The sequence below is a fragment of the Flavobacterium micromati genome, from assembly GCF_900129585.1.
In the GTDB taxonomy this organism is placed as follows: domain Bacteria; phylum Bacteroidota; class Bacteroidia; order Flavobacteriales; family Flavobacteriaceae; genus Flavobacterium; species Flavobacterium micromati.
In genome coordinates this window covers 115343-173013 of sequence record NZ_FQWF01000012.1, presented here as the reverse complement: position 1 = coordinate 173013, position 57671 = coordinate 115343, and the positions used below count along the sequence as shown (strand labels likewise).

The following is a 57671-nucleotide window of genomic DNA, read 5'->3' as shown; positions in this document are numbered from 1 at the left end:
CCTATTTCAATCGATTTCGTAGACTATTTTGGGAAATATTTGGAAAATAAAAAAGCCACCGTGAAATTTCAAGATGGCTAAATTATTTTGGAGTAAATGGACTCTATAAAATCACACGCAGTATTTCTCCACTTTTATTTATCATTTCAATACGCACTGTTTGATTTTCTTCTTTTTTATCTATTAGTTTAGAAACTGTTTCCACATCTATAGCTTTTACGTTATCAATGCTCAATATAATATTTCCCACTAACTCTTCCTCATACTGTTTTAAAGCTTGACTATTAATCGCTTTTATCCGAACTCCATAATCAATTTTGAATCTTTTTTTCTCAGATGCTTCAATATTTTCTAATTCAATTCCTTTAAATTCAGTACTAATAAACTCATTTTTGTTTAAAGTGACTGGGATCGTTTTAGTTTTTCCATCTCTTAAATAAGTGACTTGAACTTTATCATTTGGTCTTTTTGTATTGATGTATCCCGAAAGGTCAGCAAATGTTGAAACGGTTTGTTCGTCAAGTTTTATAATAATATCGCCTTTCATCAGTCCTGATTTTTCAGCACCAGAATTCTTAGTTACCTTGTTGATATAAAATCCTTGTGTTTGATCAATACCCAATTCTTTTGAAGCTATGCCGTTAAGTTCGCCTCCTTCAACACCTAAAATACCGCGGCGTACATTACCAAATTCCATAAGATCTTCAATAATTTTACGGACTAAATTTGAAGGTACTGCAAATGAATATCCTACATACGATCCTGTCATCGATGAAATCATGGTATTGATTCCTATTAATTCTCCCCTTGTATTTACTAATGCGCCACCACTATTTCCAGGATTTACTGCTGCATCAGTTTGAATAAATGACTGCATTCCGCTAGTGTTTAGGTCTCTGGCTTTCGCCGAAACAATTCCAGCTGTTACTGTCGATGTCAAATTATAAGGATTTCCAACGGCCAAAACCCATTCGCCTACTTTTACCGCATCTGAATTTGCAAAAGCGCTATAAGGCAATTTCTCATTTACATCAATTTTTAACAAAGCAATGTCCATTTTTGAATCGGTTCCAATGAGTTTTGCTTGATATGTTTTTTTATTATTTAAAGTGATTTCTATTTCTGACGCACCTTTTATAACGTGGTTGTTAGTAACAATATAGCCATCTTCTGAAATGATTACACCTGAGCCTGTTCCTACTTGTTCTTGTGATTGTCCACCTTTATAACCATAAAAATATTCTAAAATAGGATTGCTAACTGTTCTTCTAGAAACATTTTTTACGTGTACTACAGTATGAATAGTTCTTTCAGCAGCTTCTGTAAAATCGAGAATTTCAGTTGATAAACCTACTTTTTTACCAAAAGAATTTGCTTCGGTAGTAATGCCTGAATTACTATTGTTAGAAAAATATCCATTGTTGTCAAATAATACTTTATATGCTCCAAGTGTTACAACTCCACTCAACAGCGCAACCAAGAAAAGTGTTGAAAATTTTTTCATATTTATTTTGTATTAAAAAAATTATTTGTTTGCAAAATTAACACTTAAATCATTTTTTGAAAAATAGTTTAACGCTCTTTAACAGTGATTAACATTACATTAATAGTTTGTACTTTTGTATTTTTAAACAATGATTACAATGCAATTAGAATTTTATAAATATCAGGGAACGGGAAATGATTTTGTAATGGTAGATAATCGAACTGATTTTTTTCCAAAAGACAACATTAAATTAATTGCGCATTTATGTGATAGGCGGTTTGGTATTGGTGGCGATGGATTGATTTTGTTAGAGAATGATACAGAATCCGATTTCAAAATGGTTTATTACAACTCAGATGGTAATCAAAGTTCGATGTGCGGCAACGGTGGTAGGTGTTTAGTGGCTTTCGCCAAAATGCTAAAAGTGATTAAAAACATCGCTACTTTCAGTGCGGTAGACGGTTTGCACCATGCTAGTATCAGTGATGACGGATTAGTCTCTTTGCAAATGATTGATGTTGCCGATGTAAAAGTAAATCAAAATTATGTTTTTTTAAACACGGGATCTCCGCATCACGTTCAGCTTGTGGAAGATTTAGAAAGTTACGATATTAAAGAAAATGGAGCCAAAATACGATATGGTGATTTATACGGAAAAGCCGGCAGCAATGTTAACTTTGTCAACCAAGTGGATGAAAACACATTTTCATTGCGAACGTATGAAAGAGGAGTAGAAGATGAAACGCTTTCCTGCGGGACTGGCGCTACAGCAGTTGCAATTGCAATGAATATTCTAGGTAAAACTGAAGCCTCGAGCGTTAATTTAAATGTCGAAGGTGGAAAACTGACAGTGTCCTTTGAGAAAAATGAATCTCTTTTTACAAAAGTGACTCTAAAAGGACCGGCTGAATTTGTTTTCAAAGGAACAATTGTCATTTAATAAACGCTACATTAAAAAATGAAAACATTAAAAGGAAAGAATATTTACATAAGGGCATTGGAACCTAATGATCTAGAATTTATTTATGCCATTGAAAATGATCAAAGTATTTGGGAAGTCAGTAATACTCACACGCCTTACAGTCGGTTTTTAGTGAAACAGTATTTAGAAAATGCGCATCAGGATATTTATGAAGCCAAGCAATTGCGGTTAGCAATTTGTCAAGATCAAGATTTTCCTGCGGTAGGATTAGTTGATTTATTTGATTTTGATCCAAAGAATAATAGGGCAGGAGTAGGTATTGTTATCCAAGGGAATGAACATAGAAATCAAAACATTGGATCAGAAGCGTTAGCGTTGCTAATTGAATATGCTTTTTCCAATTTGAATTTACATCAATTATTTGCAAATATTGGTACACAGAATGTAGCAAGTACTGCACTTTTTACTAAATTTGGATTCGAAATGATAGGCGTGAAAAAAGAATGGACTTTAATAAATGGTACATATAAAGATGAAGCTATTTTTCAATTGTTAAATAAAAACTTTTAATTCCTTGTATTCAGTTACTATCATTTTAAAATAAAAATTTAAAAAAAGCGTTCCTTTTTTCTATAAAAAAATACCACAAATGAGCATAAAGAAAATTATCACAATTATCTCTGTCGTTTTAATCACAATCTTAATGATTTACGGAGTAGTAGTGCTGCGACAAATTTTTTCGCCTAATACAAAATTTACTGATAGCGAAATATACATTTATGTTCCTACGGATTCCAAATATAAGGATGTGCAGCAATTGGTGGCACCATTTATCTCAAACATGGATCATTTTAATATGGTTGCAGAAAAAAGAGGTTACACTGATAATGTTATTCCGGGACGATTTTTAGTAACAAAAGGGATGAATAGCTACGAGTTAGTCAAAGCGCTGCGATTCAATTCTGCTGTGAAATTAGCTTTCAATAACCAAGAACGAATAGAAGATTTAGCAGGACGTATAGGTTCACAAATTGAACCAGATAGCATATTGTTATTAAATTCATTCAAGGATTCAATTTTCATGCAAGAAAATGGTTTTAATGAAGACAATATTCTGGCTATGTTTATCCCAAATACTTATGAGGTTTATTGGAATACAACGGCTGTAAAGTTTCGTGATAAAATGATCAAGGAATATCGTAATTTTTGGAATAAAGAAAGAATTGCTAAAGCTGAAAAGCAAGGATTTACGCCAATAGAAGCAACAATTCTAGCTTCTATTGTTCATAAAGAATCAGTAAAAAAAGATGAAAGACCTAGAATTGCTGGAGTATATTTAAACCGTTTAAGAGCTGGAATGCCGCTTCAAGCAGATCCAACGGTTATTTATGCCATTAAAAAGAAATCAAATGATTTTGAACAAGTAATCAAACGCGTTTTTTATAATGACTTATTAATGAGTCATCCTTATAATACGTACATGAATGTGGGACTTCCTCCAGGACCTATCGCAATGCCAGATATTACGGCGCTAGAAGCAGTTTTAGATCCTGAAAAAAACGATTTTATATATTTCTGCGCTAGCGTAGATCGATTTGGATATCATGAATTTGCGGTGACGCTAGAAGAGCATAATAAAAATGCCAAAAAATATTCAGATTGGATAAACCGTCAAGGGGTGAAAAGATAATTTTGAGATTTAAAATAGCATTACTTACACTAATACTTACTTTTCAAATAGGCTATTCCCAAAATAGTCAGTTTGATAATTTCTTTAAACCTTCTGATTCGTTAAATGTAAAAAGACAGAATGCTGTTGTAATTTCGGAGGCAGTTGTTGCGGCAGGAACTTTGGTGGCTTTAAACCAACTTTGGTACGCTAATTACCCTCGATCTAAATTTCATTTTATAAATGACAATTCCGATTGGCTGCAAATGGATAAAGCGGGACATGTTTTTTCGTCCTATCAAATTGGTCGTTTTGGCGCTGAAATGTTACAATGGAGCGGTTCTTCCAGAAAAAATCAACTAATTTATGGCGCTGGTTTAGGATTCGCTTTTTTGACAGCTGTTGAGGTCTTAGATGGATATTCTAGTCAATGGGGCGCTTCATCTGGTGATATCATTGCAAATACTGCTGGAACTGCATTGTATGTTTCGCAAGAATTACTTTGGAGGGAACAGCGAATTTCACCAAAATTTTCCTTTCACACCACAAAATTTGCTGAACTCCGACCAGAAGTTTTAGGAAAATCCTTTTCTGAACAAATTTTGAAAGATTATAATGGTCAAACGTATTGGCTATCAGTTAATTTACATTCTTTTGCAAAAGAGTCAAAGTTGCCAAAATGGTTAAACGTTGCAGTAGGATATGGCGCTGAGGGAATGGTTACTGGGAATACAAAAAATACAGAATTTCTATCAAATAATCCAGCAAGGTTTAGACAATTTTACCTTAGTTTTGATGTTGATTTGACAAAAATCGAAACTAATTCTCGATTTTTAAAGACTGTTTTCTCTGTTTTAAATACGGTTAAAGTCCCAGCTCCCACAATTGAATTTAAACGATTTAATGATATAAAATACCACCTAATCTATTTTTAGAAAAGTTTAACTACCTGATAATCAGCATAAATATTTTTTTTGTATATTTGCTCGTAGAAATTTCTTAACGGGACAGCGTTTTGAAGAAAAACAATTTATGATAAAGAAATGGTATTTTTATACAAGTTTGACTGTTATTACAGTTTTTTTAAGCTCTGGCTTTAAACCCTTAAATTTAGAAACCAACCCTTGGTTTCTCATCAATGAAGAAGATGGTACACACTACTTATTTCCATCTGAAGAACAAGAAGAATACATTGATTTAAACATCCCTTTTACCGGAAATTTCTTTGTAGGTTTTAGAGAAGCAATTGGCTTTAAAGAATCTCAAAGTAAATACAAAAAAATAAATTCCTTAGGTTATATGGGAAAATACCAGTTTGGTATTGAAACTTTAAAATCAGTTGGTATTCACGACAAAATTGCTTTTTTAAATAGTCCAGAACTTCAAGAAAAAGCTTTTTTAGCGCTTTTAGCAAAAAATAAATGGGAATTAAAAAATGAAATTAAAAAATATGAAGGCAAAGTACTAAACGGTCTGCATATTACTGAATCTGGAATACTAGCTGCTGCACATCTTGGTGGTGCTGGATCAGTAAAAAAGTTTTTTAGATATAAGGGGAAACGCAACTTTACCGACGCTTATGGAAGTTCAATACGACATTACATGAAAGTTTTTGGAGGATACGATACTTCTTTTATTATTGCAAATGGGAAAGCAAAAGCGAAAACTATATAACATAAAAAAATTATAAAATAAAATAGGCTGTCAAATATTTGACAGCCTATTTTTTTTCTTAACCTCGTAATTTTAGCTAGCTTAAAAATTGCATTTTACATATTATATCAACCACCCATCAACTTTCAAATTCTTAGGATTTGGGGCCAATTTAATCTTGATTTTCCCATCATTACAAAAGTAATCGAAGAATATGCAGTCAGTATTTAAGCGAAATATCCAAACTCTGAAAAATGCTTTTCTTTAAAATTATTATTTAAATTTCCTCAAAACTTCCCATTAAAATTTCGATAATCTTTATTGCTGCTTCACTTATTTTTGTGCCTGGTCCAAATACTGCTACCGCACCTGCATCGAATAAAAACTGGTAATCTTGCGCGGGAATCACGCCACCTACAACAACCATAATATCTTCTCTACCATATTTTTTGAGCTCTTCTATTACTTGCGGAACTAACGTTTTATGGCCAGCTGCAAGTGAGGATACGCCAAGAATATGCACATCATTTTCTACAGCTTGTTTGGCTGCTTCAGCTGGTGTTTGAAAAAGCGGACCAATATCAACATCAAAACCGACATCCGCATAACCAGTAGCAACAACTTTGGCGCCGCGATCGTGCCCGTCTTGTCCCATTTTTGCTATCATGATTCGGGGTCTGCGGCCTTCTCTTTTTGCAAATTCGTCAGCTATTTGTTTTGCTTTTTCAAAACTTTTATCGTCTTTTATCTCTTTACTATACACGCCGCTAAAGGATTTAATTTGCGCTTTATATCTTCCAAAAACTGTTTCCAGTGCATCACTAATTTCACCTAAAGTGGTTCTATTTCGAGCAGCTTCGACAGCTATTTCTAGTAAATTCCCTTCACCAGTTTTAGCGCAATGAATCAACTGCGTTAGGGAATTTTGTACTTTTTCAGAATTTCTTGTTCCTTTTATTCGGTCTAATTGCTCTAATTGTTGTTTACGAACCATTTGGTTGTCCACATCCAATATTTGCAACGGATCTTCTTTTTCTAGGCGATATTGGTTTACACCAACAATAATATCTTGTCCACTATCAATTCTAGCTTGTTTTCTTGCCGCTGCTTCTTCGATTCTAAGTTTAGGAATTCCAGATTCAATTGCTTTGGTCATTCCACCTAGCTCTTCTACTTCTTCAATCAGCTTCCAAGCGTTTTCAGCAATTTCATTAGTTAAACTTTCAACATAATAACTTCCAGCCCAAGGATCGACAGTTTTAGTAATTTTAGTTTCTTCTTGTAAATATAGTTGCGTATTTCTAGCAATTCTAGCTGAGAAATCTGTTGGTAATGCTATTGCTTCATCTAACGCATTTGTGTGTAGCGATTGCGTTCCTCCAAAAGCGGCTGCCGTTGCTTCAATACACGTTCTAGCTACATTATTGAAAGGATCTTGCTCTGTTAGACTCCAACCAGAAGTTTGACAGTGGGTGCGTAATGCTAATGATTTATCATCTTTAGGTTCAAATTGTTTGACTAATTTGGCCCATATCATTCTCCCCGCACGCATTTTGGCGATTTCCATAAAATGGTTCATTCCAATTGCCCAGAAAAAGGACAATCTAGGAGCAAATTCGTCAATTTTCATTCCTGTTGCAAGTCCTGTTCTAATGTATTCCAGACCATCTGCTAAGGTGTACGCTAATTCAATATCGGCGGTAGCTCCCGCTTCTTGCATGTGGTAACCAGAAATTGAAATAGAATTGAATTTGGGCATATTTTTACTGGTATACTCAAAAATATCAGCAATAATTTTCATCGAAGGTGTTGGTGGATAAATATAAGTATTTCGCACCATAAACTCTTTCAATATATCATTTTGTATCGTTCCAGAAAGTAATTCTGGTTGTACTCCTTGTTCCTCAGCTGCAACAATGTAAAAAGCCATAATAGGCAAAACAGCGCCGTTCATCGTCATCGAAACAGACATTTCATCTAGCGGAATTTGGTCAAATAATACTTTCATATCTTCAACTGTATCGATAGCCACGCCAGCTTTTCCCACATCACCAACTACTCTTTCATGATCTGAATCATAGCCACGGTGAGTTGGTAAATCAAAGGCAATTGAAAGCCCTTTTTGTCCTGCAGCCAAGTTTCTTCTGTAAAAAGCATTACTCTCTTCAGCAGTCGAAAATCCAGCATATTGGCGAACAGTCCACGGTCGACGAACGTACATTGTTGCGTAAGGTCCGCGTAAATTTGGCGCAAAGCCAGCTCCAAAATCAAGATGAGTAAGATTTTCTATATCTTGCTCTGAGTAGGTTGATTTTAGTTCGATGCCTTCTGCTGTCAAATAAACTTTCTCTTCAGAAATTAATTTGCTATTCTCTTCCTGCTGTAATTTTATGTGTTGTATATCTTTTCTCATTTGTTTACTGACAAATTATCCATCCAATGATCAATTTTTTAGATAAAAAAATTTCGTTTTATTCAAGATTTAATCGTTCTTGCTCCGTTTTTTCTGCTAGTCTTTTTTCAATAATGGGCTTTATTAATGTTTTTCTTGGATTTTGCTTTACAAAAGGGAATAACTCTAAATCATGTTTCATTCGATCCTGTTTATTGGGATACTTATTTGTCCCTAATAAAATTTCTTTTCCTGAATCGAATAAATTTTGCTCAGCCTCAGCGCTCTCTTGAATTTTTCGTTTGATAATTCCCTCATTCAGTTGTTTTAAGAAACCACCATTGGACTCAATATCTTTAAATAAAGTCAATGCTTTTTCAGCGAGTTGATTGGTCAGACTTTCTATATAATAACTTCCGTCAGCTGGATTATTAACTTTGTCAAAATAGCTTTCTTTTTTTAATATCAGCAATTGATTACGAGCAATCCGATCTCCAAATTCGTTGTCTTTATGGTATAAAGCATCGTAAGGTAAATTTGCGATTGCATCAGCACCACCAAGAATCGCACTCATGCACTCGGTTGTGGTACGTAACATATTCACGTTGTAATCGTATAAGGTTTTGTTTCGTTTTGTAGGTGAAGCAATAATATTACAATCTAAATTGTGATTATATTCTTTAGCAACTAAATTAAATAAAATCCTAAGTGCACGCAACTTTGCGATTTCAAAAAAGTAGTTTGTACCCACTGCAACCTCAAAAACAATAGGTTGATTAATTGATTCTAATCGATTAAAATATTCATTGACATGACCAATACTGTAAGCAAGCTGTTGAACCATATTAGCGCCAGCATTTTGATATAAAGTCGCGTCAATGCTTATTAAGGAGATCGATTTTGTTTGTCTTGAAAGTAAATTCAAGGTTTCAAAATTATTTTTTTCTTTGGTGGTAAACCAATTTCCATCTTTTGCTAATTGGCCAATTGAATCTAAATTACAGTAAATAATAGCTTTATTTTTTTGGGCAAAATCGTCTAATTTTTTAACGAAATCGATTGAGATAAAACTGAGATTAAAATATATTGTAATGTTATCTAACGGTAAATTTTCCAACAGATTTAGCACATCAATAGCTTCGTTTTCTATTGTGAAACGCAGACTTTCAGCACCACGATTCAAAGAGTCTATCGCACGTTCAATGGATTTTTCGACATCGTAAACGTATATATTTTGGCAAATTTTAAATTCAGTTGCTTTGGTGACAACCGAATAATTGTTAGTTAATTCATCTTTATGATAAAACGGTTTAACCTGAATATCTTCGGGAGAATTCCAAACTAAAGTTTCGTTATAATCAGCTCCTTTGAGTTCAAACTGGATTTTTTGTTTCCATTGTTTAGAAGAAATGGGATCGAAGTCATCGAAAAGAGTAGTAGCCATTTTATTTGTGATTGTTTGTTTTTAACTAATAAAAATTTTAATTAGTAGCTTTTTCAATAGTGTCGCTTTCAAATTCTATGATGTAAATATCTTCGCTATCTTTTTTCATATAATATTTTTCGCGGGCGTATTTTTCTATTTGTTCAGAATTCTTTAATTGCTTTATATTCTTTTGATCTTTTTTTATTTCTTGCTGGTAATAATCAGCATTATCTTCTAAATCTTCAATTTGCTTATCTAAAATACGATGATCAAAAAACGAGTAGTTGTCTAGAAAAAACATCCATGTACAAAAAAACAGCAGTACCCAAATGTATTTGTTACTTGCCACTTTGAACCACGGTTTGTCTTTAAAAGAATTTTTCATTTCTATTTTTTAATATTAAAAATAAGAGAATTATCTTTATTTTATAGGCTTACTAAATATTTTTATTGAAATATAAACTTCGAAAATATAGTTTCGGTAGTAGAAAATATTAAAATTTAAATGTACGAATAAATTATAAAATTTTTTGATTTATTACTGCTCTAACAACATCAATTGCTACCGTATTATATTTGTCATTTGGAATAATTATATCAGCAAATGCCTTTGTAGGTTCAATAAATTGCTCGTGCATTGGCTTTAATGTACTTTGATATCTATTAAGTACTTCGGTCATATCCCGACCGCGTTCTGCTATATCGCGCTTCATTCTCCGGATTAATCGTTCGTCAGAATCAGCATGGACATAAATTTTTACATCAAATAATTCTCTCAACTCTGGATTTGCCAAAATTAAAATACCTTCCACAATCATCACCTTTCTAGGATGTGTAAATATGGTATCGTCAGTTCTATTGTGAGTTACAAATGAGTAAACAGGTTGATGAATGTTATTGCCCAGCTTTAATTCTTTAAGATGAGCAACTAAAAGTTCAAAATCAATAGCTCGTGGATGATCAAAATTTATCAAAGCTCTCTCGTCAAAAGAGAGTCCTTTATTTTCTTTATAATAGGAATCTTGAGAAATAATTCCAACCTCTGTTTGAGGCAATTCATTCATAATTTGATGTACAACGGTTGTTTTACCGCTTCCCGTACCACCTGCAATTCCAATAATGAGCATACAATTCTTGTTGTGTTAGTAAAAAAAACAAAAGTAAGAATTTAATTGGGAGCGAATTTCTTTTTATGATATAATCGTTAATTTAAAATTTAGAACTAATCAGACCATTATGTCCGTTTTTTTTGTGACTGCGATAGACATTGTGTTATGAGAATTAAATTTTATAAATCCCTTTTATTTTAAAGTAAAAGAGAGAATCATTGACTCTCTCTTTTTTTACTTTATTTATTCTTCTTTGATTTAATCATCATTTCTAGTTGATCCCAAAGTTCTTCTGGAATAGCTTCTAAAAGGTTGAATTGTCCAGCGCCTTTTAGCCATTCACCCCCATCTATTACTATTACTTCACCATTAACGTAAGCGGAAAAATCAGAAACTAAATAAGCAGCCAAATTTGCTAACTCCTGATGATCTCCTACGCGTTGTAATGGAACTTTTTTAGCCATATCAAATTTTTCTGCTAGATCGCCGGGTAGCAATCTGTCCCAAGCGCCTTTGGTTGGAAATGGTCCTGGTGCAATTGCATTGGTACGAATTCCGTACTTTGCCCATTCTACAGCAAGGCTTCGTGTCATAGCTAATACTCCAGCTTTTGCGGTAGCACTTGGAACTACATATGCAGAACCAGTCCACGCATAAGTGGTTACAATATTCAAAACTGTCGAAGATTTTTGTTTGGTGTCAATCCAATGTTTTCCAAAAGCCAAAGTACAGTTTTTTGTACCTTTCAAAACAATATCTATTACAGTATCAAAGGCATTAGCAGATAATCTCTCAGTTGGAGATATAAAGTTTCCCGCTGCGTTGTTTAATAAGACGTCTACTTTTCCAAAAGTTTTCAAAACTTCCTGAAGCATATTGTCCACCTCTTCGTAATGGCGCACATCACATTGAATAGGAAGGCAAGTACCGCCGGTTTCTGTCTCTAATTCTGCTGCAGTATTTTTTAGTTTTTCTAAATCTCTTGATGTTATTGCAACTTGTGCACCTAATTCTAAGAAATATTTAGTCATTGCTTTTCCAAGACCGCTTCCGCCGCCAGTTACTACAATTACTTTTCCTTTTAAAGCATCGTCGCGCAACATCTTATCTGTATAACTCATAATTTTTAGTTTTTGATTCGTAAATATAATGAATTAAATAGTATGCATGCATAACAATCCTTAATAATTCAATCGATTGAAATTTAATAATTTTTGCAAATATTACGCCGTATTTTTCACATTTGGTAAATCTAGGAAATGCTCTAGTTTAAAAAATCGCTCAGCAATTATTTGGGATTTTTGTAAAGCTAAAACGAGATTTTTAAATATAAAATGATCAAATTATCAAATTAACTTTGCATTTGCAGAAACTAAATTTAACAAAGTTTACATCTTGTGAATGATAAAAATTGTTGGACGTTTGTGTAAATCAACCGTTTCTTTTTTCCAAGCGGCTATTTTTTTAGTTTTAATATATTCTGTTGATAAAGTAATATCTGTTGCAATACAAAGATGCGTTTCTGGATGAAGCGTTTGCAGTAAATCTTCTAGTAATTTGTTATTGCGGTAAGGAGTTTCGATAAAAATTTGTGATTGATTTTTTTCAAAAGATACTCTTTCTAATGTCTTAAAACTGGCTTTCTTTTCGTCTTTTTCGATTGGTAAATAACCATGAAAGGTAAAACTTTGTCCATTCATTCCAGATGCCATCATTGCCAAAAGGATCGAAGAAGGTCCCACTAACGGAATAACTTGAATGCCTCTTTCGTGAGCTAGTTTCACAATAACAGCGCCAGGATCAGCAACTCCAGGACAACCTGCTTCGCTCATTAAACCCATATCGAGACCTTCCAAAAGTGGTTTTATAAATTCTAAATGCTCCTTAGGTTCAGTGTGTTTGTTTAAAACAAAAAGCTTAAGTTCGGATTGCTTCTTCTCCGGATTTACTTCTTTAATAGATTTTCGAGCTGTTTTATCATTTTCAACAACATAATAATCAATCAGATCAATACTTCTTTTTATAGTTTGTGGAAAAACATCCATCGGATCGCAATCTCCCATAGTTGTTGGGATTAAGTAAAGTTTTCCTAAAACTGTATTTGATTTCATATAGATTACTTTTGTCAATCAGTAGTTTATTTCCTGAAAGTATTATGTCTAATTGCAGTAAATGAATTAGGCTTAATTCATTTATAAAAGATTCTGATAAAAAACTATTGATGTTTTTCAATCAGTTTTTTGGAAATTACTTCACATACTTCATCAAGCATGTTGTAAACAATTTCAAATCCATTGGGTAGACCAAAATAAGGATCGGGAACATCTACATTTTCATTTGGAAATAATTCGTTCAAAATGATTTTGACCTTATCCTTGTGATCTTGTGTTAATGCTAGTTCTAAAACATTGATGTGATTAGAGTTGTCCATCACATAAATATAATCATAAGTATCAAAATCAGCTGCACTGAATTGTTTTCCTATTTGATGTGAAATACTGATTTGATTTTTTTTTGCAATTGCTATAGAACGTTCGTCTGGAGAATGACCAATGTGCCATGAACCTGTTCCTGCTGAATCAACTATAAATTTGTCTTTCGGCAGTTTTGATGCTAAAATCCCCTCTGCTAATGGCGAACGACAAATGTTCCCTAAACAAACCATCAAAATTTTTATAGGCATGATATTTTATAACGTTAATTTTTTATTGATATCTTCCATGAACTTTTTGAACTGTTTATCAGTAGCCACTAAATTGTCTACTGTTTTACAAGCGTGTAACACTGTTGCATGATCGCGATCTCCAATTTGAGAACCGATGCTAGCTAATGATGCCTTTGTAAATTTCTTAGCAAAAAACATTGCTAATTGTCTCGCTTGAACAACATGTCTTTTTCGTGTTTTTGATTGTAAGGTTTCCAAATCCAATTGAAAATAGTCCGAAACAATTTTTTGAATGTAATCGATCGATATCTCTCTTTTTACATTTTTGACAAATTTTTCAACTACACTTTTAGCAAGTTCAATTGTTACTTCTTTTTTGTTAAAAGATGATTGTGCGATCAAAGAAATTATCGCTCCTTCAAGTTCCCGTACATTTGACTTAATATTACGGGCAACATATTCTATAATTTCATCTGGAATTTCAACTCCATCTCGATATAAAATATTTTTCAAAATCGAAATTCGAGTTTCATAATCTGGCTGATGAATTTCAGCTGATAATCCCCATTTAAAACGAGATAACAAACGCTGTTCGATATCTTGCATGTCAACTGGAGCTTTATCTGAAGTCAATATTACTTGTTTTCCATTTTGATGTAAATAGTTAAATATATGGAAAAATACATCTTGAGTTCCTGATTTCCCTGAAAGAAATTGAACGTCATCAATGATTAATACATCAATTAATTGGTAAAAATGAATAAAATCATTTCTATTATTTTTCTTTACGGAATCAATATATTGTTGGGTGAAAATTTCGGCAGAAATGTATAAAACTGTTTTTTCAGGATATTTATCTTTAATTTCAACTCCAATAGCATGCGCTAAATGCGTTTTTCCAAGACCTACACCACCAAAAATTAATAAAGGATTAAAAGAAGTACCTCCCGGTTTGTTGGCAACAGCCATTCCAGCAGAACGCGCTAATCGATTTGAATCTCCTTCTAGAAAATTATCAAAACTATAATTAGCATTCAATTGGGATTCGATTTTAAGATTTCGAATACCAGGAATCACAAATGGGTTTTTTAACTCTGGGTTTAAATTCTTAAAAGGAGCATCCACTTCTTGTGGCCGCATAGGTACTCTATTCGCACTTGGCAACTGTTCCGTAAAAGGTTGTTTGTTGCCATAAGTGTTTTCCATTCTAATTTTATAAAGTAACTTTGCATTTTTTCCAAGCTCTTTGGTTAGAGCCACTTTTAATAATTTTACATAATGTTCCTCAAGCCATTCATAAAAAAATTTACTGGGTACTTGAATATACAAAGCATTATCGGTAAGTTCAACTGATTTGATAGGTTCAAACCATGTTTTGTAGGCTTGATCTTGGATGTTGTCTTTAATAAAAGACAAGCAGTTTTCCCATACTGATTCAGCAGTTTTATTCATAAATTTCTTTTAAATTATTTTTGATTGGTAATTTTTATCTTACCAAAAAAAAATTGGATTGGTACCCATTATTAGGATAACAAATATGTGAACAATTTTCTGTAAAAAAAAATATCTAGCATAATAATTTCACGAATTATTGTTGTAAGGAGGTTTAAAAAAATTTAAAATTTAATTAATAAATAATGAAAGATCACAAAGTAGAAGTTAGAGTTCGATACTCAGAAACAGATCAGATGGGTGTCGTTTACCATGGAAATTATATCCCTTATTTTGAGATAGGAAGGGTCGAATGGCTTAGAAACAAAGGGATTTCGTATAAAACCATGGAAGAAAATGGTATTGCGCTTCCCATTGTTTCGATGAATATCAATTATAAAAAACCAGCGCGTTATGATGAGCTGCTAACGGTTCATACAGTCTTCAAAAGTCAGTCGTCTGTTAAGGTAGAATTTGATTGTGCAATTTACAATGAGTCTAATGAGTTATTAACAACTGCCCAGTTTATATTGGTTTTTGTATTGTTAAAAACGGGAAAACCAGTGAGTCCGCCGGATAATATTTTAGAATTGTTTAAGGCTATGGAATGATGTATAAAATATTGATGTATTTCATCGTAAATTACAGTCGTTTAACCGTAATTTCGTACATAATATTAAAAATGTCGAAAATCATTTCGGCATTTTTTTTTCTTGTTTTTATCTCAATTTTACCTACCGGAAATCCTGAAATTTTATCAATTTCCATTTCTTGATTCGTAATTTCGAGTTTTTTTTCTTTGATTACCCGCATTACTTTATTCATGTTTTGATAATCGAAAGAAAGTTTAAAACTATAATCAATAGTTTTTTCAACTATTTCACAATTTTCAAGTACTAAATGGGCTGAATTTTTATACGCGGATATTAATCCACCAATGCCTAATTTAGTTCCCCCAAAAACGCGCACCACCACTATTAATATATTAGTAACAGAAAATGATTGTATTTGACCATAAATAGGCATGCCAGCACTATTACTTGGTTCTCCGTCATCATTTACTCTATAAGTTATCGCATCGGTGCCTATTTGATAAGCGTAACAAAAATGTCCTGCATTAGGGTGTTGCTTTCGTAGTTTTTCAATTTGTGGTTTAACTTGATCCTCTGTTGAAATGGGGAAAGCATAACCAAAAAATTTGCTGTTTTTTTCTTTAAAAAGGATTTCGTCAGAGGAATGTTCTATTGTGCGGTAGGTATCTTTTATTTCCAAAAAGCTTTTATTTTCTAAATTATATTTTTGTCAAATAATTGAATAACATCATCTTCACCAACTTGTAAATTCCAAACTTGAAATCCTAATTCAGCCGCTGCATCTGTATTTTCTTTTTTGTCATCTACAAATAATGTGCGTTTTGGATCAAGTTTGTGATTGTTTATCAGATGTTTAAAAGCATCCAAGTCTGGTTTTCGTAATCCAATTTCAAATGAAAAATAAACTTTTTCGAAACATTGATAAAAATCACTGTAAAATGAAATTCCGTTATTACTTTCAAAAGTTTCAATATGAATAGAATCGGTATTAGATAATAAGAACAAGCGGTATTTCTTAGAAAGTAATTGTAAAAATTCTAGCCGATATAGCGGAAAATCAAGAAGAACTGCGTTCCAAGCAGCGTCTATGTCTTTTATGTTAGAATTTGGAATGTGTTTTTGGATACCTAAAAGAAAATTTTCATTGGTGATTTTTCCGGTTTCAAACTGTAGGTTTAAATCGCGCAATTCATCATTCCACTCCTTCAACCCTAGTTTTTTAAAAGCTGTTGTGGTGGCTTGTATATCTAAATTGATAAAAATATCTCCAAAATCAAATATTATAGTATTAATCATGGTTTCTTGAAATTATTAGTTTGTCAGTTCCAATGATAAATTTCTCGTTTTGCTTCGATTCTAAAATCGGCGCTTTAGTGCCAGCGTTTATTTGAACTTTTCCATAAAATATACGAGCTTCATCCCAGAGATTGGCATTAATAAAAGTTTGTAAAGTGTGTCTCCCTCCTTCAATAATAACTGATTGAATTTGGTGCCTGTATAACGACTGAATAAGTTGATTGGGAACATCTTTTTCAAAATCGATGATTTCAAAGATAGTATTTTCTTTTTCATCATTACTTTTAATTTTAGAAAAAAGGAATGTTTTAACTTGATTATCAAAAATTTGACTCTGTTTTGGAATGCGATTGTGCTGATCTAAAACCAATCGGATGGGATTATTTCCAGTCCAATCTCTAACATCTAGTTTAGGATTGTCATCTATAACAGTTTGTGTCCCTACAAGAATTGCTTGTTCTTCACTTCGCCATTTATGAACAATCTGCCTCGAATGGGCATTAGTAATCCAAACCGGTTTTTTTTCAATTTTTTCAGTAGGTGCAATATAGCCATCTTGGCTTTCTGCCCATTTTAAAATAATATAAGGTCGCTGTTTTTCATGGAAAGTAAAAAAACGTTTATTAAGTTTGTAGCAGTCTTTTTCAAGAATGCCAATCGTGACTTGAATTCCGGCTTCAATCAATTTTTTGATCCCGTTTCCCGCCACTTTAATGTTGGTATCGATTGTTCCTATAACTACTTTTGGAATTTTGTTTGCAATGATTAAATTACAGCATGGTGGTGTCTTACCAAAATGACTACAAGGTTCTAAAGAGACATAGATTGTTGCTTTTTTTAATAAGGATTTGTCCTTTACAGAATTGATGGCATTTACTTCGGCGTGAGGTTCTCCTGCTGTTTTGTGCCAACCTTCACCTATTATCTTCCCGTCGCACACAATAACACTGCCTACTAATGGATTTGGATAGGTTGTTCCTAGTCCGTTTTTAGCTAACTGAATGCACCTTTTAATATATTTTTCATTTATTTTCACGATGTAAAAGTACTAATTTTTGAGTTTAGGATTTTGTTGCAAAACTTCTAAAATTTATAATAAACAATCTCTATTTTTGCGGCGACTAATATATTTATAAAAATGGAAAATTACATTATTAGAAAAATTGAAAAACAAGACAATCAGCAAGTTGCGCAGCTGATACGCTTCGTCTTTGACGAATTAGAGATTCCAAAAGTGGGCACTGCTTATGAAGATCCTTATTTAGATCTTATGTTCGAGGAATATAGCAACCCAAGATCTGTTTATTATATAGTAGAAAATAACGGTAAAATTGTAGGTTGTGCGGGAATAGCGCAACTAGAAAATGAAGTGGACACAATTTGCGAACTGCAAAAAATGTATTTTTTGCCTGAAACACGTGGAATGGGGATTGGAGCTGAAATGATGGAACTTTGTTTAGCAAGTGCAAAAAACTTTGGATTTGCAAAGTGTTATCTAGAAACAATGCCTTTTATGCTCGATGCCCAAAAGCTATATAAAAAAGTAGGTTTTGAAAACATCGCTGCTCCAATGGGAAGTACAGGACACGTGAGTTGCCCTGTTTGGATGTTGAAAGATTTAGCCATTTAACTTACGGCGCCACAAGGTTAATAATGATGTATTAAATGAGTTTCTCTAGTTTGCAAAAAATCACAAAATGAAAATTAAAGAGTTTAGAACCCAATTTATTCAAGAATTAATAGCAATTTTTGGCGAAGATGAAGCCGAAAGTTTTTTCTATTTAATTTTAGAGGAAAAGCAGCAACTTAAAAGAATTGATTTGGCTTTGCAACCTGACTTAACTTTTTCTGAAGAAGAAATTTTAATGTGGAATTCAATTTTAGAACAATTAAAACTTGAAATTCCAGTTCAATATTTACTGGGCAAAACGAGCTTTTTCGGATTGGATTTTGAAGTGAATCCTTCCGTTTTAATTCCTAGACCAGAAACCGAAGAACTAGTAGATTGGATTATTAAAAATTCAAAGTCACAAGTTGAAAGTGCAAAAATAAAGATCCTCGACATCGGAACAGGAAGTGGATGTATTGCAATTTCTTTAGCAAAAAACATCAAAAATGCACAAGTATTTGCGATTGATATATCTGATAAAGCTTTGGCTACAGCCCAAAAAAACGCAGAAATTAATAACGTTGAGGTTAATTTTTTAAATCAAAACATTCTTGAAACGACAGATTTAAATCAAAAGTTTGACATTATAGTTTCAAATCCTCCTTATGTTCGAAACCTTGAAAAACAGGAAATCAAGAAAAATGTTTTAAACAATGAACCACATCTGGCACTTTTTGTTGAGGATAATGATGCATTGATTTTCTACAAGAAAATAGCAACGTTAGCCCAGAAAAACCTAACTCAAAACGGAGAATTATTTTTTGAAATAAATCAATATTTAGGTCAAGAAATGATCGAATTACTTGGGAAAATGAATTTCAAAAATATCGAATTACGCAAAGATATTTATGGGAATGATAGAATGATCCGGGGGATAAAGTAAGTCTTGAAAAAGGTACGAGGGTTTGAAAAAGGTACGAGGTCTTGAGAAAGGTACGAGGTACGAGGGTTTGAAAAAGGTACGAGGTTTTGAAAAAGGTACGAGGTACGAAATACGAGGTTTTGAAAAGGTACGAGGTCTTTAAAAAAGGTACGAGGTACGAAATACGAGGTTTTGAAAAAGGCACAAGGGCTTGAAAAAGTTACGAGGTTTTGAAAAAGGCACAAGGGCTTGAAAAAGGTATTATGTTTTAAAAAAGGTAGAAATTTAAAATACGAGGTCTTAAAAAAGTTCGAGATAAGAAGTAAGAATTTTTAGAAAGAGTTACGAATTACGAGGAAAAGTTAAATTATTGAAATTTTTAAAGTATTTACTATGATTGATATGAAAGCTAGAACTAAAAAGTTCACAATTGATTGTGCATTGCTGTGTTCAAAAATACCAAATTCACGAGAATACAATGCTTATTTAAATCAGCTTATAAGGTGTTCGAGTTCTGTTGGTGCTAATTATCGCGCTTCACAAAGAGCAAAATCTGCCGCTGATTTTATAAATAAATTAAAGATAGTAGAAGAAGAAGCAGATGAAAGTAATTTTTTTTTAGAAATTATTTTAGAACTAAATAAGAACGCAGACCTAAAATTAGAGATTAATACACTGTTAAAAGAAGGCAACGAAATCTTGGCAATTATTGTTGCATCCATCAAAACAGCCAGAATTAATCAGGGGAACAAAAAGTAAATATAAAGTAAATTTATCTACCTCTAAACTCGCAACTCCAACTGTAAACCTCGCTCCTAAATCCCCATACTTCAGACCTCGTACTTCATACCTCGTACTTCAAAGCTCGTACTTCCGCCTTCGTACCTCGTACTTAAAACCTCGTATCTCGTACCTCCAACTTCCGCCTTCGTACCTCCACCTTCGTACCTCCACCTTCGTACCTCGTACTTCAAACCTCGTACCTCCACTTTCGTACCTCGTACCTAAAATACCTCGTACCTTATTATTTACTCATATCGCAAAGCTTCAATAGGATCTAGTACCGCAGCTTTTATAGCTGGATATAATCCCGAGGCAATTGCAACAATAAAACTAGTAATAAATGCTGCCATGATCGCGCCCCACGGAATTACAAAAGCAAAATCCAATGCAGTTGCTATTCCAAACCCGATGAGAATTCCAAAAATAATCCCCATTAGTCCGCCTAGTTGACCAATAAGCAGCGTTTCAATAAAAAATTGAATGGCAATAGTAGTTTTCTTTGCTCCTAATGCTTTTCTAACCCCAATTTCGCGAGTACGCTCTGTAACTGATACGATCATGATGTTCATCAAAGCGATAGAAGATCCTAGAACAGTAATCACACCAATCAGCCATGACGCTAATCCAAGATATTTTGTTATTCCTAAAATTCTATTTATCAAATCATCACTACGAACCACACCAAAATTGTTGTCTTTTATAGGACTTAATTTACGAACTCTCCGCATCGTGCTCGTGGCATTATCAAGCGCTTGCTCTAGCAGTTCTTTTTTGGCAACCATCACACTTAAAGTATAATTAATGCTCGGAGCTGTAAATAAAGAACGAGCCACTTGAATGGGAATTAAAACTCGTAAATCTTGGTTATTACCAAAAGTGGAGCCTTTCTCTTTTAAGACCCCAATTACTTTAAACTTAGCGCCTCGAATAGAAATAATTTTGTCTATTGGGTTTACATCTTTAAGAATGCCTTTTTCAAAATCAGAACCCACAACGCATACATACGCATTATTATCGATGTCAAAACCTGTAAAATTGCGTCCAGCACTCGTTTCTAAACCAGAGTTGGTCATAAAAAATTCATCAACTCCTAGAATAGAATTTTCAGGATCAGTTTTAGTTGCTTCATATTTTACTTCAGCCGCAGCAGTAGCAGTAAATGAAAGTGAAGTTTCAGTAAATGGATATTTGTATTTATTTTTAAAAGAAACCGCTTCTGGGTAGGATATAATTGGATTTATAATTTCCCGCTCAGCACCACCGCGATTTCGAGTTGTATTTTCATACTGCTTTATGTTGAATGTATTAGCACCCATCGATGCAAAATCAGTCGAAATCGTATTTTCAAGCGCCGAAACAACGGTAAGAATACTCACTAAAGCAGTAATTCCTATTGCGATAATCATCACGGTAAGAACCGTTCGCAGCAATTGCGTTCTAATAGAACCCAATGCAATGCGTATATTTTCTTTAAATAATTTTAACATCATACAAGTTTGACACGAAAATACAATTTTTGTTACAAGTTTTCTTTATCGGAAAGGGAATTAATTACAATCGTTATTACTGGGAGCTTTTTCTCGCTTTTCATTACAATCCAGCAGCAAAAATAATTTGTTTTCAATTCCTTGAAAGGAGCTTCCGCTGGTCGCTCTTTCAAGCAAGAAAACAATATTATTTTGCACTGCTGTATTTCCATTGCAATCAAGGCTAGAGAAATTGCGATAAAATCATAATTTTTTTAAATAGAATAATTTTTAAAATATGATATTTGCAACATATTTCGATTTTCACACAATTAAAAAATTGTGATCGAAAATCTTTTATCGTAAATGACACAAACAAATGGCATCTAAACCAAGCATTCCAAAAGGAACGAGAGATTTTTCACCTATCGAGGTGGCAAAACGGCAGTATATAATCCAGATTATCAAAAGTAATTTTGAAAAATTTGGTTTCCAACCCATAGAAACGCCTTCGTTTGAAAATTCTGATACTTTGATGGGAAAGTACGGAGAAGAGGGCGATCGTCTAATTTTTAAAATCTTGAATTCTGGAGATTATTTGTCGAAAGCCGATGCAGCTTATTTGGAAAATAAAGACAGTGCTAAGTTAACTTCGAGCATCTCCGAAAAAGCCTTGCGTTATGATTTGACGGTTCCCTTTGCACGATATGTGGTACAACATCAAAACGAAATTGAATTTCCTTTTAAAAGATACCAAATTCAGCCGGTATGGCGAGCAGATCGCCCGCAAAAAGGTCGGTTTAGAGAATTTTTTCAATGTGATGCTGATGTTGTTGGGTCAAAATCCTTATGGCAGGAAGTAGAATTAGTTCAATTATATGATACCGTTTTTACAGATTTAGGTTTAATTGGAGCAACAATAAAAATCAATAACAGAAAAATTTTATCTGGAATTGCTGAGGTAATTGGTGCTTCGGATAAACTAATCGATTTTACAGTTGCGTTGGACAAGCTCGATAAAATAGGTGAGGACGGTGTGAAAAAGGAAATGATCGAGAAAGGAATTGCCGCTGAAGCGATTGTCAAAGTACAGCCATTATTCAATTTTATTGGAACTATTTCTGAAAAAATCGATAAACTATCTGATTTACTTTCTTCTTCCGTTGAAGGCTTGAAAGGAGTGGAGGAACTTCGTTTTATTTGTGATAACGTAATGAAGCTTGGATTAAATAGCGCCATTTTAGATTTAGACGTAACCTTAGCTAGAGGATTAAATTATTACACAGGAGCTATTTTTGAAGTTGCTCCGCCAAAATCAGTTGCAATGGGATCTATAGGTGGCGGTGGCCGCTACGATGATTTGACGGGGATTTTTGGATTAAAAGATATGAGCGGTGTTGGAATCTCCTTTGGTTTAGACCGTATCTATTTAGTCATTGAAGAGCTTAACTTATTTCCAGAAACCGTAACGGAAACTACAAAAGCATTGTTCATAAATTATGGAGATGATGAAGCTTTTTATGCTTTGCAAGCAATTCAAAGGTTAAGAGCCGCGGGAATTAAGGTAGAATTGTATCCAGATAATGCAAAGGTTGCCAAACAATTTCAACATGCTGACAAAAGAAGAATTCCATTTGCAGTAATTATTGGAAAGCAAGAATTAGAATCAAATACTTATTCACTTAAAAATTTAAGTACAGGTGAGCAGATATCGGTTGATTTTGAGAAATTGAAAGTGACATTATTATAGATCGTACAAAATTTGTGACCACAAAAAAAAGCTTCGTTTTATAAAACGAAGCTTTTTCTAATATAATACAAAGGTGAATTAATAATTGTGTGGAACTAACAATTTAATAAAATTTATCACTTAAAAATAAATTTCTTTTACAAAAGTAGAAAAATAAGGGCTTGTAAGTCTTAAATTAAACCTAAAGTTTGTAAACTAAATTATATAAAAATTGAAAACAATCAATTTTTTAAAAATATGACATTATGACATTTTAAAAGAATTGGCAACACTTTTGCAATCCAGAGAAAAGAATTGAAATGAACTTTAAAAATATATTTAAAAATACGAGCAGTATGAATACCGAAAATACAGAAATCGATCAAGAATTAGAGGAAACTATATTAGAAAATAATGCCAATGAAGAGCAAGCTATTGTTGAAGAATTAAGTGTTGAGGAGCAATTAACGCAAGACTTAGCAAAAGAAAAAGATAAATATTTACGATTATTTGCTGAGTTCGAAAATTATAAGAGAAGAACGGTTAAAGAGCGTATTGAGTTATTTAAAACTGCAAATCAGGAAGTGATATCAGCAATGTTACCAGTGCTCGATGATTTTGATAGGGCGATTACTGAAATTACAAAATCTGCTGATGAATCTGTTTTAAAAGGAGTCGAATTGATCCATGAGAAATTGAAAAGCACACTAGTTGCTAAAGGTTTAGAGGTGGTAGATATAAATGTGGGTGACGTATTTAATGCTGATTTTGCTGAAGCAATAACGCAAATCCCTGCTGCATCAGACAATATGAAAGGTAAAATTGTTGATATTCTTGAAAAAGGATACAAGCTAGGGGAAAAAATTATTCGTTTTCCAAAAGTGGTAATCGGTCAGTAAATCTATTTGTAAAAGGGCATTTAATTGCCACTTTATTATTGTTATAAAATATAAAAATGAAAAAAGATTTTTACGAAATACTAGGCATTTCAAAGGGTGCTGATGCTACTGAAATTAAAAAAGCATATAGAAAAAGCGCTTTACAGTATCATCCTGATAAAAACCCTGGAGACAAATCGGCAGAGGATAAATTCAAATTAGCTGCAGAAGCTTATGAGGTTTTAAGTGATCCTCAGAAAAAAGCGAAGTATGATCAATATGGTCATCAAGCTTTTGATGGCTCTGGTGGTTTTAGTGGCGGTGGTCAGGGCGGAATGAACATGGATGACATTTTCAGTCAGTTTGGCGATATCTTCGGAAGTGGCTTCGGTGGTTTTGGAGGTGGCGGTGGCGGCGGAGTTCGTCGTGCTAAAGGAAGCAATCTTCGTATAAAAGTAAAATTGACATTAGAAGAAATTGCTAATGGTGTCGAGAAAAAAGTAAAAGTAAAACGTAAGGTTCAGGCTCCGGGAGTATCATATAGAACATGTACTACTTGTAATGGTCAAGGGCAAGTAATGCGTGTTACCAATACAATCTTAGGTCGCATGCAGTCTGCATCTACTTGTCCCACTTGTGGTGGTTCTGGTCAGATTTTAGATAAAAAACCGACCAATGCCGATTCTCAAGGAATGATTCTTGAAGATGAAACGGTTTCGATTAAAATTCCTGCTGGAGTTGTTGATGGAATGCAATTAAAGGTTTCCAATAAAGGAAATGATGCGCCAGGAAATAGTATTCCTGGAGATTTAATTGTTGCTATTGAGGAACTTGAACATGAGTCATTGAAACGTGAAGGTGAGAATTTGCATTATGACCTATACATCAGTTTTGCAGAAGCAGTTCTAGGTATTTCTAAAGACATAGAAGCGGTGAACGGTAAAGTTAGAATTAAATTAGAGGAAGGAATTCAGTCTGGTAAAATTTTAAGGTTAAAAGGGAAAGGAATTCCAAACATCAATGGATACGGAAATGGAGATTTACTAGTTCACGTAAATGTTTGGACGCCAAAAACATTAAATAAAGAACAAAAACAGTTTTTTGAAAATGCGTTGACCGATGATAATTTTATTCCAAATCCAGAAAAAACAGATAAATCATTTTTCGAGAAAGTAAAAGATATGTTTTCATAAATACGATTGCTATACTTGCAACACTATAAATACTATTAGACCCATCCTTAAAGATACAAGGATGGGTTTTTTATGTAACAATTACAAGTATTTTGGCACTAATTATTTACTTTTACAACAATTAAAAATAAAGCATGAGCACTATACTGGAGGTTAATAAAGTAGTAAAACGATACGGAGATTACGTTGCGCTAAATGAAGTTACATTATCAGTTCCCAAAGGAAGTATTTATGGACTCTTAGGTCCGAACGGAGCTGGAAAAACATCCCTAATCCGGATCATCAATCAAATTACCTTACCTGACAGCGGTGAAATTATTCTTGACGGTGAGAAACTGCAGCCCAAACATGTGCAATATATAGGTTATCTTCCGGAAGAAAGAGGACTTTACAACACGATGAAAGTTGGTGAACAGTGTTTGTATTTGGCTCAAATGAAAGGACTTTCTAAAGCAGAAGCTAAAAAACAACTCGAATATTGGTTTGAACGATTGGAAATTCAAGGGTGGTGGAACAAGAAAATCCAGGAACTATCTAAGGGAATGGCGCAAAAAATTCAATTTGTTGTTTGTGTTTTACACAAACCAAAACTATTAATTTTTGATGAACCTTTTTCTGGTTTTGATCCCGTAAATGCTAATATTATCAAAGATGAGATTTTGAAACTTCGTGAAGATGGAGCCACGATAATTTTTTCAACCCATCGCATGGAAAGTGTCGAAGAGTTGTGTGATCACATTGCGTTGATTCACAAATCTAATAAATTGATTGAAGGAAAAATAAATGATGTAAAAAGACAATTTAAAACCAATAGCTATGAAGTGGGTGTGTTGTCAGACAATGTAGAAGGTTTAATGTATGATCTTACTCAAAAATACAAAGTCAATCCAGCTAATTTTAAGTCATTAAACGATAGCTTAAAACTAGAAATTCAGTTAGGTAATGCTACTCCAAATGAATTATTACATGTTTTAACGCAACGCGGTCAAGTCACTCATTTTGTCGAAAAAATACCAACTGTCAATGATATTTTTATTCGAACAGTAAGTGATAAATAAATCTACATTTTTAAAATAGCAAATTCCAAAAATATTGGAATTTGGAAATTAATATTTGATAATTTAAATATTTTGAATATTTAAATCTAAAATCAAAAATCGTTAATCCGAAATCAAAAATCTAAATGAGTATAGTATCATTAATTATAAAGCGAGAATTTATTACAAAAGTGCGCAATAAATCTTTTATTGTTATGACTTTTTTGAGTCCGTTATTATTTGTCGCACTTGCAGCATTCGTTGGTTATTTGGGTTCGATGAAGGCGGATACAAAACGAATTGCAATTCATGATGAATCGGGATTATTTGTAAAAGAATTCACAGCTAAAAATAGCAAGTCAGCAGAATATAAATACCTTGATTTATCAGCTATTGATTTAAAGTTTCTTAAAGACAGTATCGCTAATGAAAGTTTTGAAGGTCTTTTATTTATTCCAAAACCAACAAATCCTCAAGATTTTGAAAATAACATTCAATTTATTTCAAATAACAGTCCAAGTCTGTCCTTTATAGAAAGAGCGCAATCATTAATTGGTACTAAATTGACGAAAACAAATCTAATCAATGCAAAACTAGATACGATAGCAATTAATAAGGCCAAAGCTAATGTAAATATCAGCTTAGCAAAAGCGACAGGTGAGGAAACGGTTAAAGGTTTGAACGAAATTAAAATTGGTATTGGTGGCGCTTTTGGCTATTTAATTATGATGTTCATTATTATTTACGGCAACATGGTAATGCGCAGCGTAATTGAGGAAAAAACCAGTCGAATTGTAGAAATCATCATTTCTTCGGTAAAACCATTCCAATTAATGATTGGAAAAATTGTTGGGACCGCGCTTGCTGGATTATTACAATTCTTTATTTGGGCAATAATTGGGCTATCGCTACTTTTTGCTATTTCAATGTTTTTTGGTGTAAATGTAGCTCCAACAGCTAAAATTTCTCCCGAAATTATGCAAGCAGCACAGCAAGAAATGGCTGGGACAGCGCAAATGTATATCAAGGAACTATGGAATTTACCTATTGCCAGTATCTTAGTAGCCTTTGTGATTTACTTCATCGGTGGCTATTTTCTTTACAGCTCGTTTTATGCTGCAATTGGTGCTGCAGTTGATAATCAAACCGACTCACAACAATTCCTTTTGCCAGTTATAATGCCGTTAATTTTGAGTGTTTATGTTGGTTTCTTTACAGTAATCAATGATCCTCACGGCACGGTAGCGGTCGTTTTTTCAATGATTCCGCTCACATCGCCTATCGTAATGCTGATGCGAATACCGTTTGGCGTACCTTTGTGGCAAATTGCGATATCAGTAACGCTATTATTTGGAACTTTCTTTTCAGTGGTTTGGTTCGCTGCAAAAATATACCGCATAGGAATTTTAATGTATGGCAAAAAACCAACATGGGGGGAATTATACAAGTGGTTGAAGTATTAAAAGCAGTTATTATTGACTAGTTCCTAGTCGTTAGTGAATAGTCCTTAGTCAGTGATTAGTCAATAATACGCAGTCAATCATATGAGCCAAAGTTGATGGTTATTAAATTAAAAAAACTCAAATGTTACTATGGGTTTTAAAAACAAAGAAAAATTCAGGAGGTTTGCCAAGAGCTAAAAGCCAATAGCCAAACAGCCTTTTTAAAATTATAAAAATGCCAAAAATATTAATAATAGAGGACGAAGCTGCAATTCGGAGAGTACTTACCAAAATACTTTCTGAAGAAAACGACACTTATCAAGTAGAAGACGCAGAAGATGGCTTAATAGGCTTTGAAAAAATTAAAAATAACGATTACGATCTAGTTTTGTGCGACATAAAAATGCCCAAAATGGATGGAGTTGAGGTTCTTGAAGCCGTTAAAAAAATCAAACCTGAAATTCCTATGGTGATGATTTCTGGTCACGGGGACATGGAAACCGCTATTAATACAATGCGTCTAGGAGCGTTTGATTATATCTCAAAACCACCAGATTTAAACCGATTATTGAACACTGTTCGGAACGCTTTAGACAAAAAACAACTTGTAGTAGAAAACAAAATCCTAAAGAAAAAAGTTAGTAAAAACTACGAAATGATTGGCGAAAGTGAAGCTATTAATCACATCAAAGTAATGATTGATAAAGTAGCGGAAACCGAAGCGAGAGTTTTAATTACAGGTCCAAATGGCACCGGAAAAGAGTTAGTTGCTCATCAACTACATGAAAAAAGTTCCAGAGCAAACTTTCCGTTGATTGAAGTAAATTGCGCTGCGATTCCATCAGAATTGATAGAAAGTGAATTGTTTGGTCATGTAAAAGGAGCGTTTACATCTGCGGTAAAAGACCGTGCGGGAAAGTTTGAAGCAGCTGATAAAGGAACAATTTTTTTAGATGAAATTGGCGATATGAGTCTTTCGGCTCAAGCCAAAGTGTTGCGTGCGTTACAAGAAAGTATGATCACAAGAGTAGGAGCGGATAAAGACATAAAAGTAGATGTGCGTGTTGTTGCGGCCACTAACAAAGATTTAAAACTAGAAATCGCCGAAGGTCGTTTCCGCGAAGATTTGTATCATAGATTAGCAGTAATCCTTATAAAAGTGCCAGCCTTGAATGAAAGACGCGATGATATTCCGATGTTGATCACTCATTTTGCTGATAAAATTGCAACTGAGCAGGGAAATGCAGTAAAAAAGTTTTCTGCAACAGCAATAAATTTATTAAAAGAATATGATTGGACGGGAAATATTCGGGAATTAAGAAATGTTGTAGAACGTTTGATTATCCTTGGCGGAAGCGAAATTTCTGAGAATGATGTGAAATTGTTTGCTAGTAAATAGTAGCAATCAAAAAAAATTGAATCGAGTATTAAGTTATAAAAAAATGAAATTAAAAAAAATAAACGAAAAGTTACAAGAAGCATTAATCGAAAACGGCTTGAGCGAGGCTAACGTGCTGCAACAAGAAACATTTTCGACCTTAAAAAGTGGTGCCGATTGTATCATTATTGCCGATAAAGGGACTGGAAAAACAACCACAATTGTACTCAATGTGATTCAACAATTAGCCAGAGAAACTGAGGAATCCCCGCGTGCATTAATTATTGTTGAGGACAAAGCGAAAGTTTTGGAGATGGAAGAACTTTTTGAAAAGTATGGAAAATATACGGATCTTCAAGTTTACGGAGTGCATGATAAAGGCGATATGGAATATGATAAAAATTATATTTCGACAGGAGTTGATGTGCTTATAGGAACCCCAAACAAGTTAAGTGAAATGTTTACAACGGCAGGTTTTAATGTCAATCGTTTAAAAATGTTCATCCTTGACGATGCAGATCCTATTTTAAAATTGCGTCACGAGACTAAAATTATGCGTATTTCAAATAGTATCAATAAAACACAACGTGTTATTTTTTCTGATGTATTAACAGATAGAATAGAGATTTTAGCGGATAAAATGTTGCTTGAACCTATTTTATTCGAAATTGAAGAAGAGGAAGATGGAGATCTAGAAGAGGACGAAAATTCTGAAATGGACGATGAAGATTTAGAAAAAGGAAATGAATAAAAAAGAGTAATTAGACGCTCCGCGAAGTTTTTAATTTTGAGTAGGTGATTTTCAGTATTTGACGGTAATTATATTTCTATAATAACGAATTGTTTTTTTACGTTTCACGCTCCTCAAAGTTGGAAAATTTGTGGGACTCTGAAGCTGATTTAAAAAAAATAATAGAAATAAGCATAAAAAAAACAACAAGATGGGATTAATGAAAGTGTTTTCGGGAAGTGAAATTTTAGCAATGGCTTTGCAACAAAAAATAGAAGCTATTGGTGTTGACGTAGTGGTAAAAAACAACATACAATCCGCTAGATTAGGGGGTTTTGGAAATACAGATTTGGCAGTGGAATTATTCGTTCAAGAAACAGAATTTGCAAAAGTAAATCCAGTTATTGAAGAATTTCGAATGAGTATATAAACGCAAACTGTAATTGTTAATATAAGGAAATGAAATACAAAATGTTGGTTTTGGACATGGATGATACCTTGTTAACTGATGACCATAAAATTTCTGAAGAGAATAAAGAAATGTTATTTAAGGCGCAAGAACTTGGAGTTTATGTAGTTTTAGCGTCGGGGAGACCCACATTAGCAATGACTTCGTTTGCCAAGGAATTAAAATTAGATGATAATAATTCTTATATGTTGTCTTTCAACGGTGCTGTAATTACAGATTTAAAAGAAGATAAAGTGTTGTTTGAGCAAACCTTGACGCAACAGCAAATTCACGATCTATATGATTACAGCTTGATCAGTAAAACTCACATTATTACATACATTGATGGTAATATCTTGAGTGAAACGGATTCGGAATATATTGAGATAGAGAAAACTATAACAGGATTAGAACATAACAAAGTTGCTAGTTTTAAGGAAGCGGTTACTACTTCGGCAATTAAATGTATTTTATTAGAAGAGCCTAGTTATTTAAAAAAAGTGGAGACAGATTTAAAAAAGGCGATGCCGCATTTGAGCGTTTCTATGTCGAAGCCTTTTTTCCTAGAAGTCGCACAAAACGGAATTGATAAAGCGGCGAGTGTTAAATTCTTAGCTGAAAAATTAAATATTCTGCAAAGCGAAATTATTGCTGTTGGTAATGCTGGAAATGATCTATCGATGATAGAATATGCTGGATTGGGAGTTTGGGTAGACAATGTTGATCCAGAATTAAGAGATAGAGCGGATGTGATCGTTGCATCGAATAATAATCATGGTGTAGCTGAAGTTGTGAGACGGTTTATATTAAATTGATATTGCGTTGCAAAATAATTTATGTCCGATATTGAGTCTGAAAAACAGATTGAATATCGGATTTACTTTATAATAAAATTAAGGCTGTATCTGTTTTACCGAATATTAGTTTGTAAATTTGCACACTTAAATTTTTTGACAACGATTTCATTAGTTTAAGAATTATTATGGAAAATAGAAAAAAAGTTGCCTTTTATACGCTTGGTTGCAAATTAAATTTTTCGGAAACTTCTACAATTGCTCGTTCTATAGAGGATGAAGGATTTGATAGAGTTGATTTTGAAGAAGTAGCTGATATGTATGTAATAAACACCTGCTCCGTAACTGAAAATGCCGATAAACAGTTTAAGCAAATTGTGAAAAAGGCAATGAAGCTAAATAACAAAGCGTTTATTGCTGCTGTGGGTTGTTATGCGCAATTAAAACCTGAGGAATTAGCTGCTGTTGATGGTGTAGATTTAGTTCTTGGCGCAACAGAAAAATTCAAAATTACCGATTACATAAATGACTTGTCTAAAAATGACATGGGCGAGGTACATTCTTGCGAAATTTCAGAAGCTGATTTTTACGTGGGAAGTTACTCGATTGGTGATAGAACACGTGCCTTTTTAAAAGTTCAAGATGGTTGTGATTATAAATGCACGTATTGTACGATTCCATTAGCCAGGGGAATTTCTAGAAGTGATGAATTAGAAAATGTTCTAAAAAATGCGGCCGCTATTTCAGCTCAAAATATCAAGGAAATTGTTTTAACTGGAGTGAACATTGGTGACTACGGAAAAGGGGAATTTGGAAATAAAAAGCACCAACATACCTTTCTAGAATTAGTTCAAGAATTAGATAAAGTAGAAGGAATTGAGCGTTTGCGTATTTCGTCTATCGAACCCAATTTACTAAAAAATGAAACAATAGAGTTTGTCTCAAAAAGTAGAACTTTTGTTCCGCATTTTCATATTCCTTTACAATCTGGAAGTAACGCGATTTTAAAGCTGATGAAGCGTCGTTATCAACGGGAAGTTTACACTGAAAGAGTAAATAAAATACGGGAAGTAATGCCGCATGCTTGCATAGGCGTTGATGTTATCGTGGGCTTTCCAGGTGAAACTGATGAGCATTTCTTAGAAACCTATAATTTCTTGAACGAAATGGATATTTCTTATTTACATGTTTTCACCTATTCTGAGCGTGACAATACTGAGGCTGCCGATATGGAAGGTGTTGTAGCTGGTAATGTTCGCGCAAAAAGAAGTAAGATGATGCGCGGATTATCCGTTAAAAAACGTCGGGCTTTTTATGAGAGCCAGTTAGGAACTAATCGATCAGTACTTTTTGAAAGTGAAAATAAAGAAGGTTATATTCATGGATTTACAGAGAACTATGTAAAAGTAAAAACTCCATGGAATCCAGAGTTAGTCAATACATTGCACGATATAAATTTAACGAGAATTGATGAAGATGGAAGTGTAAGGATGGATTTTGTTGCTACTCTTGTGTGAAATTATTTCCATATCCCTCTCAAAGGAGAGGGAATTAAAATCCATAATTTCTAAAAAATATTATGGATTTGTTGACCAAATGCTGCTATTTTTTATAAAAACTCTTCGGTTTAATTTGAGTTGAGCAACAATTAATTCAGCCATATCTTCAGCTTGCATCACTTTATCAGGATTTCCGTCTGTTAGTTTTAATTCCTTAGCCATATCAGTAGCAACAGTGCTTGGCGTTAAAGCGGTAACTCTGATGTTATATTTGCGTACTTCTTGCATCAATGAATCTGTCAATCCTAAAACGGCAAATTTAGAAGCGCTATAGGCACTAGTTAATGCGTTTCCATTCAGTCCCGCTGTAGATGAAATGTTGATAATATCACCAGTTTTTCTTTCGATCATATTTGGTAAAATAGCCCTAGTTACATAATACGTTCCCATTAAATTTACCTGAATTATATTTTCCCAATCCTTAGGTTCTAATTCTAGGAATTTTCCAAAAGCTGCAATTCCAGCATTGTTAATTAAAATGTCGATCGTTTTAAATTCGGAAAAGGCTTTTTCGACTGCTGTATTCACTGAATTAATATCGGCAACATCAGCAATTACTGTTAATGCTTTTACTCCGTGAGCTTTTACCTCTTGCGCTACTTCATCTAAATCCGATTGTGTTCTAGCAAGTAAAATTACATTTACACCTTCTTTTGCTAGTGCAATTGCTACCGCTTTACCTATTCCTTTTCCAGCTCCTGTAATTAAAGCATTTTTATTTTTTAGATCATTCATTTTATTTAATATTATGTTATGATCAGCAAAGTTAAATTATTTCGTTTTTTTCGACACAATTGTAAAAGTAAAATAGGATGGTTTTAACTTTTAGATCGAAAGTGAACTAAGAAAACGCGATTAAATTTAATAACGATTAAGTTTAATTATGTAATGTACATTGCATCGAAATTATGCAATTTTGCTGGTTGAATTATACATTTGTGTCAAAGCACACCATTGTGTTGCACAGAAGTATTAATATGTTTACCAATAAACAAATTAACTATGAAAAAAATCACTTTACTTTTAAACATCTGCATTGTACTAGTTTTATTCTCGTGTAAAAAACAAGATAAAGTTCAAGAAGTTGCAAAACCAGAATCAATTGCTGTAAAAGAGCGAAACCAACCCAAGAAGCGAACGTACCACATGGAAAGTGCTAAAGAATTTTTAGCAAAAAACAGCAGTGATAGTACACAAGTTACTATTGCTTACGCAATAAATAGAACCGACGCTGAAAATTTCAAAAAAATGGATTCTGTGCTGATTGCCGATGATTGGAAAGGAGATATTGAATTTTATTTACCTTTTCCGTTAGAAGTAGGTGTATTAAGAGAGATTAATAGAATTGTTTTCTTTTCTTATCCCACTCAAACATTTGCTGCCTATGAAAAAGGGCAACTCGTTTACACTGGTCCAACAAATATGGGACGAGAAAAGGACAAAACTCCCACCGGACTCTTTTTTACAAATTGGAAAGCGGAAAAAACGATCAGTACTTTTGACGATGAATGGGAATTACTTTGGAATTTCAATATTGAGAATAAATTAGGTGTAGGATGGCATCAATATGCTTTACCTGGTTATCCTGCTTCGCACTCGTGTTTAAGACTTCAGGAAAAAGATGCTCGTAAACTTTACGATTGGGCCGAACAATGGGAATTGTCAGATCCAGAAACGGTGAAAGTAAAAGGAACTCCAGTGATTGTTTTTGGAGCCTATGATTTTAAAGCTGCTAAACCATGGTTGCAGTTAATTGACAATCCAAAAATTTTAGATATCTCTGAAAGCGAACTTGAAAAAGTCACAAAGCCCTACTTAAAGAGTATTTTGATGGAACAAAAAATTAGACAAGATTTTCAGAAGGGTGCTAAATAATCTTTGCATTTCAATATATTCACGCTAGAAGAATAAGGAGGGTGGTTAGTTTGTTGCTGTTTCATGCTTTATGTAATTATCTAAAACTTTTTTTTCTTTGTTAAGGAGACGCTTGCATTGTGACAAATGTAATGTCTAATTGTTATTTAAATTTAAATGGAACCTCGCCAAATTCTAAAAAAAAAGACTTTACAATCTAATTTAAAACAAAAAAACTCCTGAATTTCAGGAGTTTTGCTTTTAGTCAAATTTATTTTTTATATAATACTTACCATCCAAATCTTCATCAAAATCATCAATTTTAACGGGTTTTGGTTTTGGCTTAAGTGCTGTTGCTTTCTTTTTCCACATTTCGAATTTTTCCGCAGGCATCTTCTTTTTCATGATCTCCAGAATCTCTTTTTCGGCTAGACCGTACTCCTTTTTTATACTCTCAAAAGGATTCTTTTCTTCTAAAGCCATTTTAACAAGTTTTTCTGTTTGCTCCCAGCTCAATTCTTTTTTATTACTTTTTTTCATCACGTGAAAATTAATTCTAATAAGTTGTTAATGATTAATAAATTACAATTTTAATTTGATACCAATATTAAGAAAAAAAAGTTAGATTTTATCAAAACTTAAATTTTATTTACGCTTTTTCAACGATTTAATTTTCCTTCCGATTTTGGAAAGGTATTTTTAATAAATTTTGTAAATCATTGTGTTGTTGCGGATCGGGATGCGAGTCCACACCATAAATTATTTCTTCTCTTGGAAGTGTCATAAATGTTCCAAATAACCGATCCCAAACGGAGAATATATTGCCATAATTACTGTCAGTGTAAGGCAGAACATGATGATGATGTACTTTGTGCATATTGGGCGATACAATAAAATAACTCAATAGTGTATCTATTTTTTTTGGTAATGAAATGTTAGCATGATTAAATTGTGATGCAACCACTGAAAGACTTTGATATAAGAATACCATCCACATTGGACTACCTATTATTAACACGCCTAAAACTGTAAAGGTAAAACGAATAACACTTTCTCCAGGATGGTGTCTGTTAGCTGTAGTGGTATCGATCCAAGTATCAGTATGATGAATTAAATGAAATCTCCATAAAATTTTGACTTTATGTTCTACTAAATGAACTAAATACGCTCCTATTAAATCGAGCAACAATAGCCCAAGAAGTGCATAAAGCCAAATATTCATTTGTGGTAACCACTGTAAAATACCAAAATTGTTTTTTACTGTCCAGTCGGCGGTTTTCAATAAAACAAACGCTAAAGCAAAATTGACGATTATTGTTGTTGCAGTCAAAAAAATATTGATTCCTGCATGTTGCCACTTTTTATAGCTGAAATTAAAAAGCGGAAAAGCATTTTCAATCATCCAAAATGTGGTAATTCCACCCACAAGAATTATGCTTCGGTGTAAGGATGGAATAGTAGAAAAGTAGGATATAATGTCGTTCATGGTAAAAAATAAGTATACCAAATGTAATAATTTTTCATTACAATTTATTTTATCATTCTGAAAGTGAGGTTAATTCGAGGATTGATTGGTTTTGCTGTTTTTGGAATTTGGTGTTTCCAGAAATGCTGCGTCGTTCCTTTCATCAATAGTAAACTACCATGTTCAAGCACAATATTTTTTTTCTGGTCCTTTTCAGTGTTGTGTTTTAATTGAAATACGCGTTCGGCCCCAAAAGTCATAGATGCAATTATTGGATTTAATCCCAATTCTTTTTCATTATCGGCGTGCCAGCCATTACTATCTTTACCATTACGATAGTAATTGAGTAAGACGGTACTAAAATTTGCCATAGCAATTTGTTCAACTTCCGCTTTAATTTTTTGCAACAGCAAACTCCATGGATGAGGTTGCATTTTAATATTAGAATAGGAGTAGGAAAGTCCTTCGTCTCCATACAAAGCGGTTAAGCGAGGCTGCGGATAAATTTTTCCATAAACTCTAATATCATCTTGTTGCCACAGAATATCTTTTTGTAATTCGGCGTAGATTTCGTCTGCAATTACTTTATCATAAAAATTAGGAAAATAACTAATTTCAGCATTTGGCAAATCAAAAATAATAGGTTCCGAAGAGGAGTCAAATAGCGTTTTCATGTGGCTATGTATATTGATAAGCCCAGTAAATTAGACCTAATTGCAAAGGCATTCGCAAAAGCGCAATCCATTTTGGTAAACCCATTCTGGCCTTTTCTTCAAAAAACATATAGAGATGTGTTGGAAAAATAGCAATCAATAATGCAATTACTCCCCAAGCTGCGTAATTTGAAATAGGAGGAATGCAGAGTGCAATTGCTAAAATCATTTCGGCTACACCGCTTACATTATTTAGTAATTTAGGATTAGGAAAATAGGGAGGAATGATTTTTATGTACAGTCGTGGATTTCTAAAATGGTTAATTCCCGCAATAAAGTAAACAAAAGCCATTACGTATAAATGCGAAGGTAAACTCATAGTTATTTTATTTAATACGAATTTATGAAAAAACAAACGCAATACGACCGCTAATTTTTTATTTTATTCTGTTATTAGTTTGGATTTTTTTTTAAAATCGACATTCATAATTACGATTGCAAAAATGATTAAAACAATACCAAACCACTGTAATGGAATTACCGCTTCGTTTAGTAATGTATAAGCCATCAAAACCGAAACGGGTAGTTCAAGTGCTGAGACAATACTTCCCAGTCCGATTCCTGTTAGTGGAAAACCAGCATTTAAAAGCATAGGTGGAATGATTGTACCAAAAAGTGCTAAAATTATTCCCCACTTAGCGAAAATTTCAAAATTAAACGGTGTAACTTGTGTAATCAATGCAAAACTAAATATAATGACTGCACCTCCTAAAAGCATATATAAACTTCTTTGCGTAGATGAAATACTAGTGGCAACTCTATTAGCGGTAAACATAGTTGTTGTAAATGAGGTTGCCGCTAATAATCCAAATAAAATTCCCAAAGGCCAGTTAGTAGTTGCATCGTTAAAATTAATCTTAAAGATGTTTATTGCAAGCGCTGTTCCAATTAAAACAATAATTACCGAAATTATTTTCTGCAATGAAGGTGCTTTTTTATCAAGAAACCATTCTAACAAAACGCCCATCCAGACCGTCTGCATCAATAAAACAATTCCTATCGAAACAGGGATGTATTTCACAGCCAGATAGTAAAACAAGCTCGTCATTCCTAGCGATGTTCCAGCGAGCATTAAATGAAATATATTCTTTTTAGATGCTTTGGTAGCGGTATTTTTATTTTTTATTTTCTGGAAAAAATTTAAAAGTAGCAATCCTATAATTCCATATATAAATTGAGCAGTTGTAACCTCTGCGGTTGTAAATCCATCATCATAAGCAAGTTTTACAAATGTGGCTAACATTCCGTAACTCGTTGCGCCAATTCCCACTAAGAAAACTCCCTTCATTACCTTATTTTTTGTCATTTTTTAAATTTTAAAAAGCTGGCAAAGATAGGTTTTAGTTGGAACTAATGAACAAAAAGTTTCTGTATGGAGTTGTGAATATATTTTGACTTACCTGATTGATTCCAGTGTAATAAATACGTGCTAAGTAAAAAACCAAAAAGGTTTACTAATTATTTTTTATTTTGGTAACATTTTCATTTATCATCAGACTAAAATGACAATAAATGAACAATGATGATTAAAAAGATTTTTTACAGCCTGTTTTTATTAACTGGCATATTTACAATAAATGCGCAAGAAAAGCTCGAAAAAGCTGTAGAATTAAATGAAGTTGCAATTATAAAAACGAAAAAAGTAATTGAACAGAAAGCAGACAGAACCATATTTGACTTTGCTAGTCAACCCAGTTTAAATTCGGGATCTGTAATGGAAGGTATCCGAAAATTACCCGGATTAATAGCTTCAGATGTTGCCGGGATGATGTATCAAGGAAAGCAACTTGATGTTTTTATGGATGGCAGACCATTAAATATAACCACTAACGAATTAAACTCTTTTCTCGAAGGCATGCCCGCAAATGCCATCGAAAAAATCGAAATTATAACGCAGCCTGGTGCTGAGTTTCCTGCAACTTCTGGCGGTGCTATTATGAATATTATTACTAACGTGAATGCCAAAAAATATTTAAGTGCAACGTACACAAACAGCACAAATATTACTAATTATGATCAAGTTAGATATAGGACAAATAATAGCTTGTTACTTAATGCAAAAAACAAATATTTTGGTTGGCAACTTAATTTTGGTCAAAGTTACAATGAAACAGCTCTATGGAATTCAGTAACAAAGAGCGAGAATGGCCTTAGCTCTGTACTTTCTGCAACTAATGCAAGTCGGTTTGGACGAACTAATTTTGTTAAATCAGCGATTAATTTTGATGTTGGAAAAGATAGATTATTACTCAATTATGATTTGAATTATAGCAACAACAATAGTAATACAATAGGAAATGGTCCGGGCTTTAGTACTGATGATGATTCCTTTACTGATGCTTTACGTCAAGATTTTGTAATAACATACCAAAAAAAGTTTGAAGATAAAGCTAAGAAATTGGACGTACGTTTCAACTATAATAAGAATCAAAACGAATTTGAGCTCAATTCAAGAGTTAATAATGCAGCTCTTTTAGACAATGCATCTAAACAGCAGTTATACAACGCTAAAATTGATTACGCGCAACCCATCGATTTCTCAGATGAGGGCAAAATAAGTTTTGGTGCCTTGTATGAAGCGTTGCTTTTTGAAGCGCAGAATATGAATGTAATCAATCTAGATTATCAGCGCAAAACGACAGCAGCTTATGGTGAACTGCAATCGAAGTTTAGTAAATTTAATTTTATCGTTGGTGCTAGAGCTGAGGATTATAATATCACTGGTACAACAGCCATAGCAACCTTAATTCCGTTCAAGCAGTTTCGTTTTTTTCCCAATGCGAGCGCACAATACAATTTTAGTAATTCAGTTTATTTTAATGTCAATTATAATAAAAAAATTAGTTTGCCAAGCACCTCAGCTTTAAATCCTAATAACACCAACTATCAAAATCCAAATGTTGAATTTGCTGGAAACCCAAATTTACAGCCTACTATTTTTGATAATTACGAAGTTAAATTGAGTGCTTTTGATTATGCTTTCATTGGATATAATTTAAGTTCAGCTCAAAATCAGGTAATCACCAGGGTGTTAATTACTAATGATGTGGTCTTAAACACGAACATAAACGTTCCAGAAATAAAAATCCATAATTTTAATGTAGGATTACCCATTCCATACATGTTGTTTACCAAAGGTTTAGCAGAAACCATGAAAATGAATGTTAATCCAGACACAATGAACTTTTTATATGTTTATGCAGGATACCAGTTTCACCAAATTCCAGAAATCGAAACAAATGGGTTTTGGATGTTTAATTTCATGTCGCAGATTGTTTTACCGAAAAAAATAAAATTTGTAGCTAACTATAATTACACCATTCCAAAAGGTAATTACTTTTACTTTATAGCTGAAAAACCATTCAGAAACACATTAGATTTGACACTTTCAAAGAAGTTTTTCAAAGATCAAGTTTCGGTGTCTTTGACTGTTGATGACGTACTCGATTCTACTCGTTCCATTTTTAGTTCCGTTGATACACCACTGTTACTTTTTAATAAAAATGATACACGCCGTTTTGGATTTAGTATTAATTACAAGATTCCGACTAGAAATAAATTAGCTAAAGAAGATCCAAGTTTGCTAAATAAAGAAAAGAAAGAAGAAGGCGACACCATGCTGAACCAGTAATCCTAAAGTTTTATGTTCTTGTAGTAGAACTCAAATGACAAATTTGAGCCTATTTACGGGTACTTATTAATGTCTTTTTAGCCACGAATTGCGCTTCTAATAAAATCCAACTTTAACAACATCAAACGCACAAACAAACTTAAAGGTGTAACCAATGCTGCTGGTAACAGCTACGTTGTTGATTACGAACTAACAAAACCTACTTATGAAGATCCATCCGCACGATGGGTATTACAATCGGTGGATGTCAATGATGGACATGTGGGTGACGGTATCGATCATTCTATCGCCAAATTTAAATATGAAAATGGGTATTATGACCGTCGCGAACGTGAATTTTATGGTTTTGAAAAAGTAATTCAACAGCAAATTAATGCTGCTGATAATACGGTTTTTGCAACTACCGTTCAGGAATTTTACAATCAAGATTATTTCAGGAAAAACTTGTTGAAACGCAGTTTTACGTTAGATAAAAATAACAAAATGCGTCAAGAATCAGAAAACGAATATAGTTTTGTTGATGTTGCAACACAATCGAGCGTATCGCTTACTGATTTAAGTTCGTCAGTTTGTGATGCCAAGCGTATTTTTGTGGGATTGATTCACAGCAATCAAAAAATGTATGAAGGCGGCAGCGAATTCCTAGAAACAGATACTTTTAATACCTACGATGCCAACGGAAATATTACTCAATACGACGATTTAGGCAACGGAACTAGCACTGACAAAGTGACCGCTAAAATCAGTTATCACGAGAGCACGATGCCTTATTATGGAGGGATTCCAAAACAGTTGGAAGTGTTTACCAAGGACGGATTGCGCCGTAAAAGAGCGACAACGATTAATACAACGACTGCCGAAGTTACCCAAATCAAAAACTACACTGCGGCTGATAAAATAGCGCTTACGGACATTGTTTATGATGCGTACGGGAACCTACAAAAAATAACAGCAGCTGCTAACTACAAGGATCAACGCATGACGATGGACTATGTTTATGACAGCGAGAACCACCAGTTTTTGACCGCAATCAAAGATGCTTTTGGGTACCAAAACAAAATGGAATACGATTATCGTTTTGGTATTCCATTAAAAACGACGGATCGAAACGATCAAAGCACCTTGTATACCATTGATGCTGCAGGAAGGCCAGCCACCATTCGTGCACCTTATGAAATTGCAAGTGGCAAACCATATACGATAGCTTACGATTATTTTCCAACAGCCAAAGTTCCGTATGCGAAAACTAGAAATTATGATCCAGAGTTGGACAAGGATATCGAAACTTATACCTACACTGATGGTTTGGGCAGAGCCTTGCAGGTCAAGAAAACAGCCAGTTTGTTTACTGCCGCGGGAAGCCTCGATCAAGAAGCGCAAATTGTATCTGGAAAAGTGATTTATGACGGCTTGGGTCGCCCAACCACTAGTTATTATCCCACCACGACTACCACAATAAATGCTGATTTTAGTACAGCGGTATCGAATGTTACGCCAACAACAACAGAATATGACGAAGTAGGTCGTGCCGTAAAAGTAACTTTGCCTGATGGCAGTACCAATGCGACTTCGTTTAAAATTGATACTTTTAATGGCGTTCCCACGATGCTAACGACACAAACCGATGCATTGGGTAAAACCGTTCAATCACAAACGGATGTCAAAGGAAGGAATTTGGCAAGTATTCAAAATGATTTGGTTACCAAATTTGATATCAATTCGCTTGGCGAAACCATTCAAGTGACCGATGCTTTGGATCACATTACTACAAGTAGTTATGACTGGTTAGGCAGAAGAACCGAATTCACCCATCCCGATGCAGGAACCACTACGATGGAATACGATTTGGCTGGAAATCTTATTAGACGCATCACTCAAGATATCCGCAATATAACTCCCCCTTTGGGGGCTGGGGGGCTTGGAGGTGCTATAAAATATGAGTACGATTACAACCGTTTAGAAACCATAAAATATCCTAAAAATCCACAAAATAATGTACAGTACAATTATGGTAAAGCCGATGGTACGGCTTCACGCCGAGGTAGATTGTGGTTTGTGCAAGATGCCAGTGGCGGGCAGGAATTTTTCTACGGAAAACTAGGCGAAGTCGAAAAAGAGATTCGCACGCTTAGAATCACTCCTACAGATGTGCAAACGTATATTTCGCAATTTGAATACGACACTTGGAACCGTATCCAAAAAATGACCTATCCCGATGGCGAAGTAGTCGATTATACGTACAATCGAGCAGGAAACTTGCAAAGCATGCGAGGCAAGAAAGAAAGTCACACTTACGATTACATCAAGCAATTAGCGTATGATGAGTTTGAGCAGCGCAAGTATTTAAAATACGGAAACGACACCGAGACCAATTACAACTACGACCCTACGATGCGCCGTTTGCAACAATTGCAAGTAAGCTCCAGTTTAGGTCGCCAAATCATGAATAACAGTTATAGCTATGATTTGGTTGGAAATGTGTTAGGAATAAAAAATACAGCTCCAATAGTCAATAATACATTAGGAGGAACTTCCAATCACGAGTACCAATACGATGATTTTTACCGATTAAAAAGTGCTAAAGCAGTCTATCAAGGGGAGTTTACCAAGGCCAGTTATGAGCTGAACATGAGCTATAATAAAATGCACAACATCACCAAGAAAGACCTAGTGCATACGGTAAACAACGAACAAAAAGGCTATGTTTTAGATTATAACTATGATAACGAATTGCATCCGAATGCACCCTCCTCTATCAGTGAAGTTTCGCAAGCAACTGCAACTCCGAGTCCAGGAGCACTAGGGAGAACTTACAATTATGATGGAAATGGTAATCCTACGTATATCGAGGGAGCTACCCCTTCGGGGGCTGGGGGGATAAAAATGACATGGGATGAAGAAAACCGCTTGATGGGAATCAACGATAACGGAAGGATTCATCAATACACTTATGATGCAGGAGGCGAAAGAGTCATAAAAAGTTCTGGAGATTCTCAAAACGTGGCAATCAACGGGCAAACGGCTGCTACAATTGTGCACACAGATGATTATACGGGCTATGTGTCTCCATACTTTGTAATCAGCAAAGGGAAATTCACCAAGCATTATTTTGAAGGAGCGGGACGTATTGTGAGTAAACTAGGGAATGGAGCTTTTGCGCAACCGTTAAAAATCACAGCAGGTGGTGTTAATTATACCAAGTTAACCGCAGAGCAACAAAAAGCATTAGACAATTATGTCCGCAATTTGGGAGTTCCGCCGGGACCACCCACCCAACAAGGGATTTATGCCAGTCCACAGTATACAGGAAATCCATATCCTTCAACTCCCCCTTTGGGGGCTGGGGGGCTTGAAAATCAAGAACCACCTGAGGGTTGGCCAAGAAATCCTATATTTAACAAACCAGGCGGTGTGCCTGGACCACCGGTGCAGTTTGGCCCACCAGTAAAACCTGAAACGGTTCAAGCAGCTGAGGGCTTTACAGGCATAGGTTTGCGGGAGAATGATATTTTTTATTTTCATCCTGATCATTTAGGTAGTACTTCGTATATTAGCGCCCGAAATGGTTCTATTTCGCAACATGTAGAATACATAGCCTTTGGAGAGATTTTGTTTGAGGAGCATTCTAGCTCGTTTTCTTCGCCGTACTTGTTTAATGGGAAGGAACTAGACAGAGAAACCAATCTTAGCTATTATGGGGCGAGGTATTTAGATATGAAGACGAGTCTTTGGTTGAGTATTGACCCGTTGGCGGAGAAGATGCCGAATTATGGAGCGTATGTTTATGCTTTTAATAATCCTATTAAGTTTGTTGATCCTGATGGCAGAGCCCCAACTGATGACATAAGAATAAATACAAAAACTAAAGTAACTGAAATTGTAAGAACTAACGATAAATTTGATAGAGTCTTTAAAGATGGTAGTTATGTAGGGATAACAAAAAAAGGCTATACTGAAAGTACATTTAAACAACACGGCAAAGCACTTAAGGAAACTACTTATCCGAAGGGTGTTGGTATGGGCGCAGTAGATGGCGCAATACTTTTTCTAGCTACTGGTGGCGCTTCCAAAGGTGTTGGTTTATTCAGTTCCGCTTTACGTACTACAACAGGTAAAGTGGCTACCAATTTTGCAGTAGGCGCAGGAATCAATGCAACTACTCAATATATTGCCAATGGAGGAAATGCTGGAGATATTAATATGTTGGAAGCAGGTTTTTCTGGAATACCTAGGATAGGGTTGGATTATTGGGAGAATTAGCTCCAGTAATTGCAGGAGAAACTTTTAGTTTAACAACAAATAATGGCTTTGAAAGGCCCAAAACACTTGGAAAATGGGGAGCGCAAGTTGGTGGTGGAATACTAAGTTTTGGTTTTGGAAAAGCAACAGATAACCATCTTGCTGGTGAAGGTATTGGCGGAGAAGTAATTGGTGGTTTTTTTAAAGGACTAGTAGAAACAGGTTCTAATGCGGCACCAAATCTAGTTAAATAATAATTACTATGAAAAAAAATGAGAACTCTATACAAAGTAAAATGCTAACGGTTATTGTTATAATTATTTTATTGACTTTCATAGCAAGAGATTTTTATATAAAAAGTGAAGTTAAAAAATTGAATAAATTTACAATTGCAAAATTCACTTTAAAAAAGAATTTACCTAAAAGAACAAGTTTTTACTTTACTTATATCCTAAATCAAGAGAAAATTGTTACGGCAAATGCTGGAATACATTATGATATCTTAAATTCAGAATCAGAGACTAAAATTATAGACGACTTAAAAATCAATTGTTTTTATTTAGCTAAATATGATCCAAAACACCCTACCATAATCCTTGTTGATCCTTTACAACAAGTTACAGATACAACAGCAATATTAAAAGCAGGATTTTCGAGAGAGGATATTGAAAATTAAGTATAAAAAAACCGAGCAATTTGCTCGGTTTTTTTATATAGATTTACTAGCTTAAACTGGTTAACCCCCTAATCCCCGAAAGGGGGACTGGAGTCCGAAGTTACAGCTATGACGGAAACGGAAATTCAACAAGTTATTCTGAAGAAAAGAGCTTCAGAAAAATGACATGGGATGAAGAAAACCGCTTGATGGGAATCAATGATAACGGAAGGATTCATCAATACACTTATGATGCAGGCGGCGAGCGAGTGATAAAAAGTTCTGGAGATTCTCAAAACGTGGCAATCAACGGGCAAACGGCTGCTACAATTGTGCACACAGATGATTACACGGGCTATGTGTCTCCATACTTTGTAATCAGCAAAGGGAAATTCACCAAGCATTATTTTGAAGGAGCGGGACGTATTGTGAGTAAACTGGGGAATGGAGCTTTTGCGCAACCGTTAAAAATCACAGCAGGTGGTGTTAATTACACCAAGTTAACCGCAGAGCAACAAAAAGCATTAGACAATTATGTTCGTACTTTAGGCGTTCCACCGGGACCACCAACGCAGCAAGGGATTTATGCCACACCAGAGTTTACAGGAAATCCTTACCCAAGTGAGATACTACAGCCAGTAGAAGAGAATCAGGAGCCTCCTGAGGGTTGGCCAAGAAATCCTATATTTAACAAACCAGGCGGTGTGCCGGGACCACCGGTGCAGTTTGGCCCACCAATAAAACCTGAAACGGTGCAAGCAGCTGAGGGCTTTACAGGCATAGGTTTGCGGGAGAATGATATTTTTTATTTTCATCCTGATCATTTAGGTAGTACTTCGTATATTAGCACCCGAAATGGTTCTATTTCGCAACATGTAGAATACATAGCCTTTGGAGAGATACTTTTTGAAGAGCATAGTTCTAATTTTTCTAGTCCTTATTTATTTAATGGAAAGGAATTAGATAGGGAAACGAATCTTAGCTATTATGGGGCGAGGTATTTAGATATGAAGACGAGTTTGTGGCTAACGGTCGATCCACTCGCACTTTACAACCCAATTTTTGAGGATGAATTTTATTTTGATGGGCAGCATAATGGGGGGGTTTTTAATCCTAAAAATCTAAATTCATACAATTATTGTTATCAAAACCCCATAAATCTTATTGATCCAAATGGCAAGCAAGCCTATTTTATACACGGGACTTCTAGTTCATCTAAAAGGTGGTCAGAAACAACTTCTGCAAAAATAGCTGTTAAGGTTATTTTGGGTGTAACTAATAACAAGACATATAATGCTAGTTTTAATTGGGATGCTCCTATTTATAATGGTTCTGAAATGAGGGGAAAAGCAGCTAGTCGGTTGGCTAAGCATGTACTTAAAACAAGGAAAGAAGGTGAGTCTATAACATTAATTGGTCATAGTCATGGTGGGAATGTAGCTATTCAAGCTGCTAAATTAATTTATGAAAGCACTAAAGAAAAAGTAAATATTATAACAATAGCAACACCTGCATATAATAAAAAAGGTAATATTGAAAATCCAACAACACAACAAAATTATATTAAAGAGCATATTTCTTTTTGGAATAAGATTGATGGAGTTTCTGGTGGAATGGCTGGTGATGATACTTATAAAAACAATAAAACACAAAATACAGAAGTAGATGTAAGTAAGCATTACAAATCTAATGAAACTTTAGATGCTCATTCTTTCGACATAGAACATCCTGAAACTTTAAAGGCAGCAATTAAGCACAATAATACCAAACTAAAAGACTAATGAAAAAAATGTTCTTATTATATATATTTTGGTATTTTGCTGTAAGCATAGGTGTCCTTACAGCATCTTTTACTTTTGGTCATGGGCTTGGTGATTTATTTTACTTGATTGCTTTGACTTTAATAACATTTGTAATTGTGATAATCTTTTTTAGATGCAGTATAAAAGTAAATATGTTATTTCTGCTCATCACTTTAACTATAATATTATTTACTTTGAAATTAACTATCTTCCGGGGACCTGAATTTCCATAGAAAAGAAAATCCAGATGCAAATACTTTTGGAGGTCCCCCGCCGTCGCGAGCATTAGGTATTACTGGGCTAGCGCGATGCCTCTGGCTCGTGCCCACAAAGTTGAGCAAACAAAACAAGTCAAAATAAAAAAAACGAGCGTAGTTGCTCGTTTTTTTATATTTTATAGCGTTGCCAAATTTTTAGAAAAAGAATTTAAATTTTGTCAATGAGTTTAAAGATGGTTTGTTTGTCATCTTCTTATTTTGTAATCAGCAAAGGCAAGTTTACCAAGCATTATTTTGAAGGTGCAGGACGCATTTTGAGTAAACTAGGCAATGGCGCATTTGCCCAACCGTTAAAAATCACGGCAGGTGGTGTAAATTATAGCCAACTCACTGCCGAGCAACAACAAGCGCTGGATAATTATGTAAAAAGCTTGGGCGTTCCTCCAGGACCTCCCACGCAACAGGGTATTTACGCCACACCTGAGTATACAGGCGATCCTTACCCGAGTGAAGTACTACAACCCGTTGAAGAAAATCAGGAGCCTCCTGAGGGCTGGCCACGAAATCCTATTTTCAACAAACCAGGTGGTGTGCCGGGACCGCTGGTGCAGTTTGGTCCACCGCTAAACCCAGAAACCGTGCAAGCAGCTGAGGGCTTTACAAGCATAGGTTTGCGGGAGAATGATATTTTTTATTTTCATCCTGATCATTTAGGCAGTACTTCGTATATTAGCACTCGCTCAGGAAGCATAAGCCAGCATGTGGAGTACATAGCTTTTGGAGAGGTTTTGTTTGAGGAGCATTCTAGCTCGTTTTCTTCGCCGTACTTGTTTAATGGAAAGGAACTCGACCGCGAAACAAATCTTAGCTATTATGGGGCTAGGTATTTGGATATGAAGACTAGTTTGTGGTTGACTGTTGATCCCTTGGCGGAGAAATATCCGAACATTGGAGTTTATACTTATTGTGCCAATAATCCAATTAATGCTATAGATCCTGATGGAAGACTTGTTCTTTTTATTAATGGTATGTGGGGTAGAGGAACAGGAGCTTCTGACGGAGGAACTGCAAAACATTGGGGACAAGATTGGATTCTGTCAGCACAAAAAGCAATTGGGGATTATAATGCTCGCTTTTACGATGGATCATCTGATTGGACAGGAAAAACGGGAGGAATGTCAAGAGTTAGCTGGAATATGGATCCCGTGAATAGATATAGTTCAGGTTACTCGCAAGGAAAAAAAGACGCTGCTAATATTGTAAACTCTTTGGAGCGTGGAAGTAATGGAGAAATCACAGAATCTATTAAAGTTGTAACTTCAAGCATGGGTGCAGCATACTCTAGAGGTATGACAGCGGCAATAAATGATTATGTAACTGATCAAAATAATATTATTGATAAATTTAATAATAGTTTATCAAAAAACAAGGCGGGTAATTACGTTGAACCATCTAAAGTAAAACAAAGATTAAATGTTTCTATTGAGTTCACAGTAGATTTAGATGCGTTTCAAGCTAAAAAAGTTGGAGCAGATCCAAATAGTCAATCTAATTATTTCATGAAGGCAGATGGCTGGGAAAGTAATTTCGTTGGTGGAAATAACGTTCCAGGTTCGACAGAAATTGGATCATCAAGTATGAAGCATCATCATCCATCTTGGGCTCCTGCGGGAGATTTGCCGAAAAGCACAAGTAATCCAACATCATCTAAAAAACCAATTGAAAATCCAACTAACTAATGAGAAAAAAGATAATATTGACAATTGTTTTGTTTTTGATAAGTTTATCACTTCAAGTAATTTTAATTGGGACATCTCCAAAAGTAAATTGTGATGAGATAAAACAACAACTATATGTTTTTTTGGATACTTTAATAATTGAGTATGTTTTTTTTATTTTAATAGATATTCTGTTTCTCAAATTTTTGTTTAAATGTGCTTTTAAAAGTATAGCTATAAATGTTTTAATTTTCACACTTTTATTTGTGGGCATTTTTATATACCTATTTTATGGCTATTATAATGAAATATGTAATTAAATCTCCGTTGGCTCTTTATAATCCAATTTTTGAAGATGAGTTTTATTTTGATGGACAACATAATGGAGGGGTTTATAATTCTGGTAACCTTTCAAATTATAATTATTGCTATCAAAATCCCATCAAGTATGTTGATCCAAATGGCAAACAGAGTGTAGCTGGAACACTGTTAGGCACGGTTAGAATGGGTATTGAGGCTACAATTCTATATATGGCATATCCAAATTGTGGAGGGGATTGTTAGTCTTGGTTTAAGAGTAATTATATTGGCCCATCAGTCTCTAAATTAACAGCAATAAAACAAAGAGAAAGTGGTGTAGAACCAGTAGATGAAGTAGATCTAGCCGCATTTAATCATGATGTTTCTTATGATAAATTAGAAGCAGCTGGTGTTGAAGGTGCACTTTTAGATTTAAAGACTTTACCAGCGGACATAAAGTTATTGTCAGATTCAAAAAAAGTAGCAAAAAAGTCTATTAATGGAGGCATAGATGTCAAAACTGGAGAAGAAGTTTCTTTAGTTACGGCTGTTCGCGCAGATGCAATTATTAAAGCATTTGAACCAATAGTAAAAGAAAAACAGGCAAGGATTTACGCTACTGAACAAGCTAAAAAAGCAAAAGAAAATATAAAAATGACAAATGAAAATGCTAAAAAATCTTTAATGAACCCTGTCGTATGGTAATAAAGTGTCTTTTTCCTCTTTTTTAGAGATAATTTTTTTTTTAATTAAAATGTTAAACATGTTTTTATGAGCACAAAATATAAAGTATTATTAATAATTATTGCACCAATCTTTTTTATAATAGTTTCGTACCTTACTTTTATATATTTTTTCACAAAAGAGCCTAATCCGATTGAATCCTATACGTTTTCAATGTCTTATAATGAATTAGAAAAAAGAGTAGATAGAGAGATGTTAAACCACATTAATTTAAAAAAAAGCACAGTCACTGCCGATCAGACCAGATATGTAACTTTAGGAAAAGATTCATATAATTATTTTTTTACAACTAATTTAAATGAAAATCAATCTAAAAAATATGACGGAGCATGGATTGAACTAGTTGGAATTTTAGATTCTAATTTAAAAAGAACTGATATTTCTTATGATAACAGAGATAAATATCGTGATAAAATAAAAATATTTGAAGATGATTTTATTAATAAAATAAAAAATAAAAAACGATAGCAGATCCCAGACCGCTCGGATATGTCGACAACGCTAGCGCAGATTTGCAATCTGTGCCCACAAAGTTGAGCAAGTAAGAAAGAGAAATAAGTATAAAAAAACCGAGCAAAGTGTTTGGTTTTTGTGTTTTATACTACTAAGAAAAAGCCTGATCATTTAAGTAGTACTTTGTATATTATCACCCGCAATGGAAGCATTAGTCAGCATGTGGAGTACATAGCCTTTAATTGCTGAAATTAATAATGTTTCTAAAAAAAATATTCTTGTAATAACAGATGCCTTAGCCCAGATAGCAGCGGCATCCTTTTTTATCCTGAACATTTTTCAGGATTCTGAAAAATGTTCGGGATAAAAAAGATATAGCGGATAGCTGGATCGAGCTCCTAAAAAAACTTTTAAAACCGAAATGATTTTGAATGAACGGATTTTTAGAAGTGAAAGTGATTTTTAAAATATTTAAAACGGGGATGCAATCTCCTCTCCTATTTTTTAAATGGTTTTATTATGAGTTTATAATTTTTACTTTTTGACCAACTCATTTTCCAGCTCCACGATAATTTCATTTTTGCGGTTGAAAACTTCGAAAGGAGCATTGTAACCTAAAAAGTAAAAGCGGTTTGAAAACTTTATGCCCTCGGCATTTAACGCTGTAATTAATTGCTGCTTAAACTTTTCAATCTTTTCATCGTTTGCCCAGCCGCTAAAACTGATTGCAGCAACTGTTTTTGCTGGTTCCTCACGAAATTTAATTTGGGATTCGTTAGGCTGAGGTAGCGTTTCTTTATTGAATTTCTTTGGAACCATGAACATCATAGTGGTCGAATCCCCTAGTGACATTGCCACTGGCGAGGTCATTGCTATTTTTTCATTTTTTTTATTTCCACCAAAAATATACCCGGCCAACACTGAAAAACCTTTACTTGAAGATTCCTTATATTTATTTCCCGACATATTAACAGACGTAAACAAGGTGGCTTCATAGCTTCTTATTTCGAAATCCTTATATTTTTTATCGACTTTGTAAGGATAAGTTTCAATATTTCTTTGGCCGTTCATAAAGAAAATTTGCACGCCAATGAAGGCTATTGCGGCAATTCCGAGAATTATGTATACTATTTTCATGGTCTTACTTTTAAGTGTAATGTACGATAAATAACTAAGACATATAATATTTAGATCGTAGAATGCAATTGGTAATTTTTGGCATTTCGTGCAATCATTATTTTTCTCTTCTGTTTAGCTTGAGTTTATCGCGAACTGACAAGAAAATGCCATTTTAAATAGTATAGTTTTCGCCCGTTGTAATTGTGATCTTCTGAACGCAAATTCTAGTAACGCGAATAAAGACTTTGTCAGAAAATATTACTTAAAAAGCTTACTTAATTTATTTTTTTCTATTGTTCTATATAAAATAAATATTTATGTTTACAGCTTAAATTTTAAAAGAAATTTCATGAAAAAAATTATTTTAGCAGCGATTGCTGTATTGGCTTTTGCAAATGGTCATTCTCAAGTAGAAGGCAAATTTAGAGTTGGATTAGACTTAGGATATACAGTTCCTAGTAATGGTGGCGGAGGTATTTTATTCTCGATCGAGCCTAAATACAACATAAAAGACAATATGAATGTTGGTTTAAGAATTGGAGCTGCTGCGATGGTTCGTGATATTAACACTCAGGGAGAATCTACAAGTGCAAAAATTTCGGCAAACGGATCTTATGTTGGTACCTATGACTACTATTTTAATAAATCGGGCAGTTCTTTTGTTCCATACATTGGAGGAGGAGCAGGATTTTATTCGATAGCAAATGTTGAATTTGACAACGTTCAATCTTCAAATGATACTGTTGGTTTAGATGCTAGCGGTAAATTTGGAGGTTTGGTACGAGGCGGATTTGAATATGGAAAATTCAGAATGGGTCTAGAATATAATTTAGTACCTAAATCTACTTTGCAAAACATTTCTGGTGCTGAAGTAGGTACTATCGCAAATAGCTATTTGGGTATTCATTTAGGTTTTTACATAGGTGGTGGAAAATGGGGAAAATAATATAACGAATTCTCAAAATAATAGTAAAGCGCAACTGTCTCTGACTTTGCGCTTTTTTTAAGGTCGGAAAGCAGAGTTTTGTATGAGAATGATAAATATTGTACGATCTAAACTTTTAATGCTCTAACATGCAAACTTGGATATCGACGAAATAGAATTACCTAAAGCATTCGCCTGTTTTCTATTTGAAAATATAAAAAGAACAAATTCTTAGTTAAACAAACATACAGACCTTAATTAAAGATTTTAAAATCAAATGCCAATTTTCTCGTTTGGATTAAGGTGCGCCAATCGATAAAAAACAAACAAAACAGCATTACTAGTGCCAAAATAAAACTAGCAACGGATTGCCACGAAAAAATGTTATCGATAATGTTTTGTTGATTTTCGGATGCAAATTTCCCTAAGTGCAAGGCAATGGAATCACTTGTAAATTTGCCCACTAAAAAAGGAGCAATGATATAAAGCGGCTTAATTTTTGAAATTCTAGCTCGCTAAAAAGCGGTATGGGGAATCCCAAGTCAAAGCCTCTATTTTGTTTCAATATCAATTATTTTTTGACCTTTATCGCCTAAATAATGTTTCAATATTTTTTTATAAACATTTACGCCTGTATCTGAGTTTGTAAAAATCAGAAGTCCTTGTTTTGTTTTTGGCAAAATAAAAAAAATGGTTTGAACGCCTTTGTCCGAACCACCGTGAGATAGTGCAATTTCGTTGTGACCCAAATCATAAATTTCAAAACCTAATCCAAAATGTTTTCCTTTACCACTGGCCACTTGATTGCTTATCATTTCATCATAAACTTTCTTTTCAATTCCATCTTTGTTCAATACGCTGATCAAAAAGTTGCCGTAATCTTCAATTGTGGTCAGTAAGTCATCGGCTCCATTTGGCATATCGTTCTTAATAGTTTTATATGCATTTCCATCTTTGTCATAACCAATAGCTAATCGTGTTGTATCCACATTTTTGTCCCATACGTAGCGAGTATCGGACATTTTAAGTGGTTGAAAAATAAGTTCATTAGCCAATTGTTGCAAAGATTTTTGGAATTTGTTTTCCAAAGCCTTTCTTAGATATTCCATTCCCTCGCCCGAATATTGGTATCTTGTTGCTGGATCAAACTGGAATTTCAGTTTTTTGCTGTCATCGATCCAGCGCCAATTTCCAAAACCTGTTTGATGACTCAAAATAATTCTTGTCGTAAGCAGCTTGTTCCTTGGGTCTGAGGCAATATCAGGATCTGTCCAATATTTATAAACGGGTTCGTCTAATTTCCATTTGCCTAAACTAATTAATCGTAAGGCAATCAAAGCTGTTACGGGCTTTGTTAATGATGCAACATTAAAAATAGTGTTGTAAGGTGCAGAAACTCCTTTAACAATTTCGCCAAATACTTTTATTTGTTTGAGTAGTCCATTTTCAATAATTCCAAGACCAAGTGCAGGCACTTTGTTTTCTTTTATCCATTTCTCAATTGCAGCATTATCATCAAAAAATGATTTTTCAGCAATTTGAATTTCTAAAACTTTATGATCAAAACTAAATGATGTCGACAGTTTCCATTCTTTATTTTCTAATTGCCAAAAATGGGTGAATTTTGCGATTCCAGATTGATTTTCTCCTTTTTCAGAAAAAGTATGCTCGCCTTTCTGGATCGCTCCATACAGAATTCCATTTTTGTAAAGTGGAAAAATTTCGGTGCTTTCTTTTATTAGAAATCTATAAACTTGTCGGGTTTGTGGATTTTTGCATAATCCATTTTTTAGGTCTAACAGAAATTTTGATTTATCAGCAATTCCGTCTTTGTCGTGATGAAATTTAAAGTCGGCGCTCAATAATTCCTCAAATTGTTTGATGTTGCATTGGTTGAAACCAATGTCAAATAATAAACTGTCTTTTAAAAGGATGATTTTATTGAGTTCTGAATTGGACTCTAATTGCGCACTACAATTGCCAATAAATACAAGTGCGGTAATGAACGATAGGATAATTTTAAGTGTCATGAATATGTTGGTTTTGTTGGGAATTCATTTTGGAACAAAACTTATAAAATCTTTTATTTTATCCTAAAAAGTAACACGACAATAACCCGACAATGTCCTGACAATATTTATATCAAATTGAAATTCAGCTTACAGTATAGTTTTTGTTTTCTGTCTATTTCAAAAGCATTGCGCAGAATAATAAAGATGTTAGACAACACAATAACGATCAGAAGGATCATCGTAAATAATTTACCAAGCTTCATGAAAATGCCCAAAAGAAATACAATAGGTGCTATAATTGTCCAGAGAATTTGTACCGAAATAAGCTGTTTCGTTAAGTTGTTTTTTTGTTTCAATACAAGCATTAGAAGTACAGGAATTATAATATTAAGTGGTGGCATGACTATGAATAGAATTGATGATAGGTTTATTAATTTTAGCAGAGAATAGTTAATTAAAACAACATTCTTATTTTCTTTACAATGCTCGGTTATTGTGAATTTTTGGTAAGACTCGTTGACGATTAATTCTTTTTCTTTTACATCTAATGCTTTTGCGATAACGCGAAGAGTATGTCCTTTTGGTTCTTTTCCGGTTTCAATTCGTTGAATGGTACGCACTGAAATCCCTGATTTATTAGATAATTCTTCCTGCGTTAGATTTTGTAATTCCCTTATATTTTTTAATTTCGTCATTATCTAAGTTTATAAAATGTCTTTCGATTTCGGTTTTTATACTATTTACTTGACTGCATAGTTCGAGTTTCATTTGAATAGACTTTGGTAAATATAGATTATTTATTGTAATTTGAAAGAGGAGTTTTTTTGAGTCAAAATCAATTGATTTTCAATGACTGTAACGTGAAAAAAGTAGACTAATGTAATTCAAAAAAAAGAGGTGTTTCTATCTCTTTATCCCGAATTTGCTCTGATAATTTTATCATAACTCTAAAGTGTTTACGGCATGTAATATTTTCCAGCATGTTTGCCGCGGAGGATTCAACCGCGGATTTATTACTTCGTCCGTTCGTTATCGCTCAGTTAGTTCGCCGCGGTGAACGCATCTACCTCTAGCTGATGAAAGTAAAGTCGTTTATTCGATACCCTTCATAGATTTTATTTTTGTAAATCTTTTAATTTTGTGGATTTTGTATTTTATAAGACTCAATTAATTCATCTCTTTGTTTTTTTCTTTTATTAGATGATACAAATAAGCGTATCGAAATTCCCGATTTAACGACTCCAATCCCCATAAACAGAGTTCCGATTGATTGTCCAATTCCATTTTCGGCATTTCTTGAGTTTGAATAGGTGATAGCTCCAAATGCAGTTGTTAGAATGGAAAGCGAAGCGAAAATTATTGCTTCAGTTTTTCTTGTTCTTTGTATCTGTTCTTTTTCCAAAATATTCTTCAAATCAAGATAGTTCTTAGTTTGGTAGATGTCATTTGTTTCAGTTTCAATCTCAAAGGAACTTAATCTTCTCAATTCGTATTTTTTGAAGCTTTGAGAAATACAATTATTAAATACAAGTAACATTGATAAAGTTAGTAGTGTTTTTTTCATATTGTTTGTTTGTTTGTTTTATTTGATATTATATACTTATTACCTGAATTTTTTACGTTGTCAAATTTTTCTTTTATTTACTTTTTTTTCAAAATTACCGCTAATGTCAGCTCCCCTAAAAACCTTCAAAGGTTTCAAAACATCCTAACTATTTAGTAAATGTAATCGATTTGTCGTGCACTAAAAAGTGGTTTTATAAAATGGCTTGCAATTACAGTTAGAAATTCAAGGCCTAAAAAAGTTGTAAATGCACCATTAAGAAGATAGAAAATAAAGCCAATACTTTTAAGATTTTGATCAAATAAAGAATCAAAAATCGATATGAAAATACGTAAAGAGTTTCATGCTCAAAAGTGACGCAAAAAATGATCTACAGTAAATCTCAAGTAAGGTACAAGTGCAAGTAAGATCGTAAATTTTTTAATTTTGAGATGTATCTCAATAATAAAAAATAGCGGGGCAATGAAATTTCTACTAAAAATGGAAATCTCAAACGAATAAAAAAGGTGCTAAGTAATTCCTTTAATTGCCTAGCAATTCAATTAATCTATCAATAAGAGCTTCGCCTGTAAGGTTTTTGTCAATAATTATACCTTTTTGATCAATTAAAAAATTCGTAGGAATCGATTGTACGCCGTATTTTACTGCGATGTCATTTTGTTGTCCTTTTAAATCTGAAAGCTGTGTCCACGTTAATTTATCTTTTGCAATTGCCGTAAGCCAATTATCATTTTCTGAGTCTACAGAAACAGATATTATTTCAAAGTTTTTATCTTTAAACGCCTCATAAATTTTAATTAAATTTGGATGCTCTTTTCTACATGGCGCACACCAGCTTGCCCAGAAATCAAGTAAAATATATTTTCCTTCAAATGTGTCTGAACTTATTTTTTGCCCTGTTGAAGACTGTTGTGTGAATTTTTTTGCTGGGGTATTTACTTGTGCCGATTTTGCACCTTCAATTTTAGCGGCAATATTTTTCCCGTCTGGGCTGTTTTTAGCCCAACTTGGTAAAAGGGCAAAGTCGTTCGCAACTTTTGAATAATCTGCGAAAAATGTGGTAAACCTATTAAATGAGAACAAACTCAAAATAGAGGTTTTATTTGCCTTGAAATAGTCAAAAGACGTTTTAATATCGTCTTTTTTAAGGTCTTCAAAAATTACTCCTAATTTATTTAGGCCTACAGTATCATTTTTTGCTGTTAATTCACCATAAAGTGGGAAATATGTTGGTCGGATCCTGTCATTTTTTGTCAAATACGAAAAGTCATCTTGTAATGTAGATTTATTAATAAAAATAGTGTCGCTAGCTATCATTACCGATACAGTATTATTTGCTAACATTACTGAAAGTGGCGTAATTGTCTTTTTATTAGTAGCGATTGATGCTGCAACTGGCTGTGCTAAGATCTTGTTTAGTTGTAGTTGTTTTTTCGTAAAATCTAAACTGTCTTTGTATTTCACACCTGCAATTTCATAAGCAATGTACAACTTAGTAACCTCAGTATTTGTTGGAAGTGTTGCAGTAAGATTATAAAAAAATGATTTTTGAGCAAGAATCGTCACACAGTTCAACACTAACATTGTTATTATAATAGTTTTTTTCATTTGGTGTTTTTTATGAAAGTTAGTATTTATTAAAAACATCT

General features: G+C 33.8%; 55 protein-coding genes. 30 read left to right on the top strand and 25 right to left on the bottom strand.

Going from position 1 to position 57671, the window contains the following annotated elements:
• Window positions 1-103 precede the first annotated feature (103 nt).
• Entirely contained in the window at window positions 104-1504 is a 1401-nt protein-coding gene (locus BUB42_RS13610) for a trypsin-like peptidase domain-containing protein (RefSeq protein WP_073021337.1), read from the bottom strand.
• A 139-nt stretch (window positions 1505-1643) separates the two neighbouring features.
• Between BUB42_RS13610 and dapF the strand changes: the two genes are divergently transcribed.
• From dapF to BUB42_RS13585, 5 genes are all read left to right on the top strand, one after another.
• The gene (gene dapF, locus BUB42_RS13605) at window positions 1644-2426 is read left to right on the top strand and encodes a diaminopimelate epimerase (protein ID WP_073021371.1); all 783 of its coding nucleotides are present in this window, start codon (window positions 1644-1646) and stop codon (window positions 2424-2426) included.
• A gap of 18 nt (window positions 2427-2444) precedes the next feature.
• Window positions 2445-2978: a GNAT family N-acetyltransferase gene (locus BUB42_RS13600; RefSeq protein ID WP_073021335.1), complete on the top strand. Its 534-nt coding sequence runs from the start codon at window positions 2445-2447 to the stop codon at window positions 2976-2978.
• A gap of 79 nt (window positions 2979-3057) precedes the next feature.
• On the top strand, window positions 3058-4098 hold the full coding sequence (gene mltG / locus BUB42_RS13595) for an endolytic transglycosylase MltG (RefSeq protein ID WP_073021334.1): 1041 nt from the start codon (window positions 3058-3060) through the stop codon (window positions 4096-4098).
• Window positions 4099-4100: 2 nt separating this feature from the next.
• On the top strand, window positions 4101-5012 hold the full coding sequence (locus tag BUB42_RS13590; RefSeq protein ID WP_084118351.1) for a DUF2279 domain-containing protein: 912 nt from the start codon (window positions 4101-4103) through the stop codon (window positions 5010-5012).
• A 97-nt stretch (window positions 5013-5109) separates the two neighbouring features.
• Window positions 5110-5751 (top strand): peptidoglycan-binding protein LysM, encoded by a 642-nt coding sequence (locus tag BUB42_RS13585; RefSeq protein WP_073021332.1) that lies wholly within the window; start codon window positions 5110-5112, stop codon window positions 5749-5751.
• Between the two features lie 256 nt (window positions 5752-6007).
• Here BUB42_RS13585 and scpA read toward each other — a convergent pair whose 3' ends face one another.
• The 8 genes from scpA to dnaA form a co-directional block, all read right to left on the bottom strand.
• Complete coding sequence (gene scpA, locus BUB42_RS13580; RefSeq protein WP_073021330.1) at window positions 6008-8143, bottom strand: methylmalonyl-CoA mutase; 2136 nt, start codon at window positions 8141-8143, stop codon at window positions 6008-6010.
• A 58-nt stretch (window positions 8144-8201) separates the two neighbouring features.
• Window positions 8202-9566, bottom strand: coding sequence for a methylmalonyl-CoA mutase subunit beta (locus tag BUB42_RS13575; RefSeq protein WP_073021329.1), 1365 nt, complete (start codon window positions 9564-9566; stop codon window positions 8202-8204).
• 37 nt (window positions 9567-9603) lie between these two features.
• Window positions 9604-9933 (bottom strand): FtsB family cell division protein, encoded by a 330-nt coding sequence (locus BUB42_RS13570; RefSeq protein WP_139257395.1) that lies wholly within the window; start codon window positions 9931-9933, stop codon window positions 9604-9606.
• A 133-nt stretch (window positions 9934-10066) separates the two neighbouring features.
• Window positions 10067-10675: a uridine kinase gene (udk, locus tag BUB42_RS13565; protein ID WP_073021325.1), complete on the bottom strand. Its 609-nt coding sequence runs from the start codon at window positions 10673-10675 to the stop codon at window positions 10067-10069.
• Window positions 10676-10896: 221 nt separating this feature from the next.
• Complete coding sequence (locus tag BUB42_RS13560; RefSeq protein WP_073021323.1) at window positions 10897-11778, bottom strand: SDR family oxidoreductase; 882 nt, start codon at window positions 11776-11778, stop codon at window positions 10897-10899.
• 267 nt (window positions 11779-12045) lie between these two features.
• Window positions 12046-12768 carry an SAM-dependent methyltransferase gene (locus BUB42_RS13555; protein WP_073021321.1) on the bottom strand — a complete coding sequence of 241 codons (723 nt, stop codon included), beginning with the start codon at window positions 12766-12768 and terminating at the stop codon, window positions 12046-12048.
• Between the two features lie 104 nt (window positions 12769-12872).
• On the bottom strand, window positions 12873-13340 hold the full coding sequence (locus tag BUB42_RS13550) for a low molecular weight protein-tyrosine-phosphatase (protein WP_073021320.1): 468 nt from the start codon (window positions 13338-13340) through the stop codon (window positions 12873-12875).
• A 6-nt stretch (window positions 13341-13346) separates the two neighbouring features.
• Window positions 13347-14774 carry a chromosomal replication initiator protein DnaA gene (dnaA, locus tag BUB42_RS13545; protein WP_073021319.1) on the bottom strand — a complete coding sequence of 476 codons (1428 nt, stop codon included), beginning with the start codon at window positions 14772-14774 and terminating at the stop codon, window positions 13347-13349.
• A 185-nt stretch (window positions 14775-14959) separates the two neighbouring features.
• Here dnaA and BUB42_RS13540 point away from each other — a divergent pair, with 185 nt between their 5' ends.
• Window positions 14960-15364 carry an acyl-CoA thioesterase gene (locus tag BUB42_RS13540; RefSeq protein WP_073021317.1) on the top strand — a complete coding sequence of 135 codons (405 nt, stop codon included), beginning with the start codon at window positions 14960-14962 and terminating at the stop codon, window positions 15362-15364.
• Window positions 15365-15395: 31 nt separating this feature from the next.
• Here BUB42_RS13540 and BUB42_RS13535 read toward each other — a convergent pair whose 3' ends face one another.
• Genes BUB42_RS13535 through ribD form a run of 3 tightly spaced genes read right to left on the bottom strand, consistent with a single transcriptional unit; the run spans window position 15396 to window position 17678 of the window.
• On the bottom strand, window positions 15396-16025 hold the full coding sequence (locus tag BUB42_RS13535; RefSeq protein ID WP_073021316.1) for an IMPACT family protein: 630 nt from the start codon (window positions 16023-16025) through the stop codon (window positions 15396-15398).
• A 14-nt stretch (window positions 16026-16039) separates the two neighbouring features.
• Window positions 16040-16642, bottom strand: a complete 603-nt coding sequence (locus tag BUB42_RS13530; protein WP_073021314.1) for an HAD family hydrolase — start codon at window positions 16640-16642, stop codon at window positions 16040-16042.
• Window positions 16635-17678: a bifunctional diaminohydroxyphosphoribosylaminopyrimidine deaminase/5-amino-6-(5-phosphoribosylamino)uracil reductase RibD gene (gene ribD / locus BUB42_RS13525; protein ID WP_073021312.1), complete on the bottom strand. Its 1044-nt coding sequence runs from the start codon at window positions 17676-17678 to the stop codon at window positions 16635-16637. Before ribD ends, BUB42_RS13530 begins: the two co-directional genes overlap by 8 nt.
• Before the next feature lie 102 nt (window positions 17679-17780).
• On the opposite strand from ribD, the gene BUB42_RS13520 reads away from it, so the two are divergent.
• The 3 genes from BUB42_RS13520 (at window position 17781) to BUB42_RS13510 (ending at window position 19932) form a co-directional block, all read left to right on the top strand.
• Window positions 17781-18272 (top strand): GNAT family N-acetyltransferase, encoded by a 492-nt coding sequence (locus BUB42_RS13520; RefSeq protein ID WP_073021309.1) that lies wholly within the window; start codon window positions 17781-17783, stop codon window positions 18270-18272.
• A 67-nt stretch (window positions 18273-18339) separates the two neighbouring features.
• A complete protein-coding gene (gene prmC / locus BUB42_RS13515; protein ID WP_073021308.1) occupies window positions 18340-19194 on the top strand; it encodes a peptide chain release factor N(5)-glutamine methyltransferase in 855 nt (284 codons plus the stop codon).
• A gap of 372 nt (window positions 19195-19566) precedes the next feature.
• Entirely contained in the window at window positions 19567-19932 is a 366-nt protein-coding gene (locus BUB42_RS13510) for a four helix bundle protein (protein WP_073021306.1), read from the top strand.
• A 269-nt stretch (window positions 19933-20201) separates the two neighbouring features.
• Here BUB42_RS13510 and BUB42_RS13505 read toward each other — a convergent pair whose 3' ends face one another.
• Window positions 20202-21446: an ABC transporter permease gene (locus tag BUB42_RS13505; RefSeq protein WP_073021304.1), complete on the bottom strand. Its 1245-nt coding sequence runs from the start codon at window positions 21444-21446 to the stop codon at window positions 20202-20204.
• 355 nt (window positions 21447-21801) lie between these two features.
• On the opposite strand from BUB42_RS13505, the gene hisS reads away from it, so the two are divergent.
• From hisS to mtaB, 10 genes are all read left to right on the top strand, one after another.
• Window positions 21802-23172: a histidine--tRNA ligase gene (gene hisS, locus BUB42_RS13500; RefSeq protein ID WP_073021302.1), complete on the top strand. Its 1371-nt coding sequence runs from the start codon at window positions 21802-21804 to the stop codon at window positions 23170-23172.
• Window positions 23173-23471: 299 nt separating this feature from the next.
• Entirely contained in the window at window positions 23472-24050 is a 579-nt protein-coding gene (locus tag BUB42_RS13495) for a nucleotide exchange factor GrpE (protein ID WP_073021300.1), read from the top strand.
• Between the two features lie 56 nt (window positions 24051-24106).
• Window positions 24107-25222, top strand: coding sequence for a molecular chaperone DnaJ (gene dnaJ, locus BUB42_RS13490; RefSeq protein WP_073021298.1), 1116 nt, complete (start codon window positions 24107-24109; stop codon window positions 25220-25222).
• A gap of 134 nt (window positions 25223-25356) precedes the next feature.
• Window positions 25357-26280, top strand: a complete 924-nt coding sequence (locus tag BUB42_RS13485) for an ABC transporter ATP-binding protein (protein WP_073021297.1) — start codon at window positions 25357-25359, stop codon at window positions 26278-26280.
• Window positions 26281-26405: 125 nt separating this feature from the next.
• On the top strand, window positions 26406-27722 hold the full coding sequence (locus tag BUB42_RS13480; RefSeq protein WP_073021295.1) for an ABC transporter permease: 1317 nt from the start codon (window positions 26406-26408) through the stop codon (window positions 27720-27722).
• 214 nt (window positions 27723-27936) lie between these two features.
• The gene (locus tag BUB42_RS13475) at window positions 27937-29100 is read left to right on the top strand and encodes a sigma-54-dependent transcriptional regulator (RefSeq protein ID WP_073021293.1); all 1164 of its coding nucleotides are present in this window, start codon (window positions 27937-27939) and stop codon (window positions 29098-29100) included.
• 43 nt (window positions 29101-29143) lie between these two features.
• On the top strand, window positions 29144-29830 hold the full coding sequence (locus tag BUB42_RS13470; RefSeq protein ID WP_073021368.1) for a DEAD/DEAH box helicase: 687 nt from the start codon (window positions 29144-29146) through the stop codon (window positions 29828-29830).
• Window positions 29831-30020: 190 nt separating this feature from the next.
• Window positions 30021-30239 carry a DUF2007 domain-containing protein gene (locus BUB42_RS13465; protein WP_073021292.1) on the top strand — a complete coding sequence of 73 codons (219 nt, stop codon included), beginning with the start codon at window positions 30021-30023 and terminating at the stop codon, window positions 30237-30239.
• 29 nt (window positions 30240-30268) lie between these two features.
• Window positions 30269-31072, top strand: coding sequence for a Cof-type HAD-IIB family hydrolase (locus tag BUB42_RS13460; protein WP_073021290.1), 804 nt, complete (start codon window positions 30269-30271; stop codon window positions 31070-31072).
• A gap of 167 nt (window positions 31073-31239) precedes the next feature.
• The gene (gene mtaB, locus BUB42_RS13455; RefSeq protein ID WP_073021288.1) at window positions 31240-32568 is read left to right on the top strand and encodes a tRNA (N(6)-L-threonylcarbamoyladenosine(37)-C(2))-methylthiotransferase MtaB; all 1329 of its coding nucleotides are present in this window, start codon (window positions 31240-31242) and stop codon (window positions 32566-32568) included.
• 60 nt (window positions 32569-32628) lie between these two features.
• Here mtaB and BUB42_RS13450 read toward each other — a convergent pair whose 3' ends face one another.
• Window positions 32629-33345: a 3-ketoacyl-ACP reductase gene (locus BUB42_RS13450; RefSeq protein WP_073021287.1), complete on the bottom strand. Its 717-nt coding sequence runs from the start codon at window positions 33343-33345 to the stop codon at window positions 32629-32631.
• A gap of 267 nt (window positions 33346-33612) precedes the next feature.
• Here BUB42_RS13450 and BUB42_RS13445 point away from each other — a divergent pair, with 267 nt between their 5' ends.
• The gene (locus BUB42_RS13445; RefSeq protein ID WP_073021285.1) at window positions 33613-34485 is read left to right on the top strand and encodes a L,D-transpeptidase; all 873 of its coding nucleotides are present in this window, start codon (window positions 33613-33615) and stop codon (window positions 34483-34485) included.
• A gap of 240 nt (window positions 34486-34725) precedes the next feature.
• On the opposite strand, the gene BUB42_RS13440 is transcribed toward BUB42_RS13445, so the two are convergent.
• The 5 genes from BUB42_RS13440 to BUB42_RS13420 form a co-directional block, all read right to left on the bottom strand.
• A complete protein-coding gene (locus BUB42_RS13440) occupies window positions 34726-35004 on the bottom strand; it encodes a DUF2805 domain-containing protein (protein WP_073021284.1) in 279 nt (92 codons plus the stop codon).
• 127 nt (window positions 35005-35131) lie between these two features.
• A complete protein-coding gene (locus tag BUB42_RS13435; RefSeq protein WP_073021282.1) occupies window positions 35132-35950 on the bottom strand; it encodes a sterol desaturase family protein in 819 nt (272 codons plus the stop codon).
• A gap of 44 nt (window positions 35951-35994) precedes the next feature.
• Complete coding sequence (locus BUB42_RS13430) at window positions 35995-36603, bottom strand: alpha-ketoglutarate-dependent dioxygenase AlkB family protein (protein WP_073021280.1); 609 nt, start codon at window positions 36601-36603, stop codon at window positions 35995-35997.
• A 4-nt stretch (window positions 36604-36607) separates the two neighbouring features.
• Window positions 36608-36961, bottom strand: coding sequence for a DoxX family protein (locus BUB42_RS13425; RefSeq protein ID WP_073021278.1), 354 nt, complete (start codon window positions 36959-36961; stop codon window positions 36608-36610).
• Between the two features lie 63 nt (window positions 36962-37024).
• Entirely contained in the window at window positions 37025-37948 is a 924-nt protein-coding gene (locus BUB42_RS13420; protein WP_073021277.1) for an EamA family transporter, read from the bottom strand.
• A gap of 219 nt (window positions 37949-38167) precedes the next feature.
• On the opposite strand from BUB42_RS13420, the gene BUB42_RS13415 reads away from it, so the two are divergent.
• The 9 genes from BUB42_RS13415 (at window position 38168) to BUB42_RS13370 (ending at window position 50417) form a co-directional block, all read left to right on the top strand.
• The gene (locus BUB42_RS13415) at window positions 38168-40273 is read left to right on the top strand and encodes a TonB-dependent receptor domain-containing protein (protein ID WP_396178053.1); all 2106 of its coding nucleotides are present in this window, start codon (window positions 38168-38170) and stop codon (window positions 40271-40273) included.
• Window positions 40274-40360: 87 nt separating this feature from the next.
• Complete coding sequence (locus BUB42_RS13410) at window positions 40361-44533, top strand: RHS repeat-associated core domain-containing protein (protein ID WP_317614901.1); 4173 nt, start codon at window positions 40361-40363, stop codon at window positions 44531-44533.
• On the top strand, window positions 44521-44766 hold the full coding sequence (locus BUB42_RS13405; RefSeq protein WP_073021273.1) for a hypothetical protein: 246 nt from the start codon (window positions 44521-44523) through the stop codon (window positions 44764-44766). The genes BUB42_RS13410 and BUB42_RS13405 overlap by 13 nt, the downstream gene beginning before the upstream one ends.
• Before the next feature lie 8 nt (window positions 44767-44774).
• Window positions 44775-45188: a hypothetical protein gene (locus BUB42_RS13400; protein WP_073021272.1), complete on the top strand. Its 414-nt coding sequence runs from the start codon at window positions 44775-44777 to the stop codon at window positions 45186-45188.
• A 161-nt stretch (window positions 45189-45349) separates the two neighbouring features.
• The gene (locus BUB42_RS13395; protein ID WP_073021270.1) at window positions 45350-46948 is read left to right on the top strand and encodes an RHS repeat-associated core domain-containing protein; all 1599 of its coding nucleotides are present in this window, start codon (window positions 45350-45352) and stop codon (window positions 46946-46948) included.
• A gap of 460 nt (window positions 46949-47408) precedes the next feature.
• Window positions 47409-48926 (top strand): RHS repeat domain-containing protein, encoded by a 1518-nt coding sequence (locus BUB42_RS13390; protein WP_073021269.1) that lies wholly within the window; start codon window positions 47409-47411, stop codon window positions 48924-48926.
• A gap of 270 nt (window positions 48927-49196) precedes the next feature.
• The gene (locus tag BUB42_RS13380) at window positions 49197-49469 is read left to right on the top strand and encodes a hypothetical protein (RefSeq protein ID WP_139257393.1); all 273 of its coding nucleotides are present in this window, start codon (window positions 49197-49199) and stop codon (window positions 49467-49469) included.
• A gap of 21 nt (window positions 49470-49490) precedes the next feature.
• The gene (locus tag BUB42_RS16840; protein ID WP_262987409.1) at window positions 49491-49910 is read left to right on the top strand and encodes a hypothetical protein; all 420 of its coding nucleotides are present in this window, start codon (window positions 49491-49493) and stop codon (window positions 49908-49910) included.
• Between the two features lie 66 nt (window positions 49911-49976).
• Window positions 49977-50417, top strand: a complete 441-nt coding sequence (locus BUB42_RS13370) for a hypothetical protein (RefSeq protein WP_073021264.1) — start codon at window positions 49977-49979, stop codon at window positions 50415-50417.
• Window positions 50418-50573: 156 nt separating this feature from the next.
• Here the strand turns inward: BUB42_RS13370 and BUB42_RS16500 are convergent, their stop codons facing one another.
• Together BUB42_RS16500 and BUB42_RS13365 are read right to left on the bottom strand one after the other, a co-directional pair.
• Window positions 50574-50738, bottom strand: a complete 165-nt coding sequence (locus BUB42_RS16500; protein WP_170857240.1) for a hypothetical protein — start codon at window positions 50736-50738, stop codon at window positions 50574-50576.
• Between the two features lie 198 nt (window positions 50739-50936).
• Window positions 50937-51539: an SOUL family heme-binding protein gene (locus BUB42_RS13365; protein WP_073021262.1), complete on the bottom strand. Its 603-nt coding sequence runs from the start codon at window positions 51537-51539 to the stop codon at window positions 50937-50939.
• 331 nt (window positions 51540-51870) lie between these two features.
• On the opposite strand from BUB42_RS13365, the gene BUB42_RS13360 reads away from it, so the two are divergent.
• Window positions 51871-52467: an OmpA family protein gene (locus BUB42_RS13360; protein ID WP_073021260.1), complete on the top strand. Its 597-nt coding sequence runs from the start codon at window positions 51871-51873 to the stop codon at window positions 52465-52467.
• A gap of 530 nt (window positions 52468-52997) precedes the next feature.
• On the opposite strand, the gene BUB42_RS13350 is transcribed toward BUB42_RS13360, so the two are convergent.
• From BUB42_RS13350 to BUB42_RS13335, 4 genes are all read right to left on the bottom strand, one after another.
• Window positions 52998-54476: a serine hydrolase domain-containing protein gene (locus tag BUB42_RS13350; RefSeq protein ID WP_073021256.1), complete on the bottom strand. Its 1479-nt coding sequence runs from the start codon at window positions 54474-54476 to the stop codon at window positions 52998-53000.
• Window positions 54477-54583: 107 nt separating this feature from the next.
• The gene (locus BUB42_RS13345) at window positions 54584-55153 is read right to left on the bottom strand and encodes a helix-turn-helix domain-containing protein (RefSeq protein ID WP_073021254.1); all 570 of its coding nucleotides are present in this window, start codon (window positions 55151-55153) and stop codon (window positions 54584-54586) included.
• Window positions 55154-55590: 437 nt separating this feature from the next.
• The gene (locus BUB42_RS13340) at window positions 55591-56022 is read right to left on the bottom strand and encodes a hypothetical protein (RefSeq protein WP_139257391.1); all 432 of its coding nucleotides are present in this window, start codon (window positions 56020-56022) and stop codon (window positions 55591-55593) included.
• Between the two features lie 522 nt (window positions 56023-56544).
• On the bottom strand, window positions 56545-57630 hold the full coding sequence (locus BUB42_RS13335) for a TlpA family protein disulfide reductase (RefSeq protein WP_170857239.1): 1086 nt from the start codon (window positions 57628-57630) through the stop codon (window positions 56545-56547).
• Between the last annotated feature and the right edge of the window lie 41 nt (window positions 57631-57671).

Bases quoted from the DNA above. Each gene is read 5' to 3' on its own strand.
- BUB42_RS13600 (WP_073021335.1), top strand. From the start codon at position 2,445: ATGAAAACATTAAAAGGAAAGAATATTTACATAAGGGCATTGGAACCT.
- BUB42_RS13400 (WP_073021272.1), top strand. From the start codon at position 44,775: ATGAAAAAAAATGAGAACTCTATACAAAGTAAAATGCTAACGGTTATT.
- dnaA (WP_073021319.1), bottom strand. From the start codon at position 14,774: ATGAATAAAACTGCTGAATCAGTATGGGAAAACTGCTTGTCTTTTATT.
- BUB42_RS13570 (WP_139257395.1), bottom strand. From the start codon at position 9,933: ATGAAAAATTCTTTTAAAGACAAACCGTGGTTCAAAGTGGCAAGTAAC.
- BUB42_RS13445 (WP_073021285.1), top strand. From the start codon at position 33,613: ATGAAAAAAATCACTTTACTTTTAAACATCTGCATTGTACTAGTTTTA.
- BUB42_RS13560 (WP_073021323.1), bottom strand. From the start codon at position 11,778: ATGAGTTATACAGATAAGATGTTGCGCGACGATGCTTTAAAAGGAAAA.
- BUB42_RS13370 (WP_073021264.1), top strand. From the start codon at position 49,977: ATGAGCACAAAATATAAAGTATTATTAATAATTATTGCACCAATCTTT.
- prmC (WP_073021308.1), top strand. From the start codon at position 18,340: ATGAAAATTAAAGAGTTTAGAACCCAATTTATTCAAGAATTAATAGCA.
- BUB42_RS13505 (WP_073021304.1), bottom strand. From the start codon at position 21,446: ATGATGTTAAAATTATTTAAAGAAAATATACGCATTGCATTGGGTTCT.
- BUB42_RS13390 (WP_073021269.1), top strand. From the start codon at position 47,409: ATGAGTTTAAAGATGGTTTGTTTGTCATCTTCTTATTTTGTAATCAGC.
- BUB42_RS13340 (WP_139257391.1), bottom strand. From the start codon at position 56,022: ATGAAAAAAACACTACTAACTTTATCAATGTTACTTGTATTTAATAAT.
- BUB42_RS16500 (WP_170857240.1), bottom strand. From the start codon at position 50,738: ATGTTCAGGATAAAAAAGGATGCCGCTGCTATCTGGGCTAAGGCATCT.
- BUB42_RS13335 (WP_170857239.1), bottom strand. From the start codon at position 57,630: ATGAAAAAAACTATTATAATAACAATGTTAGTGTTGAACTGTGTGACG.
- BUB42_RS13610 (WP_073021337.1), bottom strand. From the start codon at position 1,504: ATGAAAAAATTTTCAACACTTTTCTTGGTTGCGCTGTTGAGTGGAGTT.
- BUB42_RS13530 (WP_073021314.1), bottom strand. From the start codon at position 16,642: ATGATTAATACTATAATATTTGATTTTGGAGATATTTTTATCAATTTA.
- udk (WP_073021325.1), bottom strand. From the start codon at position 10,675: ATGCTCATTATTGGAATTGCAGGTGGTACGGGAAGCGGTAAAACAACC.
- BUB42_RS13510 (WP_073021306.1), top strand. From the start codon at position 19,567: ATGATTGATATGAAAGCTAGAACTAAAAAGTTCACAATTGATTGTGCA.
- BUB42_RS13360 (WP_073021260.1), top strand. From the start codon at position 51,871: ATGAAAAAAATTATTTTAGCAGCGATTGCTGTATTGGCTTTTGCAAAT.
- BUB42_RS13440 (WP_073021284.1), bottom strand. From the start codon at position 35,004: ATGAAAAAAAGTAATAAAAAAGAATTGAGCTGGGAGCAAACAGAAAAA.
- BUB42_RS13575 (WP_073021329.1), bottom strand. From the start codon at position 9,566: ATGGCTACTACTCTTTTCGATGACTTCGATCCCATTTCTTCTAAACAA.
- BUB42_RS13495 (WP_073021300.1), top strand. From the start codon at position 23,472: ATGAACTTTAAAAATATATTTAAAAATACGAGCAGTATGAATACCGAA.
- BUB42_RS13380 (WP_139257393.1), top strand. From the start codon at position 49,197: ATGGCTATTATAATGAAATATGTAATTAAATCTCCGTTGGCTCTTTAT.
- BUB42_RS13485 (WP_073021297.1), top strand. From the start codon at position 25,357: ATGAGCACTATACTGGAGGTTAATAAAGTAGTAAAACGATACGGAGAT.
- BUB42_RS13435 (WP_073021282.1), bottom strand. From the start codon at position 35,950: ATGAACGACATTATATCCTACTTTTCTACTATTCCATCCTTACACCGA.
- BUB42_RS13555 (WP_073021321.1), bottom strand. From the start codon at position 12,768: ATGAAATCAAATACAGTTTTAGGAAAACTTTACTTAATCCCAACAACT.
- BUB42_RS13365 (WP_073021262.1), bottom strand. From the start codon at position 51,539: ATGAAAATAGTATACATAATTCTCGGAATTGCCGCAATAGCCTTCATT.
- BUB42_RS13460 (WP_073021290.1), top strand. From the start codon at position 30,269: ATGAAATACAAAATGTTGGTTTTGGACATGGATGATACCTTGTTAACT.
- BUB42_RS13520 (WP_073021309.1), top strand. From the start codon at position 17,781: ATGGAAAATTACATTATTAGAAAAATTGAAAAACAAGACAATCAGCAA.
- mtaB (WP_073021288.1), top strand. From the start codon at position 31,240: ATGGAAAATAGAAAAAAAGTTGCCTTTTATACGCTTGGTTGCAAATTA.
- dnaJ (WP_073021298.1), top strand. From the start codon at position 24,107: ATGAAAAAAGATTTTTACGAAATACTAGGCATTTCAAAGGGTGCTGAT.
- BUB42_RS13430 (WP_073021280.1), bottom strand. From the start codon at position 36,603: ATGAAAACGCTATTTGACTCCTCTTCGGAACCTATTATTTTTGATTTG.
- scpA (WP_073021330.1), bottom strand. From the start codon at position 8,143: ATGAGAAAAGATATACAACACATAAAATTACAGCAGGAAGAGAATAGC.
- BUB42_RS13550 (WP_073021320.1), bottom strand. From the start codon at position 13,340: ATGCCTATAAAAATTTTGATGGTTTGTTTAGGGAACATTTGTCGTTCG.
- BUB42_RS13480 (WP_073021295.1), top strand. From the start codon at position 26,406: ATGAGTATAGTATCATTAATTATAAAGCGAGAATTTATTACAAAAGTG.
- BUB42_RS13345 (WP_073021254.1), bottom strand. From the start codon at position 55,153: ATGACGAAATTAAAAAATATAAGGGAATTACAAAATCTAACGCAGGAA.
- BUB42_RS13420 (WP_073021277.1), bottom strand. From the start codon at position 37,948: ATGACAAAAAATAAGGTAATGAAGGGAGTTTTCTTAGTGGGAATTGGC.
- BUB42_RS13465 (WP_073021292.1), top strand. From the start codon at position 30,021: ATGGGATTAATGAAAGTGTTTTCGGGAAGTGAAATTTTAGCAATGGCT.
- BUB42_RS13470 (WP_073021368.1), top strand. From the start codon at position 29,144: ATGAAATTAAAAAAAATAAACGAAAAGTTACAAGAAGCATTAATCGAA.
- BUB42_RS13475 (WP_073021293.1), top strand. From the start codon at position 27,937: ATGCCAAAAATATTAATAATAGAGGACGAAGCTGCAATTCGGAGAGTA.
- mltG (WP_073021334.1), top strand. From the start codon at position 3,058: ATGAGCATAAAGAAAATTATCACAATTATCTCTGTCGTTTTAATCACA.
- hisS (WP_073021302.1), top strand. From the start codon at position 21,802: ATGGCATCTAAACCAAGCATTCCAAAAGGAACGAGAGATTTTTCACCT.
- dapF (WP_073021371.1), top strand. From the start codon at position 1,644: ATGCAATTAGAATTTTATAAATATCAGGGAACGGGAAATGATTTTGTA.
- BUB42_RS13540 (WP_073021317.1), top strand. From the start codon at position 14,960: ATGAAAGATCACAAAGTAGAAGTTAGAGTTCGATACTCAGAAACAGAT.
- BUB42_RS13585 (WP_073021332.1), top strand. From the start codon at position 5,110: ATGATAAAGAAATGGTATTTTTATACAAGTTTGACTGTTATTACAGTT.
- BUB42_RS13350 (WP_073021256.1), bottom strand. From the start codon at position 54,476: ATGACACTTAAAATTATCCTATCGTTCATTACCGCACTTGTATTTATT.
- BUB42_RS13395 (WP_073021270.1), top strand. From the start codon at position 45,350: ATGACATGGGATGAAGAAAACCGCTTGATGGGAATCAATGATAACGGA.
- BUB42_RS13425 (WP_073021278.1), bottom strand. From the start codon at position 36,961: ATGAGTTTACCTTCGCATTTATACGTAATGGCTTTTGTTTACTTTATT.
- BUB42_RS13450 (WP_073021287.1), bottom strand. From the start codon at position 33,345: ATGAATGATCTAAAAAATAAAAATGCTTTAATTACAGGAGCTGGAAAA.